Source organism: Xenorhabdus yunnanensis, assembly GCF_028598805.1.
In the GTDB taxonomy this organism is placed as follows: Bacteria; Pseudomonadota; Gammaproteobacteria; order Enterobacterales; family Enterobacteriaceae; genus Xenorhabdus; species Xenorhabdus yunnanensis.
In genome coordinates this window covers 1-57,671 of record NZ_JAQRFI010000025.1, presented here as the reverse complement: position 1 = coordinate 57,671, position 57,671 = coordinate 1, and the positions used below count along the sequence as shown (strand labels likewise).

General features: G+C 42.7%; 40 protein-coding genes (1 of these 40 running past the window's edge). 19 read left to right on the top strand and 21 right to left on the bottom strand.

Annotated elements, in window-relative coordinates; all coding sequences use genetic code 11:
• Positions 1-639: the beginning of a peptidase domain-containing ABC transporter gene (locus PSI23_RS11985; protein WP_273555312.1), read on the bottom strand. 1,494 nt of this gene lie to the left of the window's left edge; only the first 639 of its 2,133 coding nucleotides appear in the window; the start codon lies at positions 637-639; the stop codon falls past the left edge of the window.
• Positions 640-1,232: 593 nt separating this feature from the next.
• Here PSI23_RS11985 and rtxH point away from each other — a divergent pair.
• Genes rtxH through rtxA form a run of 3 tightly spaced genes read left to right on the top strand, consistent with a single transcriptional unit; the run spans position 1,233 to position 15,914 of the window.
• Positions 1,233-1,610 (top strand): protein RtxH, encoded by a 378-nt coding sequence (gene rtxH, locus PSI23_RS11980; protein WP_273555311.1) that lies wholly within the window; start codon positions 1,233-1,235, stop codon positions 1,608-1,610.
• A 34-nt stretch (positions 1,611-1,644) separates the two neighbouring features.
• Positions 1,645-2,106, top strand: a complete 462-nt coding sequence (rtxC, locus tag PSI23_RS11975) for an RTX toxin-activating lysine-acyltransferase RtxC (RefSeq protein ID WP_273555310.1) — start codon at positions 1,645-1,647, stop codon at positions 2,104-2,106.
• A 26-nt stretch (positions 2,107-2,132) separates the two neighbouring features.
• Positions 2,133-15,914, top strand: a complete 13,782-nt coding sequence (rtxA, locus tag PSI23_RS11970; RefSeq protein ID WP_273555309.1) for an MARTX multifunctional-autoprocessing repeats-in-toxin holotoxin RtxA — start codon at positions 2,133-2,135, stop codon at positions 15,912-15,914.
• Positions 15,915-15,933: 19 nt separating this feature from the next.
• Here the strand turns inward: rtxA and PSI23_RS11965 are convergent, their stop codons facing one another.
• Together PSI23_RS11965 and PSI23_RS11960 are read right to left on the bottom strand one after the other, a co-directional pair.
• Positions 15,934-16,152, bottom strand: a complete 219-nt coding sequence (locus PSI23_RS11965; RefSeq protein ID WP_273555308.1) for a hypothetical protein — start codon at positions 16,150-16,152, stop codon at positions 15,934-15,936.
• A 684-nt stretch (positions 16,153-16,836) separates the two neighbouring features.
• Positions 16,837-17,997, bottom strand: coding sequence for an alpha/beta fold hydrolase (locus PSI23_RS11960; RefSeq protein ID WP_273555307.1), 1,161 nt, complete (start codon positions 17,995-17,997; stop codon positions 16,837-16,839).
• Between the two features lie 554 nt (positions 17,998-18,551).
• Here PSI23_RS11960 and PSI23_RS11955 point away from each other — a divergent pair.
• Together PSI23_RS11955 and PSI23_RS11950 are read left to right on the top strand one after the other, a co-directional pair.
• Positions 18,552-18,836, top strand: coding sequence for a hypothetical protein (locus PSI23_RS11955; RefSeq protein ID WP_273555306.1), 285 nt, complete (start codon positions 18,552-18,554; stop codon positions 18,834-18,836).
• A gap of 88 nt (positions 18,837-18,924) precedes the next feature.
• The gene (locus PSI23_RS11950) at positions 18,925-19,236 is read left to right on the top strand and encodes a hypothetical protein (RefSeq protein WP_273555305.1); all 312 of its coding nucleotides are present in this window, start codon (positions 18,925-18,927) and stop codon (positions 19,234-19,236) included.
• Between the two features lie 56 nt (positions 19,237-19,292).
• Here the strand turns inward: PSI23_RS11950 and PSI23_RS11945 are convergent, their stop codons facing one another.
• Complete coding sequence (locus PSI23_RS11945; protein WP_273555304.1) at positions 19,293-20,027, bottom strand: class I SAM-dependent DNA methyltransferase; 735 nt, start codon at positions 20,025-20,027, stop codon at positions 19,293-19,295.
• 269 nt (positions 20,028-20,296) lie between these two features.
• On the bottom strand, positions 20,297-21,076 hold the full coding sequence (ybfF, locus tag PSI23_RS11940) for an esterase (protein ID WP_273555303.1): 780 nt from the start codon (positions 21,074-21,076) through the stop codon (positions 20,297-20,299).
• Between the two features lie 267 nt (positions 21,077-21,343).
• Here ybfF and seqA point away from each other — a divergent pair, with 267 nt between their 5' ends.
• The 3 genes from seqA to pulA all read left to right on the top strand — a co-directional run bounded on the left by seqA (position 21,344) and on the right by pulA (position 26,884).
• A complete protein-coding gene (gene seqA, locus PSI23_RS11935; protein ID WP_273555302.1) occupies positions 21,344-21,877 on the top strand; it encodes a replication initiation negative regulator SeqA in 534 nt (177 codons plus the stop codon).
• A 117-nt stretch (positions 21,878-21,994) separates the two neighbouring features.
• Positions 21,995-23,635, top strand: a complete 1,641-nt coding sequence (gene pgm / locus PSI23_RS11930; protein WP_273555301.1) for a phosphoglucomutase (alpha-D-glucose-1,6-bisphosphate-dependent) — start codon at positions 21,995-21,997, stop codon at positions 23,633-23,635.
• Between the two features lie 399 nt (positions 23,636-24,034).
• On the top strand, positions 24,035-26,884 hold the full coding sequence (pulA, locus tag PSI23_RS11925) for a pullulanase-type alpha-1,6-glucosidase (protein ID WP_273555300.1): 2,850 nt from the start codon (positions 24,035-24,037) through the stop codon (positions 26,882-26,884).
• A 46-nt stretch (positions 26,885-26,930) separates the two neighbouring features.
• Here the strand turns inward: pulA and kdpE are convergent, their stop codons facing one another.
• Genes kdpE through kdpF form a run of 6 tightly spaced genes read right to left on the bottom strand, consistent with a single transcriptional unit; the run spans position 26,931 to position 34,917 of the window.
• Positions 26,931-27,644, bottom strand: coding sequence for a two-component system response regulator KdpE (gene kdpE, locus PSI23_RS11920; protein WP_273555317.1), 714 nt, complete (start codon positions 27,642-27,644; stop codon positions 26,931-26,933).
• Between the two features lie 26 nt (positions 27,645-27,670).
• Positions 27,671-30,385, bottom strand: coding sequence for a two-component system sensor histidine kinase KdpD (gene kdpD, locus PSI23_RS11915; protein WP_273555299.1), 2,715 nt, complete (start codon positions 30,383-30,385; stop codon positions 27,671-27,673).
• A 3-nt stretch (positions 30,386-30,388) separates the two neighbouring features.
• Positions 30,389-30,970 carry a potassium-transporting ATPase subunit KdpC gene (kdpC, locus tag PSI23_RS11910; protein WP_273555298.1) on the bottom strand — a complete coding sequence of 194 codons (582 nt, stop codon included), beginning with the start codon at positions 30,968-30,970 and terminating at the stop codon, positions 30,389-30,391.
• A gap of 60 nt (positions 30,971-31,030) precedes the next feature.
• Positions 31,031-33,094 carry a potassium-transporting ATPase subunit KdpB gene (kdpB, locus tag PSI23_RS11905; RefSeq protein WP_273555297.1) on the bottom strand — a complete coding sequence of 688 codons (2,064 nt, stop codon included), beginning with the start codon at positions 33,092-33,094 and terminating at the stop codon, positions 31,031-31,033.
• A gap of 38 nt (positions 33,095-33,132) precedes the next feature.
• Positions 33,133-34,827 carry a potassium-transporting ATPase subunit KdpA gene (kdpA, locus tag PSI23_RS11900; RefSeq protein WP_273555296.1) on the bottom strand — a complete coding sequence of 565 codons (1,695 nt, stop codon included), beginning with the start codon at positions 34,825-34,827 and terminating at the stop codon, positions 33,133-33,135.
• Positions 34,828-34,917: a K(+)-transporting ATPase subunit F gene (gene kdpF / locus PSI23_RS11895; RefSeq protein ID WP_092518039.1), complete on the bottom strand. Its 90-nt coding sequence runs from the start codon at positions 34,915-34,917 to the stop codon at positions 34,828-34,830.
• Between the two features lie 351 nt (positions 34,918-35,268).
• Between kdpF and PSI23_RS11890 the strand changes: the two genes are divergently transcribed.
• Together PSI23_RS11890 and PSI23_RS11885 are read left to right on the top strand one after the other, a co-directional pair.
• A complete protein-coding gene (locus tag PSI23_RS11890) occupies positions 35,269-35,478 on the top strand; it encodes a YbfA family protein (protein WP_092518031.1) in 210 nt (69 codons plus the stop codon).
• Between the two features lie 343 nt (positions 35,479-35,821).
• Complete coding sequence (locus PSI23_RS11885) at positions 35,822-36,565, top strand: type 2 GTP cyclohydrolase I (protein ID WP_273555295.1); 744 nt, start codon at positions 35,822-35,824, stop codon at positions 36,563-36,565.
• Positions 36,566-36,613: 48 nt separating this feature from the next.
• Here the strand turns inward: PSI23_RS11885 and PSI23_RS11880 are convergent, their stop codons facing one another.
• Entirely contained in the window at positions 36,614-37,753 is a 1,140-nt protein-coding gene (locus PSI23_RS11880; RefSeq protein ID WP_273555294.1) for an MFS transporter, read from the bottom strand.
• 122 nt (positions 37,754-37,875) lie between these two features.
• On the opposite strand from PSI23_RS11880, the gene PSI23_RS11875 reads away from it, so the two are divergent.
• On the top strand, positions 37,876-38,688 hold the full coding sequence (locus PSI23_RS11875; protein ID WP_273555293.1) for an AraC family transcriptional regulator: 813 nt from the start codon (positions 37,876-37,878) through the stop codon (positions 38,686-38,688).
• Between the two features lie 213 nt (positions 38,689-38,901).
• On the opposite strand, the gene PSI23_RS11870 is transcribed toward PSI23_RS11875, so the two are convergent.
• A complete protein-coding gene (locus tag PSI23_RS11870; RefSeq protein WP_273555292.1) occupies positions 38,902-40,185 on the bottom strand; it encodes a citrate synthase in 1,284 nt (427 codons plus the stop codon).
• A 621-nt stretch (positions 40,186-40,806) separates the two neighbouring features.
• Between PSI23_RS11870 and sdhC the strand changes: the two genes are divergently transcribed.
• The 8 genes from sdhC (at position 40,807) to sucD (ending at position 50,694) form a co-directional block, all read left to right on the top strand.
• Positions 40,807-41,196: a succinate dehydrogenase cytochrome b556 subunit gene (sdhC, locus tag PSI23_RS11865; RefSeq protein ID WP_273555291.1), complete on the top strand. Its 390-nt coding sequence runs from the start codon at positions 40,807-40,809 to the stop codon at positions 41,194-41,196.
• Positions 41,190-41,537, top strand: a complete 348-nt coding sequence (gene sdhD / locus PSI23_RS11860; RefSeq protein WP_273555290.1) for a succinate dehydrogenase membrane anchor subunit — start codon at positions 41,190-41,192, stop codon at positions 41,535-41,537. The genes sdhC and sdhD overlap by 7 nt, the downstream gene beginning before the upstream one ends.
• Positions 41,537-43,303 carry a succinate dehydrogenase flavoprotein subunit gene (gene sdhA / locus PSI23_RS11855; RefSeq protein WP_273555289.1) on the top strand — a complete coding sequence of 589 codons (1,767 nt, stop codon included), beginning with the start codon at positions 41,537-41,539 and terminating at the stop codon, positions 43,301-43,303. Before sdhD ends, sdhA begins: the two co-directional genes overlap by 1 nt.
• A gap of 37 nt (positions 43,304-43,340) precedes the next feature.
• Positions 43,341-44,057, top strand: coding sequence for a succinate dehydrogenase iron-sulfur subunit (locus PSI23_RS11850; RefSeq protein WP_273555288.1), 717 nt, complete (start codon positions 43,341-43,343; stop codon positions 44,055-44,057).
• 323 nt (positions 44,058-44,380) lie between these two features.
• Positions 44,381-47,188, top strand: coding sequence for a 2-oxoglutarate dehydrogenase E1 component (sucA, locus tag PSI23_RS11845; protein WP_273555287.1), 2,808 nt, complete (start codon positions 44,381-44,383; stop codon positions 47,186-47,188).
• A gap of 13 nt (positions 47,189-47,201) precedes the next feature.
• On the top strand, positions 47,202-48,413 hold the full coding sequence (gene odhB, locus PSI23_RS11840; protein WP_273555286.1) for a 2-oxoglutarate dehydrogenase complex dihydrolipoyllysine-residue succinyltransferase: 1,212 nt from the start codon (positions 47,202-47,204) through the stop codon (positions 48,411-48,413).
• Between the two features lie 245 nt (positions 48,414-48,658).
• Positions 48,659-49,825 carry an ADP-forming succinate--CoA ligase subunit beta gene (gene sucC, locus PSI23_RS11835; RefSeq protein ID WP_273555285.1) on the top strand — a complete coding sequence of 389 codons (1,167 nt, stop codon included), beginning with the start codon at positions 48,659-48,661 and terminating at the stop codon, positions 49,823-49,825.
• Positions 49,825-50,694: a succinate--CoA ligase subunit alpha gene (gene sucD / locus PSI23_RS11830; protein ID WP_273555284.1), complete on the top strand. Its 870-nt coding sequence runs from the start codon at positions 49,825-49,827 to the stop codon at positions 50,692-50,694. Before sucC ends, sucD begins: the two co-directional genes overlap by 1 nt.
• A gap of 162 nt (positions 50,695-50,856) precedes the next feature.
• On the opposite strand, the gene PSI23_RS11825 is transcribed toward sucD, so the two are convergent.
• The 8 genes from PSI23_RS11825 to PSI23_RS11790 all read right to left on the bottom strand — a co-directional run.
• Positions 50,857-51,741 carry an IS982 family transposase gene (locus PSI23_RS11825; RefSeq protein WP_273555283.1) on the bottom strand — a complete coding sequence of 295 codons (885 nt, stop codon included), beginning with the start codon at positions 51,739-51,741 and terminating at the stop codon, positions 50,857-50,859.
• Between the two features lie 158 nt (positions 51,742-51,899).
• Entirely contained in the window at positions 51,900-52,910 is a 1,011-nt protein-coding gene (locus tag PSI23_RS11820; RefSeq protein WP_273555282.1) for a sterol desaturase family protein, read from the bottom strand.
• 20 nt (positions 52,911-52,930) lie between these two features.
• Positions 52,931-53,953: a Gfo/Idh/MocA family protein gene (locus PSI23_RS11815; RefSeq protein ID WP_273555281.1), complete on the bottom strand. Its 1,023-nt coding sequence runs from the start codon at positions 53,951-53,953 to the stop codon at positions 52,931-52,933.
• The gene (locus PSI23_RS11810) at positions 53,946-54,239 is read right to left on the bottom strand and encodes a pyrimidine/purine nucleoside phosphorylase (RefSeq protein WP_273555280.1); all 294 of its coding nucleotides are present in this window, start codon (positions 54,237-54,239) and stop codon (positions 53,946-53,948) included. The genes PSI23_RS11815 and PSI23_RS11810 overlap by 8 nt, the downstream gene beginning before the upstream one ends.
• Positions 54,232-54,834, bottom strand: coding sequence for a hypothetical protein (locus PSI23_RS11805; RefSeq protein WP_273555279.1), 603 nt, complete (start codon positions 54,832-54,834; stop codon positions 54,232-54,234). Before PSI23_RS11805 ends, PSI23_RS11810 begins: the two co-directional genes overlap by 8 nt.
• The gene (locus PSI23_RS11800; protein WP_273555278.1) at positions 54,827-55,384 is read right to left on the bottom strand and encodes a ferritin-like domain-containing protein; all 558 of its coding nucleotides are present in this window, start codon (positions 55,382-55,384) and stop codon (positions 54,827-54,829) included. Before PSI23_RS11800 ends, PSI23_RS11805 begins: the two co-directional genes overlap by 8 nt.
• Before the next feature lie 190 nt (positions 55,385-55,574).
• Positions 55,575-56,744 carry an MFS transporter gene (locus PSI23_RS11795; RefSeq protein WP_273555277.1) on the bottom strand — a complete coding sequence of 390 codons (1,170 nt, stop codon included), beginning with the start codon at positions 56,742-56,744 and terminating at the stop codon, positions 55,575-55,577.
• Positions 56,745-57,385: 641 nt separating this feature from the next.
• A partial coding sequence (locus tag PSI23_RS11790; RefSeq protein ID WP_273555276.1) for an IS1 family transposase occupies positions 57,386-57,671 on the bottom strand: 286 nt, incomplete at its 5' end.

Below are 57,671 nucleotides of genomic sequence, written 5' to 3'. Positions count from 1 at the left end.
TTTTATGTCAATCCGGTTAGCGGTGTGGGCATACTGATACTCACGTAACCCCCGCAGAATGACTTCGATCAATCCGGCCGCCACCAGCCCAAAAATCAGCACATCCAATGTAGAAAGTGCTTGGTGAACGAGCACTTTATCCATGACAACTTGCACAACCAAAGGAGAGATAAGCGCCAGAATCTGTAAAACGAAGGAAAACAGCAGTATCTCCGTAAGGTTTTTCTTTTGCCTGACAAATTCAGGAATGAACCAGCGAATATTAAATTGGCTGTTTTTTTGTTTTATTTTTAGCCACCGGCCACTCCATACATTGATAAATTCTTCTTTATTTAATATCTCTGGGATGTCTTGATTAGGTTTCTGGATTAATACCCGTTGTTCATCATATTTTGCCAAAATGAAAGGTTGTCCATCATTGCTGAACAAAACGGCAGGTAAGGAAATGCTGGCTAACTTCTTATTTATAGAGTATTTATTTTTTATTTTAATATTGCATTCTTTTTGTATTTTGTTTAGAGCAGAAATATAATCATCACTATTGTTTAAGTTTTTATTTGATGTGTCTGCATGCTTTCCATTAGATATCATAATTATTAAATTAATTAATGATATTGTTGTTTTTTCTGTTTCATTCATTAAATTAAATCTACTTTAAATAAATATCTTGATTAAAAAAATAACCTGAAAACGAGTGAGGTGTTTATCTATTAAGTAATTTTAATAAATTTATTAAAGGATATTATCTGTTATCAAAGAATATATGAGTGTTGGTAATTGGGACTAAATGTAGAGGTTAAACAGACATTTTTCTATTTATTTGTTGATTTTATCATATAAATGGATATATTTTTGTTCAAAGTAACTGATATCCTAACATAACTGGTAAACCGCGGTCGGTGGGCCATTTGATTTATCGCTCCATACTCAATGAGTTCATACTATACTTGCCATTTTAGATAGAGCTTGAAAGCAGCACCTTGAAAGAGAGTAGTACCTTGAAAGATAGTAGTACCTTGAAAGATAAAGGTAAGCTGAATTACTTTAGCTTATTCAGGTAGCCGTAGTAATGTAGCTGTAATAATGTAGTCGTAGCAATAAGGTTTAATCATAAATGAGACCATGATGAATATGGGTTCATTTATGATTTAATCATTTTAATTTAATGCAAATTTAACATTAAATAAATATTAATTTAATGTTAAATAAATATTTATTTAATGGATAATGCTATGTCTGAAAAATTTGTTCAAACTATCTCAAGTGTTAATTATAACAAAGGCGTATTCTCCCTTTATTTTGTAGGGCAAGAGCCTAATCGAATGGCAAATGGCACGCTGGCAGAAAATGATCAGGAATTACAATTAAAACAAGTTATTCATATGCCTGCTTCTGGTTTTATGTATATGGTTTCCATGGTTAAAAGTATGCTTGAAGATCCAAGAATGGAAGCTGAACTCAATAAACTGATCGCCGCTGGTTTTTTACCTGCTCCAGAAGTAACTGATCCAGAAGTCATTGATCAAGAAGCCATTTATCAAGAAACGATTGCCCCGGAAACGGCTGAATCAAAAAAGCGCTCAAAGCGTCATTCTGATACATCAAAATAATATCAACAAAATTCTATCAGGTAGTTGCTAGTCCATGATGATCAAACATCAATCGGCAACACTGAATACGACTGAAATACAGGCAATGATTGGTGGGGTGATGTTGCTTTGTCAACACTCCCCCTTGCATCGGCGTTATTTAGTTGCTGAATGGCAACAACGCATTTTGCCTTCATTCCAGCTCAATCAGTTTTGCTATTACCAAGATGAACACCAACGCCCAGTTGCTTTTTGTAATTGGGCTTTTTTGTCTGACAGCAGCCGAAAAGCGATCCTTGCCGGTGAGCGGGAAATTTCGCGGGAAGATTGGCGTTCCGGCCAGCATATCTTTTTTCCGGAAATGATTGCGCCTTTCGGACATGCCCGTGAAATTGCCTACGATCTCCGTCGTCGGGTGTTTGCTGCATGGAAAGGACAAAAAGCCTGCACTGTCAGGGGAACTCTGGATGTTCAAAATGACCGCTGTATCCGTCGGACACAGTGGTTTGTTGTTTAATTTATGCTCAATACCAGGACTATTTTATGGGAAAATCATCCAACCGGAGTACAGAATATTTCTTTACCGGTAGATACGAAGATGATAACGAAGGAAACACAATACATGCCATCGGTGTTGGTGGGGTCATAAATGCTTATGGCGGAAATGACTATATCGTCGTCGGCTCTCTTGGTGCGACCGTCAATACAACCTGGGGTCATGACACTATTGTAGGTGCTGCCGGGTATCTGAACGTCAATGATACAGGCGGCGATCTGACGGTAAAAGGGGGAAGTGGTTTCACTTCAATCAATAAAACACAGAGTGGACCGATAAGATTTGAAGGGGTAGCCGGTGGGGTGAAAATAAATCACACCGGTGAAAAAAGCGGCATTTTTTATTCTGGGGCTGCTGGATATAACAGTATCACCCGCAAAGGCTTGCAGGGTGATATTAGCTTTGATGGTGCCGGGGCGTATAACGAAATCTGGCATGAAACCAATCAGGGCAATTTTTCTTATAAAGGGGCTGGTGGCGGAAACAAGATTGACCGTACATGGTCCAACCGCTATCAAGACTCCCGCGGCAACGTAACCTTTGACGGTGTTGGTGCGGCAAATATTATCAGCTCACGGGTTGAGAGTGGCAATATTGACTTTAAAGGGGCAGGGATCGCTAACCATATTGTCCGTCAGGGAAAAATTGGTAATGTCTCCTTGCAGGGGGCTGGTGCTTCTAACCTTATTGAACGTATTCGTCAGACGGATGATGTTTATTCCGAAACTCATGGCGATATTAAGTTCGAAGGCGCTGGCGGTTATAACAAACTTTATTCTGACGTGGCGCACGGTAATATCCAGTTCTCTGGCGTGGGTGGCTATAACGAGATTACCCGCAAGGGCACAGCCAATGACTTCGGCAGCGAAAGGATGGAATATGCCAAGGCCGAAGAGGTTGTGCTGACCAATGCAACTATGAGCGGTACGTGGATTGGCGATTCCCATCAGGTCATGGGGCTTAAATTCACACGGGAGCCGAATACTTACCTGTTTGCATTTGAGGATGGTACTCACACTAAAATCAACAAAGTTCAGCTCAGCAATGATCCTGAAACTGGCAAACTGAGATACTTATCGACAGCTTGGTATAAAGAAGGGAAGCATCTCAAGGGGCTGGAAAAACAAGATATTTCTACTCAAGGTGGCTTTAATTCTGTCGGTGAGGATGGCGCTTACACATTGTCAAACCTGTCTGTTGAAAAACGGAAACAGGTAACGGTTTATGCGGTTGAGAAAAAACTGACAGAAAACGAATGGGTGAATTATGGCAATGGTGTCCAGATTGACGCGGCAGATATCACCTTGTCTGACGCCAAAATGGGCGGTTATGCTATTTACCGCGATGGAACCACCATTGATGTGAAGGCGGTGAAATCCAACCGGATGTCAAACACCTATGTTTATGGTAAGCAACATGACGGATATACCAAGGTCGTGGTGGTTGAGCTGAGGAACGATCCAAAAACAGGAACGCTGCAATATATCGCCCGCCCTTGGTATAAAGCAGGTAACCATACAGCAAATCTGGCGAACGAAAATATCTCTTATGCTAACGGTTATCACGATATGGGAACCGGTAGCTACTCGCTGAGTGATATTCATTACAGCGTCAATGCTGTGCGCACAACTGCCAGTCGTGTGCCTGATATGCATGAAAACAGTGAGCTTGATCTGTTCAAATCGGCAACTGTCAGCGGTGACAGTTCTGGTGATATTCATTATGCAGGGGCAGGTGGTGGCAATATCATCAAATCCAACGTCACCCAAGGCAATGTCAGTTTTAAAGGTGCCGGCATTGCTAATGTGATTGAACATAGCTCTGAGTTTGGTAACACCGAATTCGACGGTGCTGGTGGTGCGAACGTCATCATCAAAAAAGGCAAAGAAGGCAATCTTAAGTTCAATGGTGCCGGTATTGCCAACGTACTGCTTCATCAGGGGCTACGTGGTGATATGGAAGTCAATGCCGGCGGAGCGGCAAACGTACTGGTTCGCGTTGGCGATGGCCGCTATCTTGCCCATCTTTTGGCAGTAGGTAATATCTCCATCCATAAAGGTAATGGTGATAGCCGAATCGCTATGGGCGGTGGTTTCAATACCCATACCCAGATTGGCAACGGTGACGCATTGTGGTCTGGTGTTGGTGGAGCCAATATCCTGACTCAAGTGGGGAATGGTGACGTTTCCTCTATTCTTGTGGGCGGCGCAAACGTCCTGACCAAAATCGGTGAAGGTGATCTGGAATCAGCCATGTTTGGCGGTGCCAATATCATTAGCCATATCAGTGATGATACTGATACTTCTAATGCCGACTCATCAAATACCCGATCCTCAAATACGTCGGCAATTGCACTGGGTGGCACAAATGTCCTGACGAAAAAGGGCAAAGGCGACCTTCTGTCTGTCATGGGCGGTGGAGCCAACGTCCTGACCCATGTCGGCAATGGCAAAACCACCGGTATTATGCTGGGTGGTGCGAATATTCTGACCAAAGTCGGCAATGGCGATACCACTGGCATCATGTTGGGCCTCGGCAACATTTTGACCCATGTAGGCAATGGGCAAACACTGGGCGTAATGGCTGCGGCAGGTAATATCTTCACCAAAGCCGGTAATGGCACAACGATTGCGGCCATGATCGGTGCGGGCAATATTTTCACTCATGTTGGTGAAGGAAATGCCTGGGCGCTGATGGGTGGAGCTGGCAATGTCTTTACCAAAGTCGGCAAGGGCGATGCATTGGCATTGATGCTGGCGCTCGGCAACGTATACACACACATTGGTGATGGCACGAGTGTTGCCTTGATGATCGCCAAAGGAAATATTGCGACCAAAGTCGGTAACGGTGATGCGCTGTCTGCCATGATTGGCAAAGGCAATATCTTTACCCAGATTGGTGATGGTTCAACCTTTGCCGCCATGATCGGTGGGGCAAGTGTACTGACTAAAGTCGGCACTGGTTTGACTGTGGCATTGATGGTGAGTAAAGCCAATATTTATACTCACGTTGTCCGTAAGGATGAAGAAAGCACTAGCATCGGCCTGCTTGCTGGTACTGCCAATGTCATGACAAAAGTGGGTAATGGTACAACTCTGGCTGCTATGTTTGGCGAAGCCAATATTATGACCCATGTCGGTGATGGCCTGACGGGTGTACTGGCATTAGGCAAAGCCAATATCGTGACGAAAGTCGGTAATGATTTCATGGGAGTTGTGGCGGCTTCTGAAGCCAATGTAGTAACCCATGTCGGTGATGGCACTACGGCGGCCTTGTTGGCTGGCAAAGGCAATATTCTGACCAAAGTGGGTGATGGAACCACAGTCGGTCTGCTGATTTCCAAAATCGGCAATATCATGACTCATGTTGGTGACGGTACTACGGTCGGGTTTGCGAAAGGTGAAGCCAACATCATCACCAAAATCGGTGATGGATCGGGCATCAATGTGGCTTGGGGCAAAGCCAATATCATAACCCATGTTGGTGACGGTGAGCGCTATAACTTTGCCAAAGGTGATGCGAATATCATTACCAAAGTCGGCGATGGTCAGGAAGTTACCGTTGTTCAAGGGCAAGCTAACATCGTGACCCATGTCTATAATGGTGATGACTACACTGGCGCTTGGGGCAAGGCCAATATCATCACTAAAGTGGGTGATGGCCGCAATGTCGTGCTCGCCAAGGGCGAAGCCAATATTGTGACTCAAATCGGTGATGGGGATAGCTTCAATGCTTTATGGAGTCAGGGCAATATTGTCACCAAAGTGGGTGATGGTATGCAGGTCACGGCCGCCAAAGGCAAGGGCAATATCACGACCACTGTGGGTGATGGTCTTAGTGTGACTGCTGCTCATGGTGACCTGAATATCAACACCAAAGTGGGTGATGGTGTTTCCGTCAATGTGGCTTGGGGCAAATTCAACGTTAATACCCGTGTGGGTGACGGCCTGAATGTTTCAGTCATGAAAGGTAAGGGTAATGCCAATATCCATGTGGGTGATGGCTTGAATATCAATGCCTCTTATGCTCGTAACAACGTGGCAATTCAGGTGGGTAACGGTGATTTCTATAGCCTTGCCGTGGCGGAAAGCAATACCCAGAGCAATAAACTGAATGCATTGTTCGATAATATCAAGCAGACAGTGCTTGGCAGCGCGGGTAGTCAGGGCATCAATTATCTGGTGAATGGCGATGAGGCCAATACATCAGGAATCCATAAAGGACGCGGAGCCATTGATCTGCCGGAAGTTTCCTCTCTGAATGGCTTTAAGCTGACAGAAATGGATGAAGTCACTTCTGACTTGAAAGACAGCCTGAAAGGTTCCGTAACAGGCGTTGATACCCCGGATACTGGTAGTATCGAGAATACACTCGGCAATGAAAAACGCCTGAATCCAAATCAGTCACGCAACTTGATCGTCAATGGTGATTTTGAACAAGGCGCCAAGGGATGGACATATACCAATGGCATTGAAGCCAGTTATTCAGCTAAGTCATATGGCCTCAGTGCTGAAGGGCATGGCGATCGTGTCAGTGAGCTTGATGTCAATGGAAACACGCTTATCTGTCAGAATATCCAGAATTTGACAGCGGGTGAAGAAATTACCGTCAAATTCGATTTTGCAAGGCGCGCTGGCAGCTCTGCCGATAACGGGCTGGAAGTGTGGTGGAATGGTAAGGTTGTTTATGCGGCCGCCAATGGCAAAAGTGAGTGGCAAAACAAGACATTGACTTTAACCGCCAAAGCGGGCAAAAACCTACTGGGATTTTCTGGAATCGGCTCGAATGATGGCTTGGGTTACGTTCTGGATAACGTTTCTGCAACTTCATCATCTTATATGTCAGACAGTGCCATTACTGAACATATGCAGAAGGACAAATCCGCCCATAACGCCTTGCAGGATAAGGAAAAGGCGGAAGCTGATCGTCAGCGTTTAGAGCAGGAAAGAGATAAACAACTGGCAGCCGTTTCTGGCACACAGAAACAGCTGGAAGCCACGGATCTGGATACCCTGAACGCCAATGGAGAGCAACAACGCGATGCGATCAAGGACGAAGCCCAAGAGGTGACAGATGATCTGATGGCGAAAGCCAAGGGTCTGGAAGCACTGGACAGCCACGCTGCATATCATGGGGAATCCGGTCAACAATGGCGTGATCAGTTTGCGGATGGATTATTGGGACGTGTTCAGACCGATTTGGACAAAGCAAGCGAGACTGCACGTAACCAATTGGATAACTCACAAAAAATGGCAGCAGGACGTCTGGGGGAGATCAAGGATGCAGTTGCCAAATCAGAAGTAGGGATGCTCAAGGCTGAACAAAACCATCAGAATGCCAATCTGGATATTAAAGACGCTCGTATCCAAGCTGAAAACAGGGAAGCGGAAGCCATCAGCTATAAGCAACGGGCTGAGCAGGCGGAACGTGATGGCAAATCAGCCTCGCAGAAAGCAGAACAGCACGGTCAGCATGAAGTATCCGTGGCAGACAGTAAGACCAAGCAAGTACAAAATAATGCTAAAGGTTCGAAACTTGATGACAATTATAAGCCGACTCGCACAGGAGTAACGGGTAGTGATTTGTCAGATAAAGTTTATGAATCTAGCCACTCTGAAGACATTGAACAAGCAGAAAAATCCAAGAGTCACATCAATCCTGAATCGACCGTTCAGGCTGATGGTGGGTTCAGCGAAGAATTGCAATATCTGGATGAAGATCTGAACGAACTTGACAATGCCAAAGAAGCCTTAAATCGCTTGCAGATCAATGCGGGGATACGCACTAGAAATAAAAACGTGTCTGGCAGTTCTACTCCGACATCTGTGTATACCGAAACGCCAGCCAATCAACCTGTTAGTCAGCCCGCGAATGTCGTAACGGAATGGGTCAGGAACACGCCGAAAATTTCGGGACTGGATCTCAGTGGACTGAAAGCACTGGGTGAAGAACATATTCAACAAGCATCGGTGAGTACTTCTGAAACTGAATCTTCCGTTGCCATCAGAGCACAGAAAGTGGCTGATATTTATCGCTGGTTGGATAGTGATAATGATCTTGTCGCTGAAAAATATATCCCTGTGCCAAGATTTGAGCGTGTAGATGCAGATATCCCCGATAACCTCAGACAGGAAATGAAAGCGCGTTTTGATTCACTTAGTCTTGCAAAGCAGGAAGAACTGCTGGCATTGAATCCCGATAAATATAGGCCAGATACATTGATTGATCTGGATATTAAAACCAGTGCCATTGACAACCTGCTGAATCAAGCGCTGCCATTCTATGGATTACGTACAGAACGTAATTTGCTGGTGCGTGAATCCGATGATGGAAGCTTTGACGTTCGCCCGTGGCCGGGTAATAACAGTGACGTCTCCAAGACTATCATTGTGGAAGATCCAAACGACTCAGCTCAAATCAAATCTGTGGAGCGTTTTATCCTTGCCAACTACGAAAATTACGACCAACTGCCTGAATCATTGTATTTGTCAGAAGATCGTATTATTTCCCTCGATCACGGGCGTACCCGCATTATCGCTGAAAAAGTAGAGGGTAGCTGGAAATATAAACCGAAAATTGACCTGATGTCGGTAAGTGAGTTGAAGGAAGCAGCTTACGTTACGGGCAAAATCCGTGGTGACAGTTATCGTAATGTACTGGAAGCACTCAAAAACTATGAAAACGCCCTGCAAAACAGCGAAGATTATGACCTTGAGGCAGTAGAAAAACTGACTCACTTACATCAACAGGTTGAAGGTTATTTGTTGGGGCATCCAAACTCAGAACGCGTGCCTGCACTAAAAAATCTGCTGTCACAAATCAATGTGCGCATGGAGGAATCGCTGGTACTTGCTGAGCTGACTGTAAACTCAGGCAAGGATAGTTTCAGTGAGTTATATAACAAACTGGGCAATGCCAACCTGAAAGATTCTAAGCATCTTTATATTGATGAGCAGGGAGATTTTGTTACCCGTGGTAAATCCAATATTCAGATTTCGGCGAAAGCAGAAAGTGCAGAAAAAGCCGTTGAACAGGTCAAGGCTGCTGTAACCAAAGAATATGGTCAATCAGTGGTTGACTCGGTCTTTTCAAACTTGCCTGCCTCTGAGTTGTCGAAAGACGGCAAGGGTATCGATGTCTCCGGCTTGACAAAAATACATCAGGCAATTGAACAACAACTGTCTCCGGTCAGTGCAACTCTGTTTGTCTGGAAACCCAGCGATCACAGCCGATTGGGACACGCTGCCCTGCAAATTGGGCAAGGGCGTACCCAGATTAATGCTGATAATGCCGAAGAATTCAACGAAAAAAATTACGTCAGTTGGTGGCCGAAAGGCGGCAAATCTTCTGATCTTGGCCATATTTTCGATGTTTCTTCTGAGCAATACCCTGACTTGCGGATACGTTGGCGTGACCTGAGTCAACCGGCCGCCCAGAATAAAAAGTTGAAACACGATGTTGCTTCTGAGGAAAGTGATAACTTTGGCTTGAATGATGGTACATACAAGCTGGAGAAATTTATTGAAAAACTTCAGATAGCCAAAGGCATTGATGCAAAATTCAAGGATATCAGTGAAAGTTTTGCCATAGCTGCACTGGCGAATCCTCATCTATTACAATCCGCTGGTGTACCGGAAGCGATTTCCCGACCGTTTATCAAACAGTGGGAAGATGGCGGTGTTGACATGTTTGAAGTGGGCAAAGATTTTGCTGAGGCTCTGCGCAGGGCTGCCAGTCAATCGCCTGAGCTGACAGAAAAACGCATCACCAATGTTATCCGTCAGTTTGCTGAACGAGAGCTGAGCGATATTCAGGACTTCAAGGCCAGTGAGGGCGATCAGGGACGTGTATTCCGTATCAATCTGGCAGGATTGGACGCGGCAGCAATGCAGGCGGAATGGCAGAAAATCAACCAAAACCCAGATACCCGTTATCAACTCCTGACCGATAACTGCTCAAGCATTGTTGCCAGAGTGCTCAAAGCAGGTGGTGCCGATAAGGTGATTGGTCATTCATGGCGGCCAAAATTTGGTGTCTGGACACCAACCGAGCTGTTCAATTTTGCACAGGCATTGCAGGAAGCTCAGGTTGAAACAAACCTTCATAAGCCGAAACGGGTTGTAGGCGAAGATCTGGAAGCATTGGGTCAATCTGATAAAAAAGATGAGATGCTGGAAAAAATTGCCATTGATAACGACGGTACACCACCGCGTGACAGAGAGCCATTCAATCCGGTAACTCGCTTCCTTAACGATGAGCTTTACGGTGCCAGAGAAAATCGCCGTAACGTAGATGATGGCACTCAGATAATATTGAATGAAGCTGTCACCAAAGGTACAGCGGATAAGATCACACTACAAGGTAAAGCTGGACGTCTGACGGGTTATTACCATAACGGTGATCAAAAAGATCAGGGTGAACATGACTTGGTGGAAAATAGCTCGGCGAAAAAAGTCGTGCTTTTCATTCATGGTTCCGGCTCATCGGCGGAAGAGCAGGCCAGTATCATCCAAAGTCACTACCAAAAACAAGGTATTGATATGCTGGCGGTGAACATGCGGGGCTATGGCTCTAGCGATGGTCATCCAAACGAAAAAGGGCTGTATCAGGATGCCCGTACCATGTTCAACTATCTGGTTAATGACCGCGGTATTAAGCCAGAAAATATCATTATTCATGGCTATTCCATGGGTGGAGCAGTGGCGGCAGATCTTGCCCGTTATGCAGAACGCAACGGACAGGCCGTTTCCGGTTTGTTGCTTGACAGGCCAATGCCAAGTATGACCAAAGCCATTACTGCCCATGAAGTACCGAATCCAGCAGGTATCACCGGTGTTCTGGCGAAAGCGGTCAATGGCCAGTTTTCGGTTGAGAAAAACCTGCAAGGTATCTCAAAGCAGACACCAATCATGCTGTTGACCGATAACGAAGGATTGGGCAAAGAAGGTGAAAAACTGCGTGCCAAACTTGTCGTCGCAGGTTATCAGGTGTCGGGTGAACAAACCTTCTATGGTCATGAAGCCAGCGGTCGGTTGATGAGCCAATATGCCGATCAGATTGTTTCAGCACTTTCCGAACCTCGGCATGAAAACGGCAGCGTAAAAGCGGGCTTGCTGGAAAAAATGCTTTACACCCTGTTTGATGCGAAATCAGATGGAAAAGAGTTGGATAAATACTCATTCCATTTCACTCAGGGAGAATCACTGTTACAGAATCTTGATAAACTTGTGCCAGAAATTGGCAATGTGCTCCTGACTAATGGGAACCACACTGAGTCAAAAGAGTTTCTGGAAGGTGTTTGTTTCGCCTTGTCTGGTCGCTATCTGATAGAAGAGCGGATACATGGACTGGGTGGAGGTAAAGCGTATCTGTCTTGGTTGACGGATGCGGTTAAAGCCTACAATGACAATAGCTTGAATAAAAAGAATGATATCAATTCGGTTGAGACCTCTTTGCTTAATAAATATCGTCGCCAACATATCGGTCCGGCAATTCAAGACCTGCTATCAATGCAGTATAGCCAAACTCAAAATATGTCCCATTTGGTAGACCGTGATAAAGCCAATAAAGCTTATGGTGGCAAATTGAAAGCCAATGGGCTGACGGGAAATAGAATCGACCGATCATTGAGTAATGATATCGCTGGCTATGAGTCGGTGATGGGGCAGTTACGTGATGTGGATAAGACGACATACATGTCCTTTATGTCTGAAGACCACGCAATGGCAGTTGTTGTACGTAAAGAAGAAAATCAAACTGTTTGGTCATTCTATGATCCTAACTTTGGTATCAAGTCATTTGATAACTATCAAGACTTCGAACACTTTATGGACTCCTTCCATAAGGGAATGCTAACAGGCTATCAATCCAAGTTTGGCTATACATATGAAGCCAGCATGGAGGCAAACCAAAGTTTCTATGTTAACTACAATACGTTTGAAGATAGCGCCATTACTCATTATGACGGAGTCTGGCAACAGGCGCGTGCAGGTGAACAACAATACGTCTTGCGTGCGCTGAAAGAGCAGGGTAAGACCTTCAGGCTGGGTTCAAATGTTACAGGGCGTGTAGTTGATTACAGTGACGATGCCATAACGTTGGAAGTGACGACGAAAAAAGGTGAGAAGGTACTGGTTGAAGTTGAAAGTAACAATTTCAAGCAGGCGGCTAATCTTGTGCAGTCGAATATTAATAAAGTCGTTGCTGACTCGGAAAATGGCAAATTCATACTCAAAGCTTCGGCAGAGGATAATAGTGCAGTATCTGCACTGGATAATTTATCTGATGCGTTTGATGTGAAAACTCAGCCTAATGAATCTGAGGTACTTAAGGGTATTGATGCGACTGATTTGGTGAAAAAACCATTGGGCGAACCATCAGGTGATAATTTGCCGGAAAATCATATTCGCGTGAATAACCAGGATGTTGACTCTTGGGTAAATGTTGATGTCGAACCACAGTCTGAAAATAGCGACAGCCGCTTTAACCATCAGATCATTATCCAGATGGAAAATGATCCTGTTGCTGCGGAAGCAGCCGCAAGTCTGGCAAGTAAGCATCCTGATTCCAGCGTGATTGTTCAGCTGGATGCCAAAGGTCATTATCGCGTGGTGTATGGTGATCCTGCGGCGCTATTCGGTGATCAATCGCAGTCCGGCAAATTACGCTGGCAGATTGTTGGACATGGACGTGAAGAGTTCACGCAGAATCATACGCGCATGAGCGGTTACAGTGCGGATGAACTGGCCCTGAAACTGAAACAATTCAGTATTGATTTCAAACAGGCCGGCACACCAGACCATATCAGCCTCGTGGGTTGTTCTTTGATCAGCGATGACAACCGAAAAGGTTTTGCCCACAGCTTTATTTCGGAACTGGATAAGCAGGGTATCCGTACCACAGTATCGGCGCGCAGTAGTGAAGTTTCGGTAGACAACATTGGCCGCAAATATACGAAAGATGCGCGGGAGCAGTGGGTTCACAAGCTCACGGATAACAAGATCGTGTTGGGGTGGAATGATAAAGGTGAAGTGGAAAGCCATACGGATCGAATCCGTCGCGGTATTTCTGAAAATGATATTAACTTGTCCCGCGTAGGCCAGACTGGTGTTGATGCAAAAGCGCAAGGCGCTATTGCGGACAATGCAGAAACGTTCCATGCACCAAAAGTCGATCATAAAAAACCAGCTCATGCAAAAGGTGAAAATAAATCTGTAATTCCAGCGGAATCATCAAATAAGCAACTGAGTTATTCCGGCAATATTCAGGTGCAGGCTGGTCATGGGGAATTTACCATCGTTAACTGGGGAACCACTAATGTGGGCATCAAGGTAGGTACGGGCGGCTTTAAATCTCTGGCCTTTGGTGATAACAACGTGATGGTTCACATTGGCGATGGTGACAGCAAGCACAGTGTTGATATTGCTGGCTATCAGGCATTGGAAGGCGCACAACTGTTCGTGGGCAACCGTAACATCAGTTTTAACTCGGGGCGCAGTAACGATCTGATCGTCATGTTGGATAAATCCATTCCAACACCGCCGTTGGTTAACCCATTTGGTGGCGCAGCTCGTATTTCTGGTGTATTGCAAGACATTGCCGGATCGTTTAACTCACCAGATTGGCTGACTAAACAGGATCAGCAATGGACATTGGAAAGTGCGAAGAAATATGTCAGTGACCTGTCTGGTATCGATTTGACCAGCAGTGTGGACTATAAGACCTTGACTGATCTCGACTCTCAAAATGAACGCAGCAGCCGTGGCCTGAAAAGTGATCTCGAAACCACACTGAACAAGCAATACAGCCAGTGGTTGGGTGGAGATGGCAATACTCCTGAAATGGGCAAAATTAGTCGGGCGGATAAATTCCGTCAAGCGAATGAAAAACTGGCCTTCAATTTTGCCGTTGGTGGGCAGGGTGCTGATATTCAGGTAACGACGGGTAACTGGAACTTCATGTTCGGTGACAATATCCAGTCGATTCTGGATACCAACTTGGGATCGCTGTTTGGTTTGATGACGCAGGGATATACCCCAACGGGTATGGCGAAAAACACGTTTACCTTTAGCCCGACGGACTTGCCACGTCAGATCAAAAATAAATTGCAGGGGAATCTGGCAGGCGTCAGAGCGGATACCACACTGTCGGATATCTTTGGCGTGGATTATACCCCGAAAGGCGGTATTGTTTCCCGCTCAGGTCAGTCTGTTGATGGCATTGCCATTCTGCGTGACATGCTGGAAATCATCGGGGAATTCAGTGGTGATCAACTGAAAGCTTTCACTGATCCGAATAAATTGCTCGACGGTTTGAAAGCCGGCTTGAGTATGGGGAAAGATGGTGTGAAATCTTTTGCTGAAAGTCATGGTCTGAAAGCAAAAGCACCTGATGAAAAGCAAGAAGAGCATGTAACCATTACTAAAGAGGGTATACCCGCACAAGAAGGTAAGCCAGCACCGGAAACAGTAGATTCTCAGGCAGATCGTGATTTTGGGTTAACTTCCCTGAATCTGCCAAACCTGTTTGCAACCCTGTTCAATCAGGACAAACAGGCCGAAATGAAATCGCTGGTCACTAATCTGAAAAAGAACCTGACGGCTGATTTGCTGAACATGCAGGATAAAACCTTCGATTTCCTGCGTAACAGCGGTCATCTGCAAGGCGATGGTGATATCAATATCTCCCTCGGTAACTACAACTTTAACTGGGGTGGTGACGGTAAAGATCTCGGCGCTTATCTGGGAGAAAATAACAACTTCTGGGGTGGCCGTGGTGATGATGTCTTCTACTCAGTAGGAACCTCAAATATCTTTGAAGGCGGTGAAGGTAATGATACGGGCGTTATGATGGGGCGTGAAAATATGATGTTTGGCGGTACAGGCAACGACGTTGGTGTATTGGCCGGACGCATTAACTACGCTTACATGGGAGACGGTGATGATCAGGTCTTTGCCTTTGGTGAAGGCGGGGTGATCGATGGTGGTAAGGGACGTGACTATATCGTGGCTTCCGGTAACTTCAATCGCATTGATGCCGGAGAAGATCAGGATTACGTTGTGACCATTGGCAATAACAATCAGGTGGATTTAGGAAAAGGCAACGATTTTGCCACGGTATTCGGCAACTATAACCGGATCGATGGCAGTGCGGGCAACAACTCCATCAAACTGATGGGTTATCACGCTGTAATCAATGGTGGCACTGGTGACGATCATCTGATTGCTGATGTGGTATCGAAGTTCAGCCAGATTAACGGCGGTGATGGTGATGATCTGCTGGTACTGGGTGGATATCAAAACCGCTTTAAGGGCGGCACGGGTGTGAATAGCTTTGTAGTCAGCGGTGATGCCATCGATAACATGGTCGAAGATATCAAGCAAGACGACAAGATTATTTTCAATGACATCAACTGGAAAAACCTGTGGTTCCAACGCAGCGGTTACGATTTGGTTCTGTTTACTCACCGAAACGTCAAAGATACTTCGGCACAAGGACAGTTTGAAGCCATGGGATCGGTGACCTTCAACAATTATTTCAATGGTAATCGTGCAGATATCATCACCCAAAGGGGAGATAAAGATACGCAAGGTGAGCGTGAGTATACGGCACTCTCTGCCAATGCAGTAGACTCTTTGGTACAGGCTATGAGTGGATTCGCACCTAATATGGGAGACAGTGGCTTTATTGATTCGCTTGATAGCCAAAAGAAATCAGCCATTGTAACCGCCTGGTCGGATACAACGAATGGAAAATCCAAACTGGTTTGATAGCTGGAAGGGTTTTTAGTTAAATCTTTTTATTAATGAAAAATGGCTCACGATGGTGGGCCATTTTTTTCATTTTTGCTTTAATTTCGTATTTTATTAATTTTTTCTTTTTTAATTGTTTTTTTATTTTTTTAATAAAAGGGAAGCTTCGTTCAGATGAAAGAGGTTTACATAAACAAGGTCTTTTTTGGCTTGCTATAGCTTTCCCCGTTGTACTTGGATGTATTACAAATGCCATTAACTATTTTAGCATTGTCTTCTGCACTAACTTTTTTGTTGCATCGATTCATAGAACAATACAAACAAGTGCGCAGATTAATGAGTTTGGATAGCAAATAAAATTAAATTTTTATAAAAATAAAATAGATTATTTCTATGCTAATAATAAATATATGATTGAATATTTGGGAAGTGTAAAAGTTCATAAATTATTCTCTCTAACAATAGAAAAGGATAAGTCTCTAAAAGAAATTATTAATAAAATGATTTCGGATAAATATAATGTTAATGAATTTATAGTTATTCAAAGTAATAGGAAGTTATTTTCTGATGTTTATGAGGAAAGCTACAATTTAAAAGATGATTTTAGATAAGATAGCTTACTGGCAATATTTGCCAAAATTATCTAATGATTGAGTCTGATTTGATTCAGAGAGAGGGCGTTTTTAGGTTATGCATTCAAAGGATTGTTGTTTGTATATACATTCTACTTTTAATTCTAACAGAGAACTCAGGTGACAATGGTAGATGGAAGAATTTTCTAAGGTATATAGGGAAGTATCGCTCTATAATAAGGCTGAACTATATTTTTTCCGAATACCGGGTAACATATGGAAAAATTCAACATATCACCCGATTAGTTTTAATGTAAAAGAGTATATTAACCTGATTTATTTTTTATAGATGGATTTTTACTGAATAGTTAATTAACCAATTCAATTTCATTCAAGTAATTAGTATTAGTAAAGTCTTTTCCATTGAAAAAACGAATAAGAAGATCAGCCAGCACATCTGGGCGTTCTACCATAACGAGGTGATCCGATTTTTTGATGGTGGTGAATGTTGAGTTTGGAAAAATAGAAGCGCAATATCTTACATTTTCAGGTGGTGTAATGATATCGTATTCACCAGTTGTAAATAAAGTGGGTTTGTTGAAGTTGTCAGCTTTCTCGTATTTATTTTGGTTCAAAAGACGCGTTTGGAGACCCTTATATCGTTCTCCTTGTTGTCGCGTTGATTCCTGTAGTGTCGTTTTTAGTAGTCTATATGTAGTATCTTTTCCTAATATGTCAGTACCAGGTTCAAGGCAAAGAATACTTGAAATAATTTTCTCGATAGATTCATCATATTTTCCCTCACTGAGTAATTGTAACGCAGTATTTAATCTGTCTTGAATATGAGGTGGTTGAGTTAATGCCACGCCAATTAATACAGCTTTATTGATTCTTTCAGGCCATCGATAAGAAAATTCCAGAGCAGTGGAGCCACCGTAAGAAATACCAATAAGGTTTATCGTTTGCAAAGAAAGCTCATCTAAAACATGTCGGGTACATTCGGCAAGAAATTCAAAACTCTCATTGTCTGGTATATTGTCCGCAGACCCAGTTCCCGGTAAGTCAACCATGATTAGAGGGCCGTCATCTTTAAGGAGATATTCAAGATGTGGTAAAGAATACATATCTTGAAAACCGCCAGCTATAATCAGCTTTGGTACTGCGGTTTTTGATTTTTGGGCTGTAGCATCAGTATTAATATCACCAATAACACGGAAAGCATATTTGACTCCACGCCATTCAATTTTCCTCTTGTCTTGAGGTGGAAGGCGGTGAGTTGAGTCAATAAAAGCCGCAAGAGATTCAACATTTCTGAATCTGAGTACATCACTCCAATCTATTTTCTTTTCTAAATATTGCTCAATAAAAATCTGTATTTCAACTAAGGAAATAGAATCAGCACCAAGACTAAAGAAGTCATCTTTAATGTCCATCGATTCTACGAGTAAAACTTCTTTACATATTTTCAATACCTCATTTTCAGTGTCATTTGATTTGCGATTTTGACTTTGTAGTGATGACATTGTCATATTATTTCCTATTATTATTGAGTTTACTTAATTGGCAAGCCTTTATTAACCACTATAAGTTTAGTACAAACCATTCTTGATCAAAAAATAACTAATTGCAACTATCACTATTGTTATCAATTGGATGGTGGAGATAGCAGCTAATCTCGGTTAGATACCGATATCTGTTGAAAAATAAAACGATTTCAGTAAGTTTTAATGTTAACTACAAGGAGATGTGAGCTGGTTTTGAATGATGAATTAAATCAATAAATACCAGAATAATTAGAATAGTTTACATTATTAACAATATATTAATAACATGTTTTTAATTTGGTTTAAAATTAACACCTATTAACACTTGTTAACATATTAATAACATAATTGGGTGCATGTAAAATATAAATACAAGAACAAATAAGGGCGGTAATTTATATTGTTATATAATGAATATTGAGGCGATAATTTCATGTTGTTCGAATGGTTTTTCTATATATTAATGCTGCTGTCATTTTATTTATGATAAATCCTGTTTTACTCCGTTAATATATATGTAATATTGAGCGAGGTTTAATATGCATAAAAACACAGTGGATTCTAATGATGTTGGGACAGAAAATAATTCATTTACAGTGGAAGGTGATGTTAGTTTTTTAGATGTACCATATAGTATAAATAATATAACTGTTACTGTAATAGGTGATAGGTCAGCAATTTATGATGCTCATTTGTATTATGATATAAATGAAAGCATTGGAGAACAACTACTAACGGTTTTAGAGTTGTCTATTATCTATAAGAAAAAAGTGAGAGTATTTGGGGAAGGTAAGGCTATAAAATCTGTAGCTATATATAAGTAATAATGGAAAGGTATTTTACTGTTTTCACAACTTTATTTTATGTGATTTAAATGATATTAATAAAAAATTATATTAAATGAGGTTAATTATGCAAAAAAATAAATTGGATTCTAATAATGATATTGAAATACAACAAAACCAATCTACAGTCTCTGGGTATGTTTCTAATCTTCATGTAGCATCTCCTGTTTCCAGTAATGTAACTGTTGAAATAAGTGATGATTATGGTCATAAACTACTTGAGAATGCACTGTTAACTTATGGTATAAGTTCAAGTCCGGGTAACCAGATGTTGACGGTCTTAGAATTAGCATTGGTAAATAACAAACAAGTGAAGTTAGTAATACATGTACATGAAGGAACAACTTATATAGACAGTATAGGATTAATTAGAGAATAAGCATAATAAAAATATTTAATGAAATAATCCCCCATAACTCAGGGGGATTATTTTTGTTAGAATTGACAAACAAGAGCTGTATCAAGACAGTTGCGTTGATAATCATCCCAAAAACCTGGAGGATGGCTTTTAATATCACTCTCTAACAACATTGGCTTATGCCATTCAAATTGCAAACCTGCCTTATTGATTGCATCTGCATACTGTTCACGGCTCCAACGATACATCGTAAAAGGACTGAGCGGAGTAGTAAGAAATTCAGCCTGTAAGAGGACTGTGTCTTTCACTGGTTCTTCACTCAGAACCTTTATTTTATAGTTTTCATAGTTCCCTTTTTCCAATCGATAATCAGGTTCAAATGTATAAGCTACGAGTTTACCGGAAGGCTTAAGGTGATCTGCAACTACACGAAACATTGTTGTAAGATCTTCAAGCGATTCTGCATGGCAGAATAACCAGGCTGCAACTATTAGATCAAATTTCCCAAATGATTCCATCTCGCAGACATTTCTTATATGAAATTCTATATCATCATTGTATTGTTGCGATTTATTTCTGGCAATTTCTATCATTTTGTCTGATATATCGACACCAACAACTTTTGAAGCACCAAGATTTTTGAATTTCCGACTAAAAAGACCATATCCACATGCTAAATCTAACACTGATTTTCCTTGTATATCACCGGCTAGATTGAGGATTGTTCTAATTTCTACCTCGATATGAGGAGTTGAGTCTGAAAAACTCTCGTAAAGATGTGCAATAGGATTATATAAGATATTATCGTTCATTATTTTTTTCCTTAATTAAAGTCAAAATGTTCTATTTGTCGATGGAATATATTATTTAGTATTAGTGTAATGTTTACTGATTATTTTTTCTTTGCATATATTAGGATGCCAGTAATGAATTAGATATAATTATTTTTATATTGGCCTTGCATTTTGATTAAGTATAAGAAATAAAGATGGGATTATTTTTAAGAGGAATTAATTTTTTGATAATAATATTGGGTATGCCCTGTTTTTATCAACCCACTAAATGTGGGTTGATAGCAGAATTATTTTGTTTCTAAAAAGCGATGAATTGCCCTGAGTACAGCTTCAGGTTTTTCTGCGTGAACCCAATGACCACAACCTGCTACAACCCAAGCTGTTGCTTGTGGGAATTGGCTGATAATATCTTCTCTATATTCTTCAATAATATAATCTGAATTTCCCCCACGAATAAACAGGGCAGGTTTATTCCATGCAGGAATAGTTTCCCAACCGATAATTTTTTCGTATTCACTTTGCAAAACGGGCAGGTTGAATTTCCATTCCCCTTGGCGGAACGATTTCAGTAAAAATTGAATAACACCTTCTTCCCGAATATCTTGGTGCATAATATCTGTTGCAGCTTGTCGGGTTTGTACACCGGCTGCTGTAACTTTATTCAGTGCTGCAAAAATGCTGTCATGGCGGCGAACTGGGTAAGCAACGGGAGCCATGTCAATCACCACGATTTTTTCGATGCGTTCTGGTGCAACGGCTGTCATGGTCATGGCGATTTTGCCTCCCATTGAATGCCCGATAATATTGGCGTTGGATATATTTAGCTCATTGAGGAGCATCAGGACATCCTGCGCCATATTGCTGTAATCCATGTTTTCCATACGTGGTGAAATACCATGGTTACGTACATCAATTTGAATCACCGGATAATGTTGTTGTAAATCACGCCCCAATACTCCCAAATTGTTTAAATCTCCAAAAAGCCCATGAATCAAGACAATAGGAGTTGAAGATTGTGGATTTTCCGGAGTGTGGAAATGATAATTTAATTGACTATTTGACTTCATGATTTGCCTGAATTTAATACCATTTATATAATGTTTAATATTGATATGTTTAATATCATGACATGTGAACAGTGACAAACTCAATGGGATGAAAATGGGATAAAATAGTTGTAACTGATTGATTTATTTTAGAGGGAAGTCGCTTTTCTAATGATTCTCAATTTAAAAAAATCACTTTAAGTTGTTGAAAGTTTAATTGTTTTGTTTTTTGGTATTATATCTTATAATCCCAAGATAATTTTTCATTAAGAACAGTACTGGATAGAAATGAAAACGATAGAAGTTGATGAAGACCTTTACCGCTTTATTGCAAGCCAAACTCTGCATATCGGTGAAAGTGCATCTGATATTTTACGGCGCATATTGAAATTGGACGCCGGGCAGCCAGTACAAATTACAGAGTCTGCCAACGATCCTGCACCTGTTGTTAAAGTTCCGGTTGCTCGTTCCCGTGATGCTGTCCGCGTTATTCGTGAATTATTGCTTTCTGATGAGTACGCTGAAAAGAAAAAAGCTGTTGAGCGCTTTATGCTGATCCTGTCTACACTATATAGCCTGAACAGCGAGAGTTTTTCTAAAACAACAGAAGCGATGCACGGTCGTACCCGTACCTATTTCGCGGGTGATGAACACACTTTATTAGCCAGCGGCAAGCAAACTAAGCCTCGTCATATCCCCGGTACGCCTTTTTGGGTGATCACCAATACTAATACTGACCGTAAACGCAGCATGATTGAACATGTTATGCAAGATATGAAGTTTCCGGCAAATTTGGTTGAGAAAGTGTGTGGCACGATTTAATTTAATGAACTTCTTAAGTTAGCGAAATTCAGCTAGTTACCCTACTAATCTAATCGTTTGACTTATTTATACTGTACTGGCTTATCGCCAGTGCAGTCTCCCAGGAGAAATACTAAAGTGGCAATTCATCCAAGAGCAGGGCAGCTCGCCCAGCAGCATGATTTAATTAATGTTGCCCAACTCACTTCACAGTATTACACCTTACAACCACATCCTGAAAATCCAGCGCATAAAGTCAAATTTGGCACTTCTGGTCATCGTGGTAGTTCTGGACGCAATAGTTTCAACGAATTGCATATTTTGGCTATTTCTCAGGCTATTGTCGAAGTTCGTTCGCAACACGGGATTACCGGGCCATGCTATGTGGGTAAAGACACCCATGCGCTTTCAGAAGCGGCATTTATCTCTGTATTGGAGGTATTAACGGCAAATGGCGTGGATGTGATTGTGCAGGAAAAGAATGGATTCACCCCGACTCCTGCCATTTCTCATGCCATCTTATGCCACAACTGTCAGGGAAAAAGTCTGGCAGATGGGATCGTGATCACGCCATCCCACAATCCGCCAGAAGATGGCGGCATTAAATATAATCCCCCCAACGGCGGGCCTGCCGATACTGATCTGACTGCAATTATTGAACAACGCGCCAATGAATTACTGGCGAACGATCTTAACGGGATCAAGCGCCAGCCTTATGAACTGGCATTAAAAAGTGAATGTCTACATCCGCAAGATTTGATTGATCCTTATGTTACTGCACTGGGTAAAGTTGTGGATATGGCAGCGATCCAGCAAGCCGGTTTGAAAATTGGTATCGATCCGTTGGGCGGTTCCGGGATTGCTTACTGGCAGCGGATTGGGGAATATTACAATCTCGATCTGACACTGGTTAATGATAAGATCGATCAGACATTCCGTTTTATGACACTGGATCATGACGGTGTGATCCGCATGGATTGTTCGTCTCGTTGGGCAATGGCGGGGTTGTTGGAGCTGCGTGGTAAATTTGATTTGGCCTTTGCCAATGATCCTGATTATGACCGTCATGGGATTATTACACCAATAGGTTTGATGAATCCTAACCATTATTTGGCAACGGCTGTGGATTACCTATTCCGTCACCGTCCTCAATGGCCTGAAAATATCGCCGTGGGTAAAACACTGGTTTCCAGCGCTATGATTGACCGTGTTGTAGCTGATCTGGGACGTGAATTAGTGGAAGTTCCGGTCGGTTTTAAATGGTTTGTGGATGGATTGTATAAAGGTGAGTTGGGCTTTGGTGGAGAAGAAAGTGCTGGTGCATCTTTCCTGCGTTTTGATGGCACTCCGTGGTCAACCGATAAAGATGGCATCATCCTTTGCTTGTTGGCTGCTGAAATGACTGCAATTACCGGTGAGAACCCACAGCAACGTTACGACAAACTGGCAGCCAGATTTGGCACGCCAAGCTATAGTCGTATTCAGGCTCCGGCTACTCATCAGCAAAAAGCATTGTTGTCCAAACTGTCACCAGAAATGGTCAAGGCCGATGTATTGGCAGGCGATCCGATTACCGCTCGCCTGACAACCGCATCGGGTAATGGCGCTTCCATTGGTGGCTTGAAAGTGATGAGTGACAATGGCTGGTTTGCCGCCCGCCCTTCTGGCACGGAAGAGGCCTATAAAATCTATTGCGAAAGTTTCCTCGGTGCAGAGCATCGGGAAAAAATTGAGCAAGAAGCACAGGAAATCGTTAATCAGGTATTTTCTGCTGGTTAATTGAGTCCTTTGTTTCTGATTAGGAAAATAAAAGTCGTAGCAATTGCTGCGACTTTTTTGTTTTTATGGTTCTGATAATGATTCTAGTGATGAAGCCTGTTGCCGTGCTACAACTTGAAATCTATAGGGTATACATCAAAAAATAATTCCTCCTTTATTCTCCTCCCCATTTTTATTAGTAAAAGGATGAGGTAAGAATGCTTATTCCCCTATTTAATCACTGTTTTTATTTTTATTAAAAGTTAAAGGATTACTGTTATCTTTCATTAAAAGGGTTTGACTATGAAATCTGACTTTTGGAGAAAGATTTACCTTATTTTAGGCTGCGGGTTATTGATTTCATTACTTACACATTGCGTTCCAAATAAAACTGACTTGTTGAAAAATCAGGAGAAAGTGATGGTACATAGCTTGGATCAGGTATCAGATAGTCAACACATCTATCTCCACCGTACAGGAATTGCTGATTTTGAACCCGTAATTTCTCAAGCTTCCGCGCACTGGGTTGATAGACAGACGTTATTGTGGTCAGACAATAAAACGTGGTCAGACAATAAAACATGGTCAGGTGGTGAAGGTAAATTTATTGTTCGTCTATATTACAACCAAAATAATAAGGTAGAGGCCAATGACCAAGGCTATTTTACTGATAGCTATTTGACACTCACACCGACGATTTTAAGTCAGGAAACAGCAAAAAAGTTCCCTCATCTGGCAAAGTGGCCGGCTTTCCGTTTGCCTGAAAATGTGGATATTGATCGACTGCTGACCGGAGATTTGGTGATTTTGTCGGCCAATAAGCAAGGTTTGTTCCTATCGGCAACCCAAGTACAGACGGCTGGTGTGCTGGATGATCGTTTCTCTGATGCGGCTGATAAATTGGAATATGGGGCGCGGATAGGTAATAAGGGCGTGATTTTCAGGTTGTGGGCACCCACGGCACAAAAGGTTAGTCTGGTTATTTATAATCAAAATAAACAGGTTATCGCCAATCACACAATGAAACGTGACGCAGCGAGTGGTTCTTGGTCATGGCAAGGCGGTAAGGAATTGATTGGCGCTTATTACCGCTATGATTTGCAGGTTTACCACCCGCAATTTCGTAATGTGGAACGCTATGAGGTTACTGATCCCTATTCTTATAGCCTGTCTACTAATTCGGAATATAGTCAGGTCGTTAATCTGGATGATGAATCCCTGAAGCCCCAAAACTGGGATCACCTGTCAGCCCCGCACTCACAAAATACACCGACGGATATTGCACGTATGACTATCTATGAAACGCATATCCGTGATCTTTCCGTTGCAGACAGTACGATACCAGAAGTTTGGCGGGGTAAGTATCTGGCGCTGACTGACAATAACAGCGATATGTTCAAGCATCTTGAGGCGTTGAGTCAGGCGGGAATGACTCATATGGAGTTGCTGCCTGTATTTGATATTGCTTCTGTTAACGAATTTAGCCAGCAGGTGGCTGATCTTGAACACCCTTTTAGTCGCCTGTGTCAAATCAATCCGATGGTGAAGAATAGTCGTTTTGCCGATTATTGCCATAGTTCATTGACCGTGCTGGAGGTTTTGCAACACTTGCAACGTGATGACAATATCAATAATCCGCAGGTGCAAGAACTAAATACAATAGTGGCAAAAACGGATTCCTATAACTGGGGTTACGATCCATTTCACTATTCAGTGCCAGAAGGCTCTTATGCCACTAATCCGGAAGGTTCCGGTCGTATAAAAGAGTTTCGTGCCATGGTACAGGCTATCAAGCAGCAATTGGGCATGAATGTGATCATGGATGTTGCCTATAACCATACTGATGCGGCAGGCCCGATATCTAGGACATCGGTATTGGATAAGATCGTGCCTTGGTATTACCATCGTCTGGATGAAATAACAGGCAAGGTTGAAAATAATACCTGTTGTTCTGACACTGCGCCGGAACGTCGCATGTTTGCCAAATTGATCGAAGATTCACTAGTGACGTGGGTTAAAGATTATAAGATAGATGCGTTTCGGTTCGATTTAATGGGTTATCACCCTAAAGCACAAATTCTGTCGGCACTGGAAAAAGTACGGGCCATTAACCCATCGATCTACTTTTTCGGAGAGGGATGGAATTCCGGGCAGGATGATCGATTCGAAACCGCTTCTCAGCTCAATCTTAAGGGAACAGGCATTGGTACGTTCTCTGACAGGCTACGGGATGCGGTACGTGGCGGTGGGCCATTTGATATAGCCGATAGTATTCGTAGTAATCAGGGAGTAGGCAATGGTGCTGAAATATTGCCTAATGAAATTTCCAGGTTAGATGCGGATAACGTTCGTCATTTGTGGGATTTGGTACGTATTGGCATGGCTGGCAATTTGGCTGATTTTGTCATGATCGATAAAGATGGGGCAGTGAAAACAGGCAGAGAAATTGATTACAAGGGGGCTGCTGCGGGTTATGCGTCAGATCCGGTTGAGGTGCTGAATTATGTATCCAAGCACGATAATCAAACATTGTGGGACATTATCAGCTATAAAGCTGCCCATGAAGCGAGCCTGATGATGAGGGTTCGTATGCAGGCAATCTCTCTTGCTACGGTATTTCTTGGACAAAGCTTGGCTTTCGATCAACAGGGTTCAGAATTATTGCGTTCAAAATCCTTTACCCGCGATTCCTATGACGCTGGTGATTGGTTTAATCGTGTTAGCTATGGCTATAAAGACAATAATTATGATGTAGGGCTACCCGAATACAGAAATGATGGCAAGAATTACCCATTGATCCATCGGGTGAAGAATCAGGTTAAAAAACCAGGCCAAAATGAATTATTACAGATGATGGCATTTTATCAGGAGCTATTGCGGTTACGTCAATTTTCACCATTGATGACTCTTGGTGATGGTGCTGCTATCAGGCAACGTGTCGATTTTGTCAATATTGGCCCTCACCAGCAAATGGGTTTACTGATAATGACGATTGATGATGGCAATATGACCCAGAGTGATCGTGATTGGCGGTTTGATGGCTTGGTCGTCGCTATTAATGCCGCACCTTGGTCTGTGACTGTCAAAGATCTTAATATCAACGGGTTGAAATTAAATGATATTCAACGTGAATTGGGTAAGGCATCTTTGGCAGCGGGGGTGAGAATAATAGAAAATGGCGAGGTAATAATGCCTGCATGGTCGGCAGCCATATTGGTTCTGCCACAAGAAGGGATTCGTGGAACAGGTTTGCCTGTTCGCAGGAAATAACGCAATCAGGCAAATTGTTTGATCATCCTGAGCTTGAATATTTTATTCACTCGTCAGGCATAAACCGATAACCGATTCCTGTTTCTGTCAGTAAATGCTTAGGACGAGCGGGATCGGTTTCTAGTTTTTGTCGCAGATGTCCCATATAAATCCTCAGATAATGGTTATGTTCGACGTAATTTGGCCCCCAGACATAGTTGAGCAAATAGCGTTGAGTCAGTACCTTGCCACGGTTAGCGAGCAATTCAGTCAATAGGCGGTACTCTATTGGTGTTAAATGAACTGGCGTTAAATGAAGCTCATTGTGACCTTTCAAAACCCGACGATTGACCAAATCTACTTGGATATCTGAAAAATGTATCACGGGATCAGATTGATTGGCTTTGGATGAGCGGCGTAGTGCAACACGAACTCTGGCGATCAGTTCGTTGATGCCAAAAGGTTTGCTGAGATAATCGTCAGCACCGTAATCCAATGCCGTGACTTTATCTTGTTCGCTGTCACGGGCTGAAAGTACGATGATTGGGATATCGCTCCACTGGCGAATATCTTGGATTAAATCAATTCCGTTACCATCGGGTAATCCCAGATCAAGGATCAATAAATCAGGTTTGCGGGTTGCGGCTTCAATTAAACCTCGTTTTAATGTATCACATTCAAAAATCTGCCAATTTTCACCTTCTAATGCCAGCCGAACAAAACGTCGGATCTCTTTTTCATCTTCAATAATTAAGATTTTACTGTTTTTGATCGTACTGATATTAGCTGTATTCACGTTAGTGGTACTCACATATCCTCGAGAGCATTTTCAATTTTTGGTGGATTTTCCAACGGTAGAAGAAAATGAAAACTAGCTCCACCTTTTTTATTGTTAGCCGCCCATATCTTTCCACCGTGGATTTCAATAATGGATCGGCAGATCGCCAATCCTAGCCCGACACCGGGTATGGCGGATTCTTTGCTGGCGCGGGAGAATTTATCAAAAATAAGTTTTTCTTGCCCTGATGGTATTCCTGTTCCCGTATCCCAGACTTCAATATGCACCTGTTTTTGATCGGTTTTTTTCTCGATGGTGGCTTGTATGCCCAAGGAAGTCTGTTCATTGGTGTATTTAATGGCGTTTTCCAGCAGATTGAGAAAAACACGTTCCAATAAGGCGGCATCACAATGTAGTAATAAATCGTTGGGCAAGGAAAGCTCTACTGTGTAGCGATTGAGGGTATATTCCAGAGAACGCAAGGCACTGCCGACAATTTCTTCTAGTGAAGACCATTCAAGATTGAGCTGAATGCCACCTGATTGGAGCCGTGCCATATCAAGCAGGTTATTGACCAGCCGTGAAGTACTGAGGATTTGCTGGCGAATTTGGTTAACTTTTTGTATATGTGGCGAATTTTCTGCGGATAAATCCAACATCAGTATTTCTGACTGCCCGAATAGTACGGTCAACGGAGTGCGTAAATCGTGGGATAGAGCTGCCAACAATGAATTACGCAATTGCTCCCGCTCGGTTTCCAGTTTGGCGGATTCTGCTCTGCGGGCAAGGTGTAACCGCTCTAGTGCGTTGGCGATAAGACCTGTGAAAGTTTGTAATAACCGTTGTTGTTCCGGTATCAATAATTGGCGCGGGTTAGGAGATTCAATGGCAAGAACGGCAAAGACCTGCGAGGGTGTGGCGATCGGCAATAATTGGTAAGGTACTCCCGGTAATGTGTCAGTGCCTGCCCCAGCAGGTTGTTTTTTATCAAAACACCATTTGGCAATCGCTTCGTCAATTTGCATTTGACCACCATTGCTGGATTTCACTTGATATAAATGATGGTCACTATCTGGCAGCAGTAACCCCGTTTTTGCCTGAAAACTATTGGATAGAAAGTGATAGCTGATACGGGCTACGTCTTCTTCGTTCAGGGCCTTGCTCAATTTGCGAGTTATTTCATATAGGTGTCGTGTGCGCTGTTCGCGATAACGGGCTACTCTGGCTTGATAGCGTATGCCTGCGGTGAGGTTTCCGACAACAGCCCCGACAATCAGCATTACAGTCAGTGTAAGCAAATATTGCATATCTTTGACTGCCAATGACCAGTGTGGCTGGACAAAGAAAATGTCGAAACTAATGACATTGATGAAAGCAGCAAAGACGGATGGCCAACGACCATAAAACAGGGCGATGATGACAACGCCAAGCATGTAGAGTGTCACTAAGTTGGCTTTATCAAGAGTTAGTAAAAAAGCCCGGGAAAAAAGAGTAATGAGGGCACAGAGTACTATTGCCATCAAAAAGCCCTGAGTCGGGACTCGCCATTTGTCATAGAATGTTCGGTTATCTTTTGGCTCTTTGTCCCCGCGTTTTTTATCTTCTAACGCAACAATAATCAGATCTAAATCAGGGCCGAGTTTTCCCAGTCGTTCTGAAAAATCACTGCGCCATTTAAAGCCAAAGAAATTTGAATGGGAGTTGTAATAGCGGCCGATAAGGATTTTCCCTAAATTATGTTCTCTGGCATAGTGCAGGATTGCGTTTTCTTCATAAGAGTCAGAGAGTGTTGCGGTTTCAGCCCCCAAATCTTGGGCCAGTTTCAAGGCTTGCAAAATAGTACGTCGTTTGCTTTCTGGCAATTGGTGTAGTTTGGGAGTTTCAACATAAACAGCATGCCAGATGCAATTGAGCTTTGCTGCCAAGCGAGCGGCTTTCCGAATCAGTTTTTCATTGCCTGCATTATAGCCAATACACAGCAACAAATTTTCTCGCGTATGCCATACGGGTTCTTTTCCCCGGGTATCACGAAAAGCGCGCATTTGCTCATCTACGCGATCTGCCGTGCAACGTAGTGCCAATTCACGCAGGGCAATCAGATTTCCTTTGCGAAAAAAATGTTCAATGACACGCTCGGCCTGACTTGAAATATAAACCTTGCCATCATTGAGCCGCTGACGCAGATCATCAGGAGGCAAATCAACCAGAACGACATCATCGGCCTGATCAAATATATGGTCGGGAATGGTTTCCCGAACACGAATACCGGTAATACCACCGACAACATCATTCAAACTTTCCAAATGCTGCACATTGATGGTAGTCAGTACATCAATGCCGGCTTCCAGTAATTCTTCTACATCTTGCCAACGTTTCGGATGGCGGCAACCTTCAGGGTTACTGAATGCCAGTTCGTCCATCAGAATAATAGCCGGATGGCGGGCAAGGGCAGCATCAATATCAAATGCCGCTGTCCTGCGTTGATGATAGCGGAAATATTTTGTTGGTAATTGGGGCAAGCCTTTCAGTAGGGCTGCGGTTTCTTGTCGATCATGGGTTTCAACAACGCCGACAATGACATCTAACCCTTGTGCCAGCAACCGCTGAGCTTCTTGCAGCATGGCGTAAGTTTTACCGACACCCGCACAAGCCCCGAAAAATATTTTTAGTTTGCCACGTGGTTTTTTGTTTGCCAGTATCAGTAAGTCATCAGGGTCGGGGCGTTTTGGCTCGTTTTGCACCATATCTTATTTGCCTTGTGGGTTTAGGTTATCCAACGCCAGATTCAGCTCCAGTACATTGACTATAGGCCTTCCCATATATTCCAGCAGGGGATGTTGAATATGCTGCTTGATGAGTTTATGAATGACTCCGAGTGGCATGTTACGGGCTATCGCTACACGTGGTGCCTGAAATTCAGCGGCTTCTGGGGATATATGGGGATCGAGTCCGCTACCGGATGCCATGATTAAATCAACGGGGATCGAATATTTTTGCGGATGATTGAATAAACTTACCCGGATAATGTTTTGGTCTATTTTGTTTTTCAGTTCAGGATTGGTCACAGCGAGATTACTGCCCCCTGATGACAGGGTGTTGTACGGTTTCTCGGCTGTCATGGAGGGCCGGCCATGAAAATAGATGGGTTTAGTAAAATTTTGACCAATTAATTCAGAGCCCACGAATTTGCCATTCTGCTCTATTAGCGATCCTTTGGCTTGATGAGGAAATAAAAATTCTGATATTCCCGTCACCAGTAATGGATAGGCGATGCCAGTGATTAAGCTAAGAAATGTCAGCAGAACAATGGAAGAACGTAACCAGATCATTTTTCATCACCTTATTTGAAGGCCTGATTATTTAAATGCAGATTAATTAAAGATCGTCAGTTAAAAAATTAAGGTTGTGAGCAATATATCAATGAGCTTAATACCGATAAAAGGTACAAGCAAACCGCCAAGGCCGTATATCCATAGGTTTCGGCGCAAGAGTGACAATGCGTTCATTGGGCGGTAACTGACGCCTTTTAGCGCTAATGGCAGCAGAAAGATTATGATTATCGCATTGAAGATAACAGCAGACAGTACCGCAGATTCCGGAGAATGAAGGTGCATGATGTTCAACGCATTAAGTTGTGGATATGTAACTGAAAAAGCGGCGGGAATGATGGCGAAATATTTAGCAATATCATTGGCAATGCTGAATGTTGTCAAAGCACCGCGGGTCATTAACATCTGTTTGCCAATATGTACAACTTCAATCAACTTGGTAGGGTTGGAATCCAAGTCAACCATATTGCCTGCTTCTTTTGCTGCCTGTGTACCTGAATTCATAGCAACGGCAACATCTGCTTGTGCCAGCGCTGGTGCATCGTTTGTACCATCGCCAGTCATGGCAACCAGACGCCCTTCGGACTGGTATTGGCGGATCAGGGCGAGTTTCGCTTCGGGAGTGGCTTCTGCCAGAAAATCATCAACCCCAGCTTCGGCTGCAATGGCTGCAGCAGTCAGGTGATTGTCACCTGTAATCATGACGGTCTTGATTCCCATTTTACGCATTTCAGTGAAGCGTTCTTTAATCCCGCCTTTCACAATATCTTTTAAGGCGACAACTCCCAAGACCCGCTGATTTTCAGCAACAACCAATGGGGTTCCTCCTTTATATGCGACTTGCTGTACCAAATGATCAATCACATCAGGGAAATGGCTGTGGTTGGCTTCAATATAGCGACGAATGGCATCGACAGCGCCTTTGCGGATCATGCGATTATCAATATTGACTCCGCTCATGCGTGTCATGGCAGAGAAAGGAATGAATGTGGCTTTTAATTCTCGCAGATCTCGTTCACGCATATTGAAACGTTGTTTTGCCAAGATGACGATGCTGCGCCCTTCCGGTGTTTCATCTGCAAACGAAGAGAGTTGAGCAGCATCAGCTAACTGTCGCTCTGTTACGCCCGGCGCAGGTAAAAATTGAGATGCCTGACGGTTTCCGAGTGTAATCGTGCCAGTTTTATCGAGTAGCAGAACATCCACATCTCCAGCCGCTTCAATAGCACGCCCACTGGTGGCGATGACATTGGCTCCCAACATACGGCTCATACCGGCAACACCAATGGCTGACAGTAATCCGCCAATGGTAGTGGGGATCAGGCAAACCAGTAAGGCAATCAATACAGTGAGTGTAATGGGCGCACCAGAGTGATTGGCTTGGACGCTGAACAAGGAAAAAGGCAGTAGGCTTACACAGACCAGCAAGAAAATAATGGTTAGTGCAGTAAGCAAAATAGTGAGGGCTATTTCATTTGGTGTTTTACGTCGCTTAGCTCCTTCAACCATTGAAATCATTCTGTCTAAAAAGGTTTCGCCCGGATTGACTGTACATTCGATGATTAGCCAATCTGATAAAACTCGCGTACCTCCAGTGACAGAGGAAAAATCGCCCCCTGATTCGCGGATAACCGGCGCAGATTCCCCTGTAATGGCGCTTTCATCAACGGAAGCCCCTCCTTCAAGGATTTCACCATCACAAGGAATAGTTTCTCCCGCCTCCACCAGCACGATGTCCCCTTTACGCAAAGTGTCAGAAGTGACTTTTTCTTTTACGGCTTCACGGCTGGATGATGCCAGTTTGATCGCCCAACTGGTTTTTTTTATGCTTTTCAGGCTGGATGCTTGGGCTTTGCTACGTCCTTCCGCTAGTGCTTCTGCAAAGTTGGCAAACAGTACGGTAATCCATAACCAGAGAGCAATGGCTCCGGTAAATAGCATGTTGCCCGTTAATTGTCCCATTAATATGCCAATCCATAATGCGGTAGTCAGGCAACTTCCCACATAAACAACGAACATGACCGGATTGCGCCATTGTCGAGCCGGATGGCATTTTTTTAACGAGTCGATAAGTGCCTGGCGAATCAAAGTGGGTTCAAATAATACTTGTGGTTTATTTTTCATATTTTACCTCACACTCTTTTTATCTCATACTTTCACGGTCAAAGTTGTAGGTGTTCTGCGATAGGGCCAAGAGCCAGAGCAGGGATAAATGTGAGAGCACCAATCAGTAAAATGACCAGAATTAATAATCCAATAAAGAGGGAACCGTGGGTCGGTAAAGTGCCACTGCTAATAGGCTGGCGTTTTTTGTTAACCATGGAACCAGCGATGGCCAGAACAGGCAGAATGATGCCAAAACGTCCAAGAAACATGGTTATCCCCAACAGCAGGTTATAAAAGACGCTGTTGGCATTTAGTCCGGCAAAGGCACTGCCGTTGTTATTGGCTGCGGATGAAAAAGCATAAAGTACTTCAGTGAAGCCGTGAGCGCCGGGATTTTCAATAGCGCTGCGACCTGCATCGATTGAAATAGCCAGAGAGGTTCCTAATAAAACAAGCGAAGGGGTAACTAAAATCGCCAGTGCGACCATTTTCATGTCATGGATATCAATTTTTTTACCTAAGTATTCTGGTGCCCGGCCAATCATCAAACCTGCAATAAATACGGCAAGCAGGACGAACAGTAATATGCCATAAAGACCAGAGCCTGCCCCACCGAATATGACTTCACCAATCTGCATCAACCAGAGCGGTATCATGCCGCCCAGTGGAGTAAAGGAATCATGCATTGCATTTACGGCACCACAGGAAGCGGCTGTCGTCACAACGCCAAAGAGGGAAGAGGCGAGAATACCAAAGCGGGATTCCTTTCCTTCCATATTAAAAAAGTGGTTACTGATATTGGACTGTATGAGATGAGGGTTATCTGTGGTTTCGGCATACATCACTATACTGGCGGCAATAATGAAAACAATGCTCATTGCCCAGAGCAAAGCATATCCCTGGCGATTGTCTCCGACAACCAGACCGAATGCGAAACATAATGAACAGGGGATCAAGAAAATAGCCAGAACTTGGACAAAGTTACTGAGTGAAGTTGGATTTTCAAATGGGTGGGCTGAGTTTGCTCCAAAAAATCCTCCTCCATTGGTGCCCAGAAGTTTTATGGCCTCTTGAGAAGCAACTGGTCCCATAGGAATTAATTGTTGTTGTCCTTCAAGCGAGTGGGTGAGTACATAGGAAGAAAAATTTTGGATAACGCCTTGACTGACAAAGAACAAAGCAAGGATGATCGCAAGCGGAAGTAAAAGATATAAAGTAATACGTGTGATGTCAATCCACGCATTTCCCACGGTTTTCGTGTTTTGACGAGAAAACGCCCGCATCAGGGCAAAAGCCACAGAAATGCCAGTTGCCGCAGACAGAAAATTCTGAACAGTCAATCCGGCCATTTGGCTCAGGTAACTGAGGGTATTCTCTCCGCTATAAGCCTGCCAATTAGTATTAGTAATAAAACTGATTGCAGTATTCAGTGCCAGATCCCATTTCATACCAGCAAAATGTTGTGGATTCAATGGTAAGTGACCTTGGCCGATCAGCAGGGTAAACAGTAGCAATAGCCCCGCTATATTAAATATGAAGATCGTAAGTGCATATTGCCACCAGTTCATTTCTTTGACATCGTGACCGGGTTTTTGCAGGCCACAACAACGCCATAGAATGATTTCTGTTTTTGTCAGCCAGCGAGGCAATTCTCCTTCGATGAGCCTGGCGATCAGATTGCCAAGAGGCTTGCTCAATAGAACCAGTATGAGCAAGAAGCTGGCAATCAGTAAAAAAGCTGATGCTGCCATTTAGAAATCCTCCGCATTCATCAACGCATAAATTAGATAGCCCAGTAATAGCGTCACCAGAAAAATGCCAAGGATTAGGTATATATTCATGGTTTATCTCCTTGCTTATTTCTTTAAGAAATAGCCGGTTACAGCATAGGAATGACCATACAAATAAGTTGTTAAAAGAGTTCCTGAAAGCGTAAAAAAAGTATAAATAACCTGAGGAATTCATCGACAAAGTATTATTAAGGCAAGTGTAGCAAACAATTTATGGTTAATTGTTTGTTTTGAAATTGTTTGTTTTGTTTCTTTTTAAGTATGGTTTTGTAATTAAATTACGCAACTAGAAAAAAAAGGTGATTTATACCACTAAAAAAGTGGTCGGATGAGTAGTAAATTTTCACTTTATCAGATAAAATTTTATGCATCTTACAGGATATGCCCATGAGGAGGATATCAATGTCTATATATCGTGAATACTCTTTGCACCAGATTCTCTTGCGGCGTATTGGCGCTGTATCATTGGGCGTCATTGCGCTTCCTGTCATGCTGTTTCGTCGAGATCGGGCCCGTTTTTATAGCTATCTGCATAAAGTATGGATAAAAACCAGTGATAAGCCAGTGTGGCTGGAATGTTTAGAAATAGCTTCAGGTACTCGAAATCGCTAGAACAGCATTATGACGGAGCTTAATGACCTTTCCCGTCTCTCAGGTTTCCATTCTTGGTTTTTTCTGCCTGAGCGAGTATTTTGAATACAGCACTTTGAATACAGCACCTTGAATACAGCACTTTGAATATCGTTTTTGACACCTTGCCGGTTTATGCTGGTGAGGTGTTTTGTTTTGTATGTAATTAAGGCGTACATTTATAACCCAAGATTTTTATATCCAATCTATTTCGAGTCTGGCTTGGAAGATGACGGGCATAGGCAATTTGGCGAGTGAATTGACTTAATTCATAGCAGGTATGTATTTTATGGTGAATAAAAGGCTAAGTGACAAGGGGAATGCGATGAACAATATTGAATTGGAGCATGTGCTCAATACGGAATTGAGAGTCCGTGAATTTCAAGACTATGCCCCCAATGGATTACAGGTGGAAGGTCGTTCCCATGTTCAGCGGGTGGTTACTGGCGTGACAGCTTGTCAGGCATTATTGGATGAAGCCATTCGCCTTGAAGCGGATGCTGTCATCGTCCATCATGGATATTTTTGGAAGAATGAATCTCCTGTTATCCGTGGCATGAAACGCCGTCGTTTGCAAACACTACTCTGCAATGATATCAACCTGTATGGCTATCATCTCCCGTTAGATGCCCATCCCGCTTTGGGCAACAATGTCCAATTGGCACGTCAGATGGGTGTGAAGGTTATAGGTGAAATTGATACTCTTCTTCCTCATGGTGCTTTTGATCAGCCTATTACGCCAGCAGAATTGACTGAACGCCTTGAAAAAAATCTGGAGAGAAAAGTTTTGTATTGTGGCGATAATGCGCCCGAAGAAATCCGCACACTGGCATGGTGTACAGGCGGCGGCCAAAGCTTTATTGAACAGGCGGCTGAATTTGGTGTTGATGCCTTTGTGACGGGAGAAGTATCAGAAAAGACTATCCATGTTGCCCGTGAAATGGGACTGCATTTTTTTGCGGCAGGGCATCATGCAACTGAGCGCTATGGTATCAAAGCGCTTGGCGAATGGCTGGTGAATAATTATGGGTTGGATGTGACTTTCATCGATATTCCTAATCCGGCTTAATCTATATAGCCCCCAGATTTTATTTCCATTTTGGGCGCTGGGGGCTTTTTATCTTTGTTTAAAAAGGGATGTTTGAACAAGGGACAAAACAATCATGCTGATCCCACAAAAAATCAGTACACAACCCAATGCTTGACTCCAGCCTGCCAATGCCAAACCAAGGCCCAGTAGTAAATAGTAAAACAATCCTAGTAAAGCACCAGCAGTGCCCAATCGCTCTGAATAGTTGGTTAATGCAGAAGCCAGAATATTCGGAATAGCCAGTCCATAAGCGATGACGATCCCCAACATTGGAAAAATAAAGAACCAGCTATTTTCGAGCAGGTATACACCGCTTCCACTCAGTAGGCTAATCAATGAAGCGAGTGTGACTAATTTGGCAGATATCCATTGTTGTTTTAATAGGTATTTGTTTAATAAAGAGCCTAGCCCAGCCCCGAAAGTCATTAACAAGCCAGTATAACCAAATGTTTCCTGTGATATTCCCAATTGTTCAAAACGGAATGGTGCTAATTGGTAGTAACTGAACAAACAAATATTGAAAAATGCGATTAAAAACGCATTTCGCCAAATTGAGATATCTTTGAGCATCATTATTGCAGTGCTGAATAAAGACACTTTTGTCACGTTAATTGGTCGAGTTTCTGGTAGCCGAGCGATAGACCAACCAGTCAGGATAATCGCCAAAATGGTTAGCCCGGAAAAGACTGCTTTATAGCCAGAAAAATAGTTTAATGTTGAGCCGCTAAGCATACCAATGGCAGGGCTGGCAGCTAAGGCAATACCCATGATAGAAAAGACGCACGCCAATTCTTCTCCACGATAAGTATCACGCATAATAGTTTGTGTACCGACAGAGCCAACTGCTGCGCCGAAAGCAGACAACATTCTGGCAACGAGTAGTAACCAGAATTGTTGTGTCAACAATGCCAGCAGGGAAGCGAGGCCATAGAGTGACAGGCCGGCAATGATAGTCGGACGTCTGCCAATCACATCACACATGCACCCCCAGACGACAACACCGAGGGCAAAAGCAAAGAAGTAGAGTGATAATGTTTGAGCGGCTTGCTCTGAGCTAACCGAAAATCCATCGGCGATATTGGTTAATGCAGGACTATAGATGGTTTCTACGATTTGCGGAAACATCATCAAGGCAATGGCGAGCCAAAGTGATGGTTTAGTTTGCATGATTTTTTCTTCTGATAAATAAGTGAGTAATGGCTCGAAAGGTTAGCATTCTGATTGCTGTCTTTTTATGATAATAAAGACAAATTATTTATTTAATCAGACATTGAATTAGGGGGAGTAACATGGCGTGGCTGCAACAAAGTGATCATTTTGATCCTGATAGTTTGAATGATAGCTTGAATGTGCCAGTGGTAGGGATCGCAGCAGAGATGGGACAACACGATTCAGGTTTTCATCAGCATGATATGGGACAATTGTTATTTACCAAACGGGGCTGTATCAAGATTACATTGGCAAATCAGCTCTCTATTCTGCCGCCAACCAGAATGGCATGGATACCTCCGAAAACACAGCATCGGGCAGAAATGCGTGGCTCGGTAGGCTACCGCTCTATTTATTTTGATACTCATTATTTGAACGCTCACTATCCGAATGTTTCTGGAATAGCGTTAATTTCGACACAAAGTGAAGTGTTGGAAGCCACGCCACTGTTGCAGGCGCTTTTGGAGCGTATAGCTATATCTTCTTTCGACTCTGATTGGTATCAGGGAAAAGGGAAAAATTTGTTGGCAGTCTTTTTTGATGAAATCCGTGAGGCACGTAGGGAACCGACTTTATTACAGTTGCCGTCTGATCGGCGTTTAGCACGTTTATCATTTGAGCAATTGCCGCCATCGTTGAACGTATTAGCAACTTATATTGGCGCCAGCGAGAAAACGATTACCCGGATATTTCAGCGTGAAACAGGAATGAATTACCAACAATGGCGACAGCAATGGCGATTGGTAAAGGCAATAGAGTTGCTGGCACAGAACAAAACTTTGTCCTATGTTGCACAGGAACTCGGTTTTGCCAATGATAGTGCGTTTGTGACGTTTTTCCGCAAAGCTATGGGGAGGCCGCCAAGGGAATATATGGCGGGTTCAGAGAGATAAAGGCATTTGTGCGTACTCCATCAAGGTAAATACATCGCTATCGCTTGAATTCCTACTGCTTGTATATTCTTTTCGTTATTAAAACTAGTTTTAAAACAATTAGTTGATATCGAACCATAAAAAACTACACCCCTGATATCAGGGTAAAACTGATATGAGAGGTGCAGAAATACACATATTCAGAATATGAATAGTGTGATTGGAGTGACTAAATTATTTTTTTAACTGGCTCTTGAAGTCACGTTTACTGTGGCCAGTGTAAAGCTGGCGCGGACGTGCGATCTTCAAGCCTTCATCGTGCATTTCATTCCAGTGTGCAATCCAGCCAATAGTACGGGCAATGGCGAAAATCACGGTGAACATGGACGATGGAATACCCATGGCTTTCAGGATAATGCCAGAATAGAAATCGACGTTTGGATACAGTTTTTTCTCAATGAAGTATGGGTCGTTCAGGGCAATGCGTTCTAATTCCATCGCCACTTCCAGCAGACTGTCATTCAGGCCAAGTTCATTCAGAACTTCATGGCAGGTTTCACGCATCACGGTTGCGCGCGGATCGTAATTTTTGTAAACGCGATGACCAAAGCCCATCAGACGGAAAGAATCATTTTTGTCTTTGGCGCGAGCGATGAATTCGGGAATGTGTTCGACAGTTTGGATCTCTTCCAGCATCCGCAAGCAGGCTTCATTTGCTCCACCATGTGCTGGTCCCCACAGGGATGCAATACCCGCAGCAATACAGGCGAATGGGTTGGCACCAGAAGAACCCGCAGTGCGTACCGTTGAGGTTGAAGCATTTTGTTCATGATCCGCATGCAGAATGAAAATGCGATCCATGGCGCGTTCTAATACTGGATTAACCTTATATTCCTCACACGGTGTTGAGAACATCATGTGCAGGAAGTTGGCTGCATAAGACAGATCGTTGCGTGGATAAACAAAAGGCTGACCAAGGGAATATTTGTAACACATTGCTGCAACAGTCGGCATTTTGGACAGTAGGCGATAAGCAGTGATTTCACGATGGCGAGGATTATGGACATCCAGAGCATCATGATAGAAGGCAGCCAATGCGCCCGTAACACCACAAAGTACAGCCATTGGATGGGAATCACGGCGGAAACCATGGAACAGACGCGTGATCTGTTCGTGGATCATAGTGTGGCGAGTCACCGTTATTTTGAATTTTTCATATTCTTGGGATGTTGGTGGTTCGCTGTATAGCAGAATGTAACAGACTTCCAGATAGGTTGATTCCGTTGCAAGCTGATCGATGGGAAAACCACGGTGTAGCAAAATGCCTTCATCGCCATCAATATAGGTGATTTTCGACTCACAGGAAGCTGTAGAAGTAAAGCCAGGATCGTAGGTATAGAAGCCTTTTGAGCCGAGGGTACGAACGTCAATCACTTCAGAACCTAGGGTCGGCGTTAGTACGTCTAGTTCGATAGCAGCTGAACCATTTATGTTCAACGTAGCCTTTTTATCAGCCATTTACATCTCCTTAGCGCTTATTTTTATAACCCCTAACAACCAGATAGGCGCAATTTATACTGTGCCGAAGGCATTGTGCTACCGGAGAGAATTTAAAATCAGGCTGGTATCACATTTAACGCTGAAATCTCATTACGGATGACAATGGTTTTCAGGTTGTTAAAAAGTTTTTGGGAATTATGTTTGAAGTATTATTGACATAAAATGTTAACATTTTGTGCTTATATGACACTCCCACATAACTTTTATTTTTCGTGAAGATTAATTCTTCATCATACAATGACGCCAAATAATATATAACGACATATATGTAAGATAAATGTTTAATCTTTGTCAAACAACATAATAGTTTTTATGATAAATGTTTGAAGCGTGATCTTTCTCACTGTTCAAGCTAAATGTTAACAATCATATTGTGTGGGAATTGTAATAACAATGTGAAGTACTTATACTTCCGTGAGGTCTCCGGATTACCCTGATGTAGGAGCACCCAGCGTGACCAAATCACAACTTTTGATGAACAGTAAGGATTGTTGAGTTAATTATGTTGTGTCTTTGTATCCTCTTAGCGCTGTCTGATTCCCGCCCAGGACCGGAGGATGGAAAATAAAAAAAAGCTTTGTGGGCAAAATTGTGAAAAAACAAAGACCTGTCAACCTTGATCTGCGGACGATTAATCAACCCGTCTCCGCGATAGCATCGATCTTGCACCGTATCTCAGGCGTCATCACCTTCATCGCAGTCGGTATTCTGCTGTGGTTGTTGGGTATGTCACTGTCTTCGCAGGAGGGCTTTCTACAAGCATCTGAAATCATGACTGGCTTCTTCGCCAAATTTATCCTGTGGGGGATATTGACGGCATTGGCTTACCATATCTGTGGAGGCATACGCCATGTGTTGATGGATTTTGGTTTCTTGGAAGAAAATCTCGCTACCGGTAATGCATCTGCCAAAGTGGCAATAGTAATCGCGGTTATTCTGTCTATTCTGGCTGGGGTATTATTATGGTAAGCAACGCATCCGCATTGGGTCGTACGGGTATTCAGGACTGGCTGTTGTTACGTGCATCTGCAATTATTATTGTTTTGTACGTCCTTTACCTCGTCGGTTTTGTCGCAACAACGTCGGATATTACCTATGAAGTCTGGCGTGGTTTCTTCTCTTCATCCCTCACTAAAGTATTCACTGTGTTGACTCTGCTTTCCATCCTGGTTCATGCGTGGATTGGCATGTGGCAGGTACTGACAGATTATGTCAAACCGTTTGCACCGCGTTTGGTTCTGCAACTGGTGATTATTGTAGCGTTGTTAACTTATTTGATTTACGGAACATTTGTTGTGTGGGGTGCATAATGAAACTGCCAGTAAGAGAGTTTGACGCTGTTGTTATTGGTGCTGGTGGCGCAGGTATGCGTGCTGCACTGCAAATTTCACAAATGGGTTTATCCTGTGCCTTGATTTCTAAGGTGTTCCCGACTCGTTCCCATACTGTTTCAGCGCAGGGTGGAATCACTGTTGCTCTGGGTAATACCCATGAAGATAACTGGGAATGGCACATGTATGATACGGTGAAAGGCTCCGATTATATTGGTGACCAAGATGCCATTGAGTATATGTGTAAAACTGGCCCAGAAGCAATTTTAGAATTGGAGCACATGGGTTTACCATTCTCCCGTCTGGAAAATGGCCGCATTTATCAACGTCCATTTGGTGGGCAGTCCAAAAATTTTGGTGGTGAGCAGGCCGCTCGTACTGCTGCCGCTGCTGACCGAACTGGTCACGCTCTATTACATACTCTGTATCAGCAGAATTTGAAAAACCACACGACAATCTTCTCTGAGTGGTATTCGTTGGATCTGGTTAAGAATCAGGATGGCGCGACAGTTGGTTGTACCGCTATTTGCATTGAAACCGGTGAAGTCGTTTATTTCAAAGCTAAGGCAACTATCCTGGCAACCGGTGGCGCCGGCCGAATCTTCCAATCCACAACTAATGCGCATATCAATACTGGTGATGGTGTGGGCATGGCATTGCGTGCAGGTGTTCCTGTTCAGGATATGGAAATGTGGCAATTCCACCCAACCGGCATTGCCGGAGCGGGTGTTCTGGTCACAGAAGGTTGCCGTGGTGAAGGTGGTTACCTGTTGAATAAAGATGGTGAGCGTTTCATGGAGCGTTATGCACCAAATGCCAAAGACCTTGCCGGCCGTGATGTGGTCGCACGTTCTATGATGATTGAGATCCGTGAAGGTCGTGGCTGTGAAGGCCCATGGGGTCCTCACGTCAAATTGAAACTGGATCATCTTGGCAAAGATGTATTGGAATCCCGCCTACCGGGCATTCTTGAATTATCCCGTACTTTCGCTCACGCAGATCCTGTGAAAGAGCCGATTCCTGTTATTCCAACTTGTCACTATATGATGGGGGGAATTCCAACTAAGATCACCGGTCAGGCATTGACATTAAATGAAAAAGGTGAAGATGTAGTGATTCCTGGCCTGTTTGCTGTGGGTGAAATTGCTTGTGTATCTGTTCACGGTGCAAACCGTCTGGGTGGTAACTCACTGCTTGATCTGGTGGTATTTGGTCGTTCCGCAGGCCTGCATCTGAAAGAGTGCCTGATGGAACAGGGTACTAGCCGTGATGCCAGCGAATCTGATGTTGATGCAGCACTTCAACGTCTGGATCGTTGGAATAATACCCGTTCAGGTGAAGATCCGGTTGAAATCCGCAAAGCCCTGCAATCTTGTATGCAGCATAATTTCTCGGTATTCCGTGAAGGTGATGCGATGGCAAAAGGATTGGAAGAGCTGAAAGTGATCCGCGAACGTTTGAAAAATGCTCGTCTGGATGATACTTCATCAGAATTCAATACCCAGCGCATCGAATGCCTGGAGTTGGATAATCTGATGGAAACGGCCTATTCGACTGCAGTTTCTGCGAATTTCCGCACAGAAAGTCGTGGTGCTCACAGCCGCTTTGATTACCCAGAACGTGATGATGCTAATTGGCTGTGCCATAGCCTGTATTTACCGCAAACTGAGAGTATGACCCGCCGTGAAGTGAATATGCAGCCAACGCTGCGTGAAGCTTTCCCGCCGAAAGTGCGTTCTTACTAATTGCGTTGCTGATGTTCCAGTTGCGGAGAAATAGATTATGAAACTTGAATTTTCGATTTATCGTTATAATCCAGATGTAGATGATGCACCCCGTATGCAGGATTACACACTGGAAGCACAGGAAGGGCGCGACATGATGTTGCTGGATGCGCTCATCCAGCTAAAAGAGCAAGATCCAACCCTGTCATTCCGTCGTTCTTGTCGTGAGGGGGTTTGTGGCTCTGATGGCGTGAATATGAATGGTAAAAACGGTTTGGCATGCGTGATGCCAGTTTCTGCGTTGCGTCGTGGCAATAAGAAAATTGTTATTCGTCCATTGCCTGGCCTGCCAGTGATTCGTGATCTGGTTGTCGATATGGGGCAGTTCTACGCGCAATATGAGAAAATTCGTCCTTATCTGATTAATGACAATAAAAATCCCCCCGCGCGTGAACACCTGCAATCACCGGAACAGCGAGAAAAACTGGACGGATTGTATGAATGTATCTTATGTGCCTGTTGTTCAACGTCCTGTCCATCATTCTGGTGGAATCCGGATAAATTTATTGGTCCAGCCGGTCTTTTGTCAGCATACCGTTTCCTGATTGACAGCCGTGATACTGAAATAACTTCACGATTGGATAACCTGAATGATGCGTTCAGTGTTTTCCGCTGCCATGGGATTATGAATTGCGTCAGTGTATGTCCTAAAGGGTTGAATCCGACAAAAGCGATTGGTCATATTAAGTCTATGTTATTGAAACATAGCGCATAGTAAAGAGATGCTTCGTGCATAAATAACACATAAATAGTGCATATAATGTTGCCCTCCACAATTTTGAAATAAATATCAAATCGGTGGAGGGCATAAAGAATGAAAAATGATAAATTGCCTACTGCTAAAGACGCGACATGTTTCCAAATAAAGGAATCTTTAAAAACTGGTATTCAGTTTTTAAAGGTTCCTTGAAGGGTAGGAAAACCCAAAAAAGAACATGCAATAAGCACGTCCAAATGAACCTTTTATCAACACCGCTAATTAAGCGGTATTTGTTAACCACGGCGAAAACTAAAGCTTTTAAAGCTTAAGGGATCACAATGCAGAACGGCGCAATGAAGGACTGGCTGGACTCAAGCTTTCTGGCTGGTGCAAACCAGTCTTACATAGAGCAAATCTATGAAGACTATATAACCGATCCTAATTCCGTTGATGCAAGTTGGAGAGAAATTTTCCAACAATTACCGGAAGCAGGATTTAGCGGGGAACAACTTCACTCACAGACACGCGATTATTTCCGTCGTCTGGCAAAAGATGCTACGCGTTACCACACTTCAGTCAGCGATCCAGCAATGGATGCAAAACAAGTTAAAGTTTTGCAGCTCATCAATGCATTCCGCTTCCGCGGACACCAAGATGCAAACCTTGATCCATTGGGATTATGGAAACAGGAACCTGTACCAGATCTCGATCCTGCTTTCCATAATTTAACAAAAGCGGATTTTGAAGAAACGTTTAATGTGGGTTCTTTTGCCATTGGTAAAGAGACAATGAAATTGGCGGATCTATATGACGCACTGAAAAGCATTTATTGCGGTTCAATTGGTGCGGAATATATGCATATCACCAATACAGAAGAAAAACGTTGGATTCAGCAACGTCTGGAGTCTGTGACGGTTGGTTTACAATTTAATGCAGAAGAAAAGCGTCGTTTCCTGAAAGAATTAACATCAGCGGAAGGTTTGGAACGCTATTTAGGTGCTAAGTTCCCGGGGGCGAAACGTTTCTCCCTCGAAGGTGGCGATGCACTTATCCTTATGTTAAAAGAATTGATCCGCCACGCAGGTAAACAAGATACCCGCGAAGTTGTGTTGGGAATGGCTCACCGTGGCCGCCTCAACGTTCTGGTCAATCTCTTGGGTAAAAAACCTGTTGATTTATTCGACGAATTTGCAGGTAAACATAAAGAGCATCTGGGTACAGGTGACGTAAAATACCATCAAGGTTTTTCTTCTGATTTTGAGACCGAAGGTGGTTTGGTGCATTTGGCACTGGCCTTTAACCCGTCTCACCTTGAGATTGTCAGCCCTGTTGTTATCGGTTCTGTACGTGCTCGCCGTGATCGCCTTGATGAAGGTCGTAGTAACATGGTTCTGCCTGTCACCATCCATGGTGATGCTGCAGTAATAGGGCAAGGGATTGTTCAGGAAACGCTGAACATGTCTCAGGCTCGCGGTTATGAAGTCGGCGGTACTGTTCGTATCGTAGTTAACAACCAGATTGGTTTCACCACTTCTAACCCGAAAGATTCTCGTTCAACACAATATTGTACTGATATTGTGAAAATGGTTCAGGCACCGATTTTCCACGTTAACGCGGATGATCCGGAAGCTGTTGCATTTGTTACTCGTCTGGCTCTTGACTTCCGTAATACCTTTAAACGTGACGTAATGATCGATCTGGTTTGTTACCGTCGCCATGGTCATAACGAAGCTGATGAACCAAGTGCAACTCAGCCTCTGATGTACCAGCAAATCAAGAAACAACCAACTGCACGTAAAATCTATGCAGATAAACTGATAGCAGAAGGCTTGCTGGCTGCCAATGATGTTACTGAGATAGTAAATCTGTATCGTGACGCATTGGATCACGGTGAGTGTGTTGTTGATGAATGGCGTCCAATGGGGCTGCATTCATTCACATGGGAACCCTACCTGAATCACGAATGGGATGAAGAATATCCGCATCAAGTGGATATGAAACGTCTGCAAGATCTGGGCAAACGCATCAGTACTATTCCTGCCGAAGTAGAAATGCACTCACGTGTTGCGAAAATCTACGGCGACCGTGCTGAAATGGCTAATGGCAATAAATTTTTTGACTGGGGTGGTGCGGAAACACTGGCTTACGCGACTCTGGTTGACGAAGGTATTCCTGTGCGCCTCTCTGGTGAAGATGCGGGTCGTGGTACTTTCTTCCATCGTCATGCGGTTATTCATAACCAAACCAACGCTTCTGTTTATGTACCTTTGGCAAATGTTCACAATAGTCAAGGTGTATTCAAGGTATGGGACTCTGTACTTTCAGAAGAAGCTGTACTGGCATTTGAATACGGTTATGCAACAACTGAACCTCGTGCCCTGACGATTTGGGAAGCGCAATTTGGTGACTTCGCCAACGTGGCTCAGGTGGTGATTGACCAATTCATCAGCTCTGGCGAACAGAAATGGGGCCGTATGTGTGGCCTGGTTATGTTGTTGCCACATGGTTATGAAGGGCAAGGTCCTGAGCACTCATCGGCACGTCTGGAGCGTTATCTGCAACTGTGTGCTGAACAAAACATGCAGGTCTGCGTGCCATCGACTCCGGCTCAGGTTTATCACATGCTGCGTCGTCAGGCTCTGCGTGGTATGCGCCGTCCGCTCATCGTTATGTCTCCTAAATCATTGCTGCGTCATCCATTGGCAGTATCTAATCTGGATGAATTGGCGAACGGCAAATTCGAGCCAGTGATTGGTGAGATTGACGCTTTGGATCCAAAAGGTGTTAAGCGCGTTGTACTTTGTTCCGGTAAAGTTTATTACGATCTGCTGGAAAAGCGTCGTAAGAATGAACAGACTGATGTCGCTATCGTGCGTATTGAACAGCTGTATCCATTCCCACGTCAGCATTTGCAAGCTCAGGTTGAGCAGTATGCTCATGTTCATGACTTTGTCTGGTGTCAGGAAGAGCCACTGAACCAAGGGGCTTGGTATTGCAGTCAACATAATTTCCGTGAAGCAATCCCATTTGGAGCTTCTTTACGTTATGCAGGTCGTCCAGCATCTGCTTCCCCGGCTGTGGGATATACGTCTGTTCACCAGCAGCAACAGCAAGCACTGGTTAATGACGCACTGAACGTTGAATAAATAAGGATAGAAAATGAGTAGCGTAGAAATTCTGGTTCCAGACCTTCCTGAATCTGTTGCAGATGCCACTGTTGCCACATGGCATAAAAAACCAGGTGACACCATAGAGCGTGATGAAGTACTGGTTGAAATTGAAACCGACAAAGTTGTTCTGGAAGTACCTGCAAGTGAAGCGGGTGTCTTAGAAGCTATTTTGGAAGAAGAGGGCGCAACTGTACTGTCCAGACAACTGCTGGGTCGTATTCGTCTGGGTAACAGCACTGGTATTCCTGCTGACGTAAAAGAAAAAACAGAGGCAACACCAGCACAACGTCAGACTGCGTCTTTGGAAGAAGAAAGCAACGATGCATTAAGTCCAGCGGTTCGTCGTCTGATTGCAGAACATGATTTAGATCCTGCTGCAATTAAAGGCAGTGGTGTTGGTGGCCGTATTGTTCGTGAAGATGTAGAAAAATATATCGCTACGAATAAAAAAGAGAGTGGTAAACCTGCTGCGTCTGCTGAACAGTCATCCTTATTGCCACATCGTAGTGAAAAACGCGTCCCAATGACGCGTCTGCGCAAACGTGTTGCAGAACGTCTGCTTGAAGCGAAAAACAATACTGCGATGTTGACGACTTTCAATGAAGTCAACATGAAGCCAATTCAGGAGTTGCGCAAACAGTATGGCGATGTATTTGAGAAACGTCATGGTATGCGTCTGGGTTTCATGTCTTTCTATGTGAAAGCAGTTGTTGAAGCATTGAAACGCTACCCAGAAGTGAACGCTTCTATTGACGGCACTGATGTGGTTTACCACAACTATTTTGATATCAGTATTGCTGTATCTACACCTCGTGGTCTGGTTACACCAGTATTGCGTGATGCAGATGCATTGAGCATGGCTGACATTGAGAAAAACATCAAAGAGCTGGCTATCAAAGGCCGTGACGGCAAACTGACTGTTGAAGAACTCACTGGCGGTAATTTTACTATTACTAATGGCGGTGTTTTCGGCTCCCTGATGTCCACCCCGATCATTAACCCACCACAAAGCGCGATCCTTGGTATGCATGCCATTAAAGATCGTCCAATGGCAGTCAATGGTCAGGTTGAGATCCTCCCAATGATGTATCTGGCGTTGTCCTATGACCACCGTCTGATTGACGGTCGTGAGTCAGTCGGCTTTCTGGTGACCATCAAAGAAATGCTGGAAGATCCAACACGTTTGTTGCTGGATGTATAGCATCACTATCGGCGGAGGGTGTTAACTCCGCCAAGTCTGAAGTAGTACGATGTTGATGTAAAAATGTATATGCAGGCCAGCCCTTTGGGCTGGTCATATCCAGAGCAACGAATATATACCCGATAGATTTCGAGTTTTATCGCGGCGGCAAGTAAATGAATACAGCCAACAAAGAGACAATTCGAAAGATAGAAGGGGATAGAAGGTAATTTACCTTTCTTAGATCAAATTATGGATAGAACATCATGAATTTACACGAGTATCAGGCAAAACAACTTTTTGCACGGTATGGTTTACCAGCACCAGCTGGCTATGCTTGTACCACTCCGCGCGAAGCAGAAGAAGCAGCATCCAAGATTGGTTCAGGCCCTTGGGTCGTTAAATGTCAGGTTCATGCAGGTGGTCGCGGTAAGGCTGGTGGCGTGAAAGTCGTCAACAGCAAGGAAGATATCCGTGCTTTTGCTGAACAATGGCTGGGTAAACGACTGGTAACTTACCAGACAGATGCACAGGGACAACCTGTTCATCAGATTTTGGTGGAAGGAGCAACCGATATTGCCAAGGAGCTGTATCTCGGTGCTGTTGTTGACCGCGGTACACGTCGTGTAGTGTTCATGGCCTCTACTGAAGGTGGTGTCGAAATAGAAAAAGTGGCGGAAGAAACGCCCGAGCTGATTCATAAAGCAATTATCGACCCACTGTCTGGCCCTATGCCGTATCAAGGCCGTGAATTGGCGTTCAAACTCGGTTTGACTGGTAAGCAAGTTGGTCAATTCACCAAAATTTTCTTAGGATTGGCAAAATTGTTTTTAGAGCGTGATTTGGCAATGGTCGAAATCAACCCTCTGGTGATCACAACTCAAGGTGATCTGGTTTGTTTGGATGGAAAATTAGGCGCTGATGGTAATGCGATGTTCCGTCAGGCCGAAATGCGTGAAATGCACGATCCTTCACAGGAAGATCCACGTGAAGCCCAGGCTGCACAATGGGAGCTGAACTATGTTGCGCTGGATGGCAACATTGGTTGTATGGTGAATGGTGCAGGTCTGGCAATGGGAACTATGGACATTGTCAAACTGCACGGTGGTGCACCGGCAAACTTCCTTGATGTAGGTGGTGGTGCAACAAAAGAACGTGTTACTGAAGCATTTAAAATCATCTTGTCAGATGAAAATGTCAAAGCTGTTTTGGTCAATATCTTTGGTGGTATCGTCCGCTGTGACTTGATTGCTGACGGCATTATTGGTGCGGTGGAAGAAGTTGGAGTTAATGTACCAGTAGTCGTTCGTCTGGAAGGCAACAATGCTGAACTGGGCGCTAAAAAACTGGCAGACAGTGGTTTGAACATCATTGCAGCTACCAGTTTGACAGACGCAGCTAAACAGGCAGTAGCAGCAGCGGGGAATAAATAATGTCTATTTTAATTGATAAAAACACCAAAGTGATTTGTCAGGGTTTTACTGGCAGCCAAGGTACTTTTCACTCCGAACAGGCGATTGCCTACGGTACTCAAATGGTTGGCGGCGTAACACCGGGTAAAGGTGGTACTGAACATTTGGGGCTACCTGTATTCAATACCGTACGTGAAGCGGTTGAAGCAACTGGCGCGACTGCTTCTGTTATCTACGTTCCGGCACCATTCTGTAAAGATTCCATTCTGGAAGCGATTGAAGCAGGCATTAAACTGATCATCACTATTACGGAAGGCATCCCGACACTCGATATGCTGACAGTTAAGGTAAAACTGGATCAAGCGGGTGTTCGTATGATTGGTCCTAACTGTCCGGGAGTCATTACACCTGACGAATGTAAGATTGGCATCATGCCTGGCCACATTCACAAATCCGGTAAAGTGGGCATTGTCTCCCGTTCAGGTACATTGACTTATGAAGCCGTTAAACAGACCACTGATGCTGGATTAGGGCAATCTACCTGTGTTGGTATCGGTGGTGACCCGATCCCAGGTTCAAACTTTATTGATATTCTGAAACTGTTCCAAGAAGATCCACAGACAGAAGCAATTGTCATGATTGGTGAAATTGGTGGTACAGCTGAAGAAGAAGCTGCTGCTTACATCAAAGAACATGTGACTAAACCTGTTGTTGCTTATATTGCAGGTGTGACTGCACCTAAAGGTAAGCGCATGGGTCATGCTGGAGCGATTATTGCGGGTGGTAAAGGTACAGCAGATGAGAAATTTGCTGCACTGGAAGCTGCAGGTGTGAAGACTGTTCGTAGTCTTGCCGATATTGGCGATGCTGTAAAAGCGTTATTGGCATAAGAAGCCCAAAATAAACTATTTTTATAGAAAAGGCTGCCTTAGGGTGGCCTTTTATTTTTTATTTATAATATTAACAGTAGGTTAGTTCATTTATAAGATGGAGTGCTTTTCAATTTAATTGAACTGGATTTTAGATAAATCTATTTATTTGATTAATTAACCTCAGCTTCGTTTAAAAATAGCGATATCATTATCCCGTAGATTCAAGCTCGGCTTTTTAGGTTGGAATGTATAAGCAATAAGGCCGGCAGCAACTTCCAATAAAACGCCGAGCTGACTGCGATGCCTTGAATGCTCTATCTGAGAAATATTCTTGAGCTGATCGACGACTGTTTCTATCAAAAACCGCCGCCTTAACATCAATCGATCCCAGAGAGATAATGCCTTGGCTTTCATGTTACTCCGGACATTCGTGAGTAACGTGATACCTTCTGCTTCCAATTCATCACACAAAGCCTGGGATAAATACCCCTTATCACCATACAAACATCCTGTTAATCCTTTTGTCAGCGCTTTGACTGGCTGACGATCATCCTTGTTTCCTGCGGTTAGTTTCACGGCTAACAATTCGCCGCAATCATTGATAACCAGATGAAGTTTAAAACCATAAAACCAGCCTGTACTTGTTTTTCCTCGTTGTGCCATTCCCTCAAATACCCGATGACGGGGAATACGAAGGTTATGACAAACGGCAATTTTGGTGGAATCAATAAAAGCGATCCCTTGGGTTGTCACCTTATGTGACGAAAGAAAAGCGCATAAAGGAATAAGCGCCCTTTTCTTCAGGGTAAGCATGCGGGTATAGCTGACTAATCCGGGAAAGTCGGCGATAAGATATTGTTTTACATGTTTATTATAAAAAGTTTTAAAATCACGGTAATGGCTCATATGGAATAAAATGAGGATCATCATGACTTCGCTGAGAGAAAGGGACGCTTCGCGGTGTCGTTTACGTAATCCGTTTTCAATGAGTTGTTGATGCCAGAGAGGGATAAATTTTTGGCAAAAATCATCGACGCAGCAGTAAAGTTCTTCTAAATTAACCATGCCTGAGGATCTCCACGATTTTGTTTTCTTTAGCAAAAACTTTGATCGTGCCTCAGGCACTTTAGTTCCCTTCTTAAGCGAAGCTCAGGTTAACTATTTTACAGAAGCTGTCGCAGCATAAGTGCCTCACAGATTTTATGCTCTTAGTTTGACTCGTATTAATCTGAATCGGGGCTGGAAAAGTGCTTGCCAAAAATTTTTTTTATCCTTTTTACTGCCCTTCTGAACGGAGTAAAATACGTATTTTTCAATCCTGAGTAATTTTCATATTTCTCTCCCGTTATACCAAATGCTAAATCTGCTTTAGCTGGAGGAAACATTTGAGTACCAAATAACTTGTCCCAGAAAGAAAAAATGAAACCGAAATTCATGTCATGATGTTGTATGTCACTACTGTGATGCAATTGGTGGTATGCAGGGCTGACGAATATATTCCGTATAAATTTAGGATATCTTAGGTAAACCATAGAATGTTGTAAATTTAGTCCGAGCATCAGGAGCAGAAACATAAAAAAATTCTGACCTGCAAATACTATATAGGCATGTTTGGCAGCAAAAAAATATCCAACTATCCCTGAGTAAATTCCGGTAAACACGCTGACCAGAAGTATAAAACAGGACTGATTAACCGGATGCGAACGATAGGCTGTTAGGGGAGTAAGATGCTCAGCGATGTGATGAATTTTATGAAACTCCCAGAGAACTAGAATTTTATGTGACAAATAATGTTCAAAAAAAACTGCAAAATCAAAAACAACAAGTGCCCCCAAGGTCAGCAGCAGGCTGATAACCACGCCTGGGACATAATGCTGTGTTGGCAGGCCAGTAGAAGCCAACAGATCCATAATCTGATTTCGGAAAAAAAATGTTGCACCGAGGATACTGGAATAAATAAAGCCAAGGATAATCTTATCAAAAAAATATAGTTTTAAGTCGTCAATAGATGATTGTGATGTAAAGTTATGCATCAAGATAACTTCACGTCCAGATTTAACAGGGTTCCATGTTTTTCTTTTCCACGAAAAAAATATCACAGCAATAAGAAAAGCAATTAAAAGATAACCAATAAAAAGCCCGTGATTTGGGGAAAAAAAGACCGTCAAACGAGACCATAGAGGGATAATAACCTTGTGATAAAATGTACTTTCCGTTATATGATCAGTGAACATATGAACCTACCCGTAACAAATTATGACACAACAAATGGTGTTAATATTTCTTTAATTTTTACCATCATTTTAGCGCAGCTAAGAGCCTGCACCTGATGTTGGTATAACTTATCGAGATCATATCTATTAATATGATTATGGAAGTTTTTTAGCATTGCCGTATGTTGTAATCTGGAAAAGCTGACCATAATATCTTCATAATCGACCAATGGCTTTAGCCCCCAAGAGTGTCGAATCACTGTAGATGGAAGTATTTTCCCATATACAAATGAACCACAGTAAGGCATCACAAAATCCCTGAGAGTTAACTCTCCTTTATCTCCAGATATAATACATTGCTGCCGGACAACGGTTCCACGGTACGACGAGGCAAGGGAAAAAGAGATTCCGCAATGGGTGAATCCGGTAGTATTGAACTCTATGATTGCATTGCAATTATTCTGTATCATAAAACCACTTGCATGACTGATCAAAGAATCTGGGACTAGGGTCGAAAGCAACCTCAACGGATACCAGCCAATATCACCTAATGCACCATCGGGTTCTAAATCAGGGGAAAACTTTATTTGTCCATTGTTCTGGTCAGGCCAGAAAAAGCTGGCGTCAATCCTGACCAAATTTCCCACACAAGTGTCCATCATTTCTCGGAGCATGGCATAACATTCATTATGAATAAAATGAGTGGCATCCATCCATACAAGATTTTCTTCTTTTGCTCTAGTAACAAAAGAACTGAAGATACTGCATGATGGAAGTGGTTTTTCAATCAGAACAGGTTTTGCAAATCTGAGGCAAAGTTCAATATAATGCATTTTTTCTGAGGTTGGCGTGGCAATATAAACAGCCTGAAGTTCTGGATCAGAAAAGAATGGGATGGCATCTGTATAAAGTTTATTATTATCAATATGATGTACTTTACCGAATTGTCTGGCTGTTTCTTTCTTACGTGAAAGGATGGAATGAGCAGTAAAGCCGGACTCCTGACACACTCCCGCCATAATGCCGGCCATAAGGCCCGTTCCGATAATGCCCAATTTAATCATAATAACACCTGTAATCAAGATGCTGGCTTACTTTTACTGTGAAAGTGGTGTTCTGGGGAATTATTACCTCACTTCCTGAAACTACGGATATTATTGTCTCTTTATAGGAAAAAATTGCTTCACCTTCAGATATTTCGAAACGTTCAGTTTCTTCAGCAACCCAACGGTATTCACCTATGGCCATAAATCCGAAGGTTAATCGACCTTTATCTCCTTTAAAATTTCGCAGCAATACTTTTCCGTCAAAAAATATACAGGTATTTTCATAATAGAGTGTTTCAGACATGAGTTGCTCCAAGTTGAACTATATAATCGTCGTCTATAGATAGGTTATCTTTAAATGGTGATGTGATGACTTCAGGAACAGGATCAAAACCCAAATGTTTTCTTTTATCAAACTTTAGATTTCTGTCTCTTGTGTAACATAGTATGAGTTGGAGGCGGTTATTATACGGGCATGGTTCACGCCAGTGTTCAAATTTTTTACCATCAAGGATGAGAATGTCTGTCGCATCCATATCTACCCGATTTCCTTCAATATAAATACCCCAGCCACTTTCCTCTGCTTTATGAATACCAAGAGAAATAATATAATCAACGGAATTTCTATCTTTGTGGCGAGGAAGTCGGTAATTTTTTTTATAATTCCAAAGAAAAGAATAGCTGGGATAAACAGGCTCTCCAATTGTCTTCGATACAAAATCACAATAATAGCTCAGCATGGCTTCAAAATAGGGAAGTGCATAGTACATATGTGCTTCCATAGAGTCAGTATTACCCTTCAGAAGTCCGCAATTGGCAGAGATTGCCAAATAGCAATACAGAATATCTATTTCGCGCTCAGACATTGCATTTTTAACGACCATCATTCCGTTAAACATTTTTCTCCCTCATGATTTTATTTATAAAACTATCATGTCGATTGTAGATCCGGTTTTCTATTTCATCAGAAGGTATACCACTCATATCAGAAAGCCAGTTGATACCTTCTTTGTTAACATGCATAATTCGCTTGAAAGTGGTAAGATGATTCCTAATCATTTCCATTTTTTCCGGGGAGCGTTCGATTAGCTGACGAAAATAATTAATACCTAGTTGAACATGCCTCGCTTCATCCTGCATAGCACCTTTATAAATCTGACCAATGAGACTCTGCTCACTGAATGCATGAACAAAAATATTGAACTGTTCCAGTGCCCCATTCTCAAGGAAAACATGGCTCAGAAATATCTCATTAAAAGTCTTTAGCTCCGCAAAGTGCTCGATATAGATGTCTCTTGTCTTGGACAAATCTTTAATTTTTCCGTTGGCTAGAATGGCATATTTAGCAAATAATTCAGAATGACGGGCTTCGTCATTAACTGCTTGAGCAAGCCCTATTTTTAGAGAAAAATCATTGGATTGTAATAACAGCTCTGCCGCATTTTCCATTCCAAGTATTTCTACATGGGCTGACAGACTGGCGACAGTAACAGCAGTATCGCGCAAACGTTCGGGGATTAGATCATTGGCAGCCAATTTCCAGTTTAATTCACAGTCCCAAGTCTGCCGTGGCTTTCCTATCTAATAAAGGGCATAATGTTTATCGTTCAAAAAATTAATTTCACTGAGTTTATATGAGTTATACATATCTATGCTTCCTTTTATTATTTTTTTTGTTGAATAAGATGAAATAAACTAAGGTAATACCGAGAATAATACTGGTTATACGGAAAGTCGTGTCTATGCCATAATAATTGGCAATAAAACCTCCGGTAATCGGCATAATTATTGCAACTACAGCGGACAACATCTGAATTATACCTGTTGCTTTTCCTACGTTTTCGTAACCCACCATATTTCTGACACCATAACGTATGGCAAAAAAAGTAATTCCCGATGATATCCCTACTAGCACTATGGCCGCATAAAAAACTAAAATAGAAGTGGTATTTGAAGATAAAAAACCAAAGCAAGTAAACGCTGAAACATTAATAAAAATGGAGAAAAGTAGAACTGATTTTGCTATTATTTTCTTGATCAGAAATGAAGCCAGTTTAGTTCCTGCAAAACCACCAAGCCCCATTAAAGAAATGATAACACCAATACTGTTTTCATTCTGCCCTATCGCTTTAAAGAAAATTCCCAGCATATCATTACTGAGATAAAAGGCTAAATTCGAAATCGTATATGCGGTAACAAGAATACTCAATTCTTGCTTTTTCAGTATCATTTCTAAAAATGAATATGATTCTGGCTGTTTGGTAATCTGAGGAATTTCTGAGCAGTGATATTGTGTTTGATCAAAAAATACACTTAGTGCTGCCAGCAAATTTAAGATGATGGAAAGTCCGACGACAAACCATATTCCCCAAAGACCATATGTGCCGATGACAAGCAATGGAATAATAATCCTACTGAAATTAATTAAATATCCATAGATTTCATAAAATTGACTAGTTTCTTTATCATCCTTATTCAGTTTTGTATTTGAAATATTAATCCCACACCTAGCCGTAGTTTTAATGAAAGCTGCGGCATAAAGTACGAAAATGCTACTCCCTAAGCCGATGGATGGCATTACACAGATATTAACTGCAAACAACAATATTCTGAATTGTCGAATTTCATATCTATCAAAAACCTCCCCAAATAAATAACCAGAAAAGAGGAAAGGTAAAGCAAAACATGCCCCAAGAATACCTAACTGAAGAGGTTCGGCATGCAATAAATAAATAGCAATAATATTAAATATTGCATAGTCCAGATATGTGTCAAGTTCATTAGCACCTATGCTAATATATTTTATCATTTTGGGGTTTCCATTATTTAAATGGTTGGACAGGTATAAGTGTATTTTACACCTGTCCGAATGTAACTAATTAAACGGCCAGTGGTTGATAATCCATAATAGCCTCCCTCCCAGTCAGAAGTTGTAAGATTATTGTTTACTTGCAAGGTAAGTTACAATATAGGCAGCTCATACTAAAAATACAAGTGGTGATAATCGTTTTTTTTTAAATTTCTCATGTGTTGTCTGATTATTTAATATGTGTGATTGTTGAGAATTAATTAATATTGCATCATGAAAATACAAAAAAAATCATATTAAAATATAAATAAATGAACATCATAACATATTGTATAATATGTTATGCATTCACTTATATATTTTATATTTTTATTTATTATTTAAATAAACCTTCATAATAATGCATGCATCTTTTGATACCAGGATGAGAGCATGAATACTAGTAAAATGAGCTAAGTGATTGAAAGTGACTTTTTAACACAGACAGATATCTTTATTTTTTGCACAAAATAAAGATATTCTTGCTAATAAAGATTATTTATTCAGAGTAAAAAATGCTCATGCTCATGCTCATGCTCATGCTCATGCTCATGCTCTTACCCTGCTTTTGATGGTTATGTATTAAATAGTTAGATCTCTTATTAAAAATAGTTCTCACGCTCAATGAAAGTACCAATCACTTTATCGTGCATTTCCTCTGATTTAGAATACCCTATCGTTTTTCGATTCAGTCTTTTTATCCGGGTTCGATGCGTTAAATTGTTTCTTTCTAAACGTTGGGTGAATGTCTTTCCAGTAAGGTGTTCTTCTTCTGGGAGGCTGTCATACACAGCATAATCATCCGTACAATAAAACCGAATATTAAAGGGCGATAAAAGGGCAAGCAGTTTGTCTAATGTTTTCCGGCTGCGATCCCCAAAAACATGC

What these genes read in the sequence shown, in the direction of transcription:
- rtxH (WP_273555311.1), top strand. Translation starts at nt 1,233, where the DNA reads ATGTCTGAAAAATTTGTTCAAACTATCTCAAGTGTTAATTATAACAAA.
- rtxC (WP_273555310.1), top strand. Translation starts at nt 1,645, where the DNA reads ATGATGATCAAACATCAATCGGCAACACTGAATACGACTGAAATACAG.
- rtxA (WP_273555309.1), top strand. Translation starts at nt 2,133, where the DNA reads ATGGGAAAATCATCCAACCGGAGTACAGAATATTTCTTTACCGGTAGA.
- PSI23_RS11965 (WP_273555308.1), bottom strand. Translation starts at nt 16,152, where the DNA reads ATGGCATTTGTAATACATCCAAGTACAACGGGGAAAGCTATAGCAAGC.
- PSI23_RS11960 (WP_273555307.1), bottom strand. Translation starts at nt 17,997, where the DNA reads ATGACAATGTCATCACTACAAAGTCAAAATCGCAAATCAAATGACACT.
- PSI23_RS11955 (WP_273555306.1), top strand. Translation starts at nt 18,552, where the DNA reads ATGCATAAAAACACAGTGGATTCTAATGATGTTGGGACAGAAAATAAT.
- PSI23_RS11950 (WP_273555305.1), top strand. Translation starts at nt 18,925, where the DNA reads ATGCAAAAAAATAAATTGGATTCTAATAATGATATTGAAATACAACAA.
- PSI23_RS11945 (WP_273555304.1), bottom strand. Translation starts at nt 20,027, where the DNA reads ATGAACGATAATATCTTATATAATCCTATTGCACATCTTTACGAGAGT.
- ybfF (WP_273555303.1), bottom strand. Translation starts at nt 21,076, where the DNA reads ATGAAGTCAAATAGTCAATTAAATTATCATTTCCACACTCCGGAAAAT.
- seqA (WP_273555302.1), top strand. Translation starts at nt 21,344, where the DNA reads ATGAAAACGATAGAAGTTGATGAAGACCTTTACCGCTTTATTGCAAGC.
- pulA (WP_273555300.1), top strand. Translation starts at nt 24,035, where the DNA reads ATGGTACATAGCTTGGATCAGGTATCAGATAGTCAACACATCTATCTC.
- kdpD (WP_273555299.1), bottom strand. Translation starts at nt 30,385, where the DNA reads ATGGTGCAAAACGAGCCAAAACGCCCCGACCCTGATGACTTACTGATA.
- kdpC (WP_273555298.1), bottom strand. Translation starts at nt 30,970, where the DNA reads ATGATCTGGTTACGTTCTTCCATTGTTCTGCTGACATTTCTTAGCTTA.
- kdpB (WP_273555297.1), bottom strand. Translation starts at nt 33,094, where the DNA reads ATGAAAAATAAACCACAAGTATTATTTGAACCCACTTTGATTCGCCAG.
- kdpA (WP_273555296.1), bottom strand. Translation starts at nt 34,827, where the DNA reads ATGGCAGCATCAGCTTTTTTACTGATTGCCAGCTTCTTGCTCATACTG.
- kdpF (WP_092518039.1), bottom strand. Translation starts at nt 34,917, where the DNA reads ATGAATATATACCTAATCCTTGGCATTTTTCTGGTGACGCTATTACTG.
- PSI23_RS11890 (WP_092518031.1), top strand. Translation starts at nt 35,269, where the DNA reads ATGTCTATATATCGTGAATACTCTTTGCACCAGATTCTCTTGCGGCGT.
- PSI23_RS11885 (WP_273555295.1), top strand. Translation starts at nt 35,822, where the DNA reads ATGAACAATATTGAATTGGAGCATGTGCTCAATACGGAATTGAGAGTC.
- PSI23_RS11880 (WP_273555294.1), bottom strand. Translation starts at nt 37,753, where the DNA reads ATGCAAACTAAACCATCACTTTGGCTCGCCATTGCCTTGATGATGTTT.
- PSI23_RS11875 (WP_273555293.1), top strand. Translation starts at nt 37,876, where the DNA reads ATGGCGTGGCTGCAACAAAGTGATCATTTTGATCCTGATAGTTTGAAT.
- PSI23_RS11870 (WP_273555292.1), bottom strand. Translation starts at nt 40,185, where the DNA reads ATGGCTGATAAAAAGGCTACGTTGAACATAAATGGTTCAGCTGCTATC.
- sdhD (WP_273555290.1), top strand. Translation starts at nt 41,190, where the DNA reads ATGGTAAGCAACGCATCCGCATTGGGTCGTACGGGTATTCAGGACTGG.
- sdhA (WP_273555289.1), top strand. Translation starts at nt 41,537, where the DNA reads ATGAAACTGCCAGTAAGAGAGTTTGACGCTGTTGTTATTGGTGCTGGT.
- PSI23_RS11850 (WP_273555288.1), top strand. Translation starts at nt 43,341, where the DNA reads ATGAAACTTGAATTTTCGATTTATCGTTATAATCCAGATGTAGATGAT.
- sucA (WP_273555287.1), top strand. Translation starts at nt 44,381, where the DNA reads ATGCAGAACGGCGCAATGAAGGACTGGCTGGACTCAAGCTTTCTGGCT.
- odhB (WP_273555286.1), top strand. Translation starts at nt 47,202, where the DNA reads ATGAGTAGCGTAGAAATTCTGGTTCCAGACCTTCCTGAATCTGTTGCA.
- sucC (WP_273555285.1), top strand. Translation starts at nt 48,659, where the DNA reads ATGAATTTACACGAGTATCAGGCAAAACAACTTTTTGCACGGTATGGT.
- sucD (WP_273555284.1), top strand. Translation starts at nt 49,825, where the DNA reads ATGTCTATTTTAATTGATAAAAACACCAAAGTGATTTGTCAGGGTTTT.
- PSI23_RS11825 (WP_273555283.1), bottom strand. Translation starts at nt 51,741, where the DNA reads ATGGTTAATTTAGAAGAACTTTACTGCTGCGTCGATGATTTTTGCCAA.
- PSI23_RS11820 (WP_273555282.1), bottom strand. Translation starts at nt 52,910, where the DNA reads ATGTTCACTGATCATATAACGGAAAGTACATTTTATCACAAGGTTATT.
- PSI23_RS11815 (WP_273555281.1), bottom strand. Translation starts at nt 53,953, where the DNA reads ATGATTAAATTGGGCATTATCGGAACGGGCCTTATGGCCGGCATTATG.
- PSI23_RS11810 (WP_273555280.1), bottom strand. Translation starts at nt 54,239, where the DNA reads ATGTCTGAAACACTCTATTATGAAAATACCTGTATATTTTTTGACGGA.
- PSI23_RS11805 (WP_273555279.1), bottom strand. Translation starts at nt 54,834, where the DNA reads ATGTTTAACGGAATGATGGTCGTTAAAAATGCAATGTCTGAGCGCGAA.
- PSI23_RS11800 (WP_273555278.1), bottom strand. Translation starts at nt 55,384, where the DNA reads ATGGAAAATGCGGCAGAGCTGTTATTACAATCCAATGATTTTTCTCTA.
- PSI23_RS11795 (WP_273555277.1), bottom strand. Translation starts at nt 56,744, where the DNA reads ATGATAAAATATATTAGCATAGGTGCTAATGAACTTGACACATATCTG.